The sequence below is a fragment of the Roseateles terrae genome (assembly GCF_014192155.1).
GTDB classification, from domain to species: domain Bacteria; phylum Pseudomonadota; class Gammaproteobacteria; order Burkholderiales; family Burkholderiaceae_C; genus Roseateles; species Roseateles terrae.
In genome coordinates, this window is record NZ_JACHXO010000011.1 from 113722 (window position 1) to 158954 (window position 45233).

33 protein-coding genes and 1 pseudogene (1 of these 34 running past the window's edge) are annotated in these 45233 nt (G+C 66.6%); 16 read left to right on the forward strand and 18 right to left on the reverse strand.

Annotated features, from left to right (window positions below):
* Positions 1-138: the 5' end (the start) of a hypothetical protein gene (locus tag FHS28_RS23370; protein ID WP_088454392.1), read on the reverse strand. 249 nt of this gene lie to the left of the window's left edge; 138 of the gene's 387 nt are visible here — the first part of the coding sequence; the start codon lies at positions 136-138; the stop codon falls past the left edge of the window.
* A gap of 383 nt (positions 139-521) precedes the next feature.
* On the opposite strand from FHS28_RS23370, the gene FHS28_RS23375 reads away from it, so the two are divergent.
* The gene (locus tag FHS28_RS23375) at positions 522-1103 is read left to right on the forward strand and encodes a DUF6624 domain-containing protein (protein WP_184295541.1); all 582 of its coding nucleotides are present in this window, start codon (positions 522-524) and stop codon (positions 1101-1103) included.
* Between the two features lie 548 nt (positions 1104-1651).
* Here FHS28_RS23375 and FHS28_RS23380 read toward each other — a convergent pair.
* The gene (locus FHS28_RS23380; protein ID WP_088454390.1) at positions 1652-1885 is read right to left on the reverse strand and encodes an Imm32 family immunity protein; all 234 of its coding nucleotides are present in this window, start codon (positions 1883-1885) and stop codon (positions 1652-1654) included.
* Positions 1886-2337: 452 nt separating this feature from the next.
* Here FHS28_RS23380 and FHS28_RS23385 point away from each other — a divergent pair, with 452 nt between their 5' ends.
* The gene (locus FHS28_RS23385; RefSeq protein ID WP_088454389.1) at positions 2338-4911 is read left to right on the forward strand and encodes a hypothetical protein; all 2574 of its coding nucleotides are present in this window, start codon (positions 2338-2340) and stop codon (positions 4909-4911) included.
* Between the two features lie 2 nt (positions 4912-4913).
* Positions 4914-6272 carry an esterase/lipase family protein gene (locus tag FHS28_RS23390; protein ID WP_184295544.1) on the forward strand — a complete coding sequence of 453 codons (1359 nt, stop codon included), beginning with the start codon at positions 4914-4916 and terminating at the stop codon, positions 6270-6272.
* 23 nt (positions 6273-6295) lie between these two features.
* Here FHS28_RS23390 and FHS28_RS23395 read toward each other — a convergent pair whose 3' ends face one another.
* Positions 6296-6748, reverse strand: coding sequence for a hypothetical protein (locus FHS28_RS23395; protein ID WP_088454387.1), 453 nt, complete (start codon positions 6746-6748; stop codon positions 6296-6298).
* Positions 6749-7305: 557 nt separating this feature from the next.
* Here FHS28_RS23395 and FHS28_RS23400 point away from each other — a divergent pair.
* A complete protein-coding gene (locus FHS28_RS23400) occupies positions 7306-10308 on the forward strand; it encodes a di-heme oxidoredictase family protein (RefSeq protein WP_088454386.1) in 3003 nt (1000 codons plus the stop codon).
* Between the two features lie 228 nt (positions 10309-10536).
* On the opposite strand, the gene FHS28_RS23405 is transcribed toward FHS28_RS23400, so the two are convergent.
* From FHS28_RS23405 to FHS28_RS23435, 7 genes are read right to left on the reverse strand one after another with little or no spacing between them, the layout of a single operon-like run.
* Positions 10537-11628, reverse strand: coding sequence for an AAA family ATPase (locus FHS28_RS23405; RefSeq protein WP_088454487.1), 1092 nt, complete (start codon positions 11626-11628; stop codon positions 10537-10539).
* On the reverse strand, positions 11586-12143 hold the full coding sequence (gene pnuC, locus FHS28_RS23410; protein ID WP_088454385.1) for a nicotinamide riboside transporter PnuC: 558 nt from the start codon (positions 12141-12143) through the stop codon (positions 11586-11588). Before pnuC ends, FHS28_RS23405 begins: the two co-directional genes overlap by 43 nt.
* Positions 12140-13489 carry an AMP-binding protein gene (locus tag FHS28_RS23415; protein WP_088454486.1) on the reverse strand — a complete coding sequence of 450 codons (1350 nt, stop codon included), beginning with the start codon at positions 13487-13489 and terminating at the stop codon, positions 12140-12142. The genes pnuC and FHS28_RS23415 overlap by 4 nt, the downstream gene beginning before the upstream one ends.
* Before the next feature lie 5 nt (positions 13490-13494).
* Positions 13495-14073, reverse strand: coding sequence for a hypothetical protein (locus tag FHS28_RS23420; protein ID WP_088454384.1), 579 nt, complete (start codon positions 14071-14073; stop codon positions 13495-13497).
* Positions 14074-14127: 54 nt separating this feature from the next.
* On the reverse strand, positions 14128-16023 hold the full coding sequence (locus tag FHS28_RS23425; protein ID WP_246410512.1) for a vWA domain-containing protein: 1896 nt from the start codon (positions 16021-16023) through the stop codon (positions 14128-14130).
* Positions 16023-17009 (reverse strand): hypothetical protein, encoded by a 987-nt coding sequence (locus FHS28_RS23430; protein WP_246410513.1) that lies wholly within the window; start codon positions 17007-17009, stop codon positions 16023-16025. The genes FHS28_RS23425 and FHS28_RS23430 overlap by 1 nt, the downstream gene beginning before the upstream one ends.
* Before the next feature lie 16 nt (positions 17010-17025).
* Positions 17026-18639 carry an AAA family ATPase gene (locus FHS28_RS23435; RefSeq protein WP_246410514.1) on the reverse strand — a complete coding sequence of 538 codons (1614 nt, stop codon included), beginning with the start codon at positions 18637-18639 and terminating at the stop codon, positions 17026-17028.
* An 80-nt stretch (positions 18640-18719) separates the two neighbouring features.
* On the opposite strand from FHS28_RS23435, the gene FHS28_RS23440 reads away from it, so the two are divergent.
* From FHS28_RS23440 to FHS28_RS23450, 3 genes are all read left to right on the forward strand, one after another.
* A complete protein-coding gene (locus FHS28_RS23440) occupies positions 18720-20210 on the forward strand; it encodes a C25 family cysteine peptidase (RefSeq protein WP_088454383.1) in 1491 nt (496 codons plus the stop codon).
* The gene (locus FHS28_RS23445; RefSeq protein WP_088454382.1) at positions 20200-20478 is read left to right on the forward strand and encodes a hypothetical protein; all 279 of its coding nucleotides are present in this window, start codon (positions 20200-20202) and stop codon (positions 20476-20478) included. Before FHS28_RS23440 ends, FHS28_RS23445 begins: the two co-directional genes overlap by 11 nt.
* 153 nt (positions 20479-20631) lie before the next feature.
* A complete protein-coding gene (locus FHS28_RS23450) occupies positions 20632-20934 on the forward strand; it encodes an ElaB/YgaM/YqjD family protein (RefSeq protein WP_088454381.1) in 303 nt (100 codons plus the stop codon).
* On the opposite strand, the gene FHS28_RS23455 is transcribed toward FHS28_RS23450, so the two are convergent.
* Positions 20923-23178: a putative bifunctional diguanylate cyclase/phosphodiesterase gene (locus tag FHS28_RS23455; RefSeq protein ID WP_088454380.1), complete on the reverse strand. Its 2256-nt coding sequence runs from the start codon at positions 23176-23178 to the stop codon at positions 20923-20925. The two genes, FHS28_RS23450 and FHS28_RS23455, sit on opposite strands and share 12 nt — an antisense overlap.
* A 149-nt stretch (positions 23179-23327) precedes the next feature.
* Here FHS28_RS23455 and FHS28_RS23460 point away from each other — a divergent pair, with 149 nt between their 5' ends.
* Both FHS28_RS23460 and FHS28_RS23465 read left to right on the forward strand, forming a co-directional pair.
* Positions 23328-23711 (forward strand): phage holin family protein, encoded by a 384-nt coding sequence (locus tag FHS28_RS23460; protein WP_088454379.1) that lies wholly within the window; start codon positions 23328-23330, stop codon positions 23709-23711.
* The gene (locus FHS28_RS23465; protein ID WP_088454378.1) at positions 23711-24079 is read left to right on the forward strand and encodes a hypothetical protein; all 369 of its coding nucleotides are present in this window, start codon (positions 23711-23713) and stop codon (positions 24077-24079) included. The genes FHS28_RS23460 and FHS28_RS23465 overlap by 1 nt, the downstream gene beginning before the upstream one ends.
* A 64-nt stretch (positions 24080-24143) precedes the next feature.
* On the opposite strand, the gene FHS28_RS23470 is transcribed toward FHS28_RS23465, so the two are convergent.
* Together FHS28_RS23470 and FHS28_RS23475 are read right to left on the reverse strand one after the other, a co-directional pair.
* Positions 24144-26687: a YgiQ family radical SAM protein gene (locus FHS28_RS23470; protein ID WP_088454377.1), complete on the reverse strand. Its 2544-nt coding sequence runs from the start codon at positions 26685-26687 to the stop codon at positions 24144-24146.
* Positions 26688-26891: 204 nt separating this feature from the next.
* Positions 26892-27626 carry a TetR family transcriptional regulator gene (locus FHS28_RS23475; protein ID WP_088454482.1) on the reverse strand — a complete coding sequence of 245 codons (735 nt, stop codon included), beginning with the start codon at positions 27624-27626 and terminating at the stop codon, positions 26892-26894.
* Between the two features lie 188 nt (positions 27627-27814).
* Here FHS28_RS23475 and FHS28_RS23480 point away from each other — a divergent pair, with 188 nt between their 5' ends.
* From FHS28_RS23480 to FHS28_RS23495, 4 genes are all read left to right on the forward strand, one after another.
* Positions 27815-29068 (forward strand): efflux RND transporter periplasmic adaptor subunit, encoded by a 1254-nt coding sequence (locus FHS28_RS23480; RefSeq protein WP_088454376.1) that lies wholly within the window; start codon positions 27815-27817, stop codon positions 29066-29068.
* Positions 29069-29096: 28 nt separating this feature from the next.
* The gene (locus FHS28_RS23485; protein WP_088454375.1) at positions 29097-32261 is read left to right on the forward strand and encodes an efflux RND transporter permease subunit; all 3165 of its coding nucleotides are present in this window, start codon (positions 29097-29099) and stop codon (positions 32259-32261) included.
* 48 nt (positions 32262-32309) lie between these two features.
* Positions 32310-33740, forward strand: a complete 1431-nt coding sequence (locus tag FHS28_RS23490) for an efflux transporter outer membrane subunit (RefSeq protein WP_088454374.1) — start codon at positions 32310-32312, stop codon at positions 33738-33740.
* A gap of 233 nt (positions 33741-33973) precedes the next feature.
* Complete coding sequence (locus FHS28_RS23495; protein WP_088454373.1) at positions 33974-34969, forward strand: sce7725 family protein; 996 nt, start codon at positions 33974-33976, stop codon at positions 34967-34969.
* On the opposite strand, the gene FHS28_RS23500 is transcribed toward FHS28_RS23495, so the two are convergent.
* Positions 34932-37226, reverse strand: coding sequence for a molybdopterin-dependent oxidoreductase (locus FHS28_RS23500; RefSeq protein WP_088454372.1), 2295 nt, complete (start codon positions 37224-37226; stop codon positions 34932-34934). The genes FHS28_RS23495 and FHS28_RS23500 overlap by 38 nt on opposite strands.
* Positions 37227-37327: 101 nt before the next feature.
* Between FHS28_RS23500 and FHS28_RS23505 the strand changes: the two genes are divergently transcribed.
* Positions 37328-38176, forward strand: a complete 849-nt coding sequence (locus FHS28_RS23505; protein ID WP_088454371.1) for an alpha/beta fold hydrolase — start codon at positions 37328-37330, stop codon at positions 38174-38176.
* 70 nt (positions 38177-38246) lie between these two features.
* On the opposite strand, the gene FHS28_RS23510 is transcribed toward FHS28_RS23505, so the two are convergent.
* A complete protein-coding gene (locus FHS28_RS23510) occupies positions 38247-38627 on the reverse strand; it encodes a PilZ domain-containing protein (protein ID WP_088454370.1) in 381 nt (126 codons plus the stop codon).
* A gap of 102 nt (positions 38628-38729) precedes the next feature.
* The gene (locus tag FHS28_RS23515; protein WP_184295547.1) at positions 38730-39155 is read right to left on the reverse strand and encodes a hypothetical protein; all 426 of its coding nucleotides are present in this window, start codon (positions 39153-39155) and stop codon (positions 38730-38732) included.
* A gap of 304 nt (positions 39156-39459) precedes the next feature.
* On the opposite strand from FHS28_RS23515, the gene FHS28_RS23520 reads away from it, so the two are divergent.
* Positions 39460-40125: a DUF1134 domain-containing protein gene (locus FHS28_RS23520; RefSeq protein WP_088454481.1), complete on the forward strand. Its 666-nt coding sequence runs from the start codon at positions 39460-39462 to the stop codon at positions 40123-40125.
* Between the two features lie 33 nt (positions 40126-40158).
* Here FHS28_RS23520 and FHS28_RS23525 read toward each other — a convergent pair whose 3' ends face one another.
* Positions 40159-40821, reverse strand: a complete 663-nt coding sequence (locus tag FHS28_RS23525) for a PleD family two-component system response regulator (protein ID WP_088454368.1) — start codon at positions 40819-40821, stop codon at positions 40159-40161.
* Between the two features lie 159 nt (positions 40822-40980).
* Here FHS28_RS23525 and FHS28_RS23530 point away from each other — a divergent pair, with 159 nt between their 5' ends.
* A complete protein-coding gene (locus FHS28_RS23530; RefSeq protein ID WP_088454367.1) occupies positions 40981-43914 on the forward strand; it encodes an adenosylcobalamin-dependent ribonucleoside-diphosphate reductase in 2934 nt (977 codons plus the stop codon).
* 225 nt (positions 43915-44139) lie between these two features.
* On the opposite strand, the pseudogene FHS28_RS23535 reads toward FHS28_RS23530, so the two are convergent.
* Positions 44140-45096: pseudogene (locus tag FHS28_RS23535) on the reverse strand (IS5 family transposase); the annotation flags it as partial.
* Positions 45097-45233: the final 137 nt, after the last annotated feature.

A 45233-nucleotide genomic window follows, 5' to 3' on the forward strand; every position in this document is an offset into this window, starting at 1 on the left:
GATGATGTGGGCGATTTCTTGCGCATCCTGTGAAGTCAGAACGCAGGAAGCAGAGCCTTCTGGATCAATGTCAACGGAGAGGAGATTTGATTCCTGGACGATAGTGACCGTGCCTCGAGCGACGAGCCACTTGTACATTCGATCATTCAAAAGAGGCTCCTGTGAAGGCTGGAACCCTACACTGGATCCCAGGAGGGAGAAGACATGCAAGCGCTAGAGGTGTGCCCACGTTGCGACCACGACTTCCTCGGTGGAAAAGCAGTCGTCTCGGGTGGGATGCGGTTGGGATACTACCGGTTGCACGACAAGGGCCCGGTCGTGCGCTGCCCGCATTGTCTGCATGTATTCAAGCCAGAGAACCTGCGGCTTTTCGGCTTCCTGCATCCGGATGCTGTTTGCTGGGTCGTTCCAGCAATATTGGCGGTTTGCGTTGGGATTGCGTTTGTTCAGAAGAACTGGGGTTGAGGCGCCCGTCGAGAAGCTTTGGTTCAGTCCGGAGGTCATTGATGAGAATCGGCTGGATGATGACGTCCCTGGCGGCTTGTCTTTTGGCTTCCGCCCCCGTGTTCGCGGATTGCAGCGACACGGACAGGCGCTCGGTACTCGCGATGCGTGCACAGGACCAGGCCATCCGGGAGGATGGTGTGTTGGGCGCAGTTGGAGAGCGGCGCTGGGCGAATGCCCTTCAGGCCATCTCCAACGAGCAGCAAGTGTTGCTGCGGCAGATTTTGTCCCGCTGTGGCTGGACATTCGGGCGAAGTGCGTGGGGCGAAGAGGCGGAGGCTGCCTGGTACATCGTGCAGCATGGGGACAACCTGGCCTATCAGCGTGCCCAGTTGGGACACCTGCAGCGGTTGATTGAAACGTTCCCAGGCATACCTCGGAAGAAACTTGCCTATCTGGAAGACCGCGTGCTGATAGGGGAAGGAAGGCTCCAGCGTTATGGATCGCAACTCGAATTGGTCGACGGCAAGCTGGTGCCGTTTCCCATTTCAGATCCTGCTGAGGTGGACCAGCGCAGGGCGTCGATGGGGCTGGGCACCATGGAAGCGTATTTGGTGGACGCGACGGCCAAATGGAAGGCGATGGCCGAGAGACGTTGAGTTGTGGTGAGAGGATAGCGGCTGCGTATCAGCGCAGCAGGTGTTGGCGCGGGTGGTCGATCTCATGCGGTCAGAGCAGGCCCTGCCTACCTTCGAACTACTGCTGGCATGTGGGACCCCGCGTTGGCTGGGATCCAGGAAGTCGACGGCGGTCATCCCTTGCGAGTTCTGGAGGGTAGTCCATGCCGGTCGCACGGCACCGCTTTGAAGTTGGCGCTTGTGCACCACGCGACGATGCGTTCGACGTGTGGCGTTGTAACTTCGACCGCCCCGACGCAAGAAACCAAAAACGAGAAGCGGGTCCCCGGCGGTGTTTTGACGCTCGACCCGCAGAACAATGTCAAAGCCACTTTCTCCAGCAATGCGCACCAATTCGCAGGTCGCCGGGGCTGGGTAAGGCTTCGCTAGCAGCGGATATTTGTCTGAGACGAGAGTCTCCCAGAAATACGGCTGATGATTGACCTTAAAGACGGGCATTGACGCTTCTCGAAAATCGTCGTTGGCGGAAGACCTGTAGTGGCCGACTCCGACTGTCAGTGCGCGACTTGTTAACCGCGAGCCACAACGAAATGGGGCGAGCTTTCGAATTCCTTGAACCGGTCGGCCAGGTGGACATGGTCGAATTTCGGACCCATATGGTCCATCTCATCTGCGCATCCTTGAAGGAAGCGCGCAATCGCACGTAGCTCCGCGGAAGTTGCGTTCAGTGTGATCTCAGCGAGCAGCGCGGGCACCACGGTGCCCAACGGCAGCCCAGTGTCTTCGTAGCCAAAGATGTGCATGTCGTATTGGTTCCAATCAGATCAGCGTTTAGCAACAGGCCACCCAAAACCGTCGGAGGCGAGCGGCCGCAATTGGTCGGCAGGTGGCTATGCACTCGTGCCGTTGCCCCGCGACGCTATCACGCTCGCCTCGGACCCACCGACGCCTCCCTTCCGCTGGGTCGAGCAGGCCGGCAGCCTCCGATGCTGGATCAACATCGGCCTATAGCGCAGGTCCGTCCAGGCGTACTGTCAGCCTTTCGCACCGCAGCACTGTCGCCCCGGTTTGCCGTCGAGGCGGCTTCGTCGCGACCAACGAGGTTGACGTTGGAAACGAAGACCTAAGTGCAGGCGTCCGATCCGTCATCCCCGGCCTTGTGGACGACGCCTCTGCCTGTTCCCTCTACGCTCGCGCGGCCGTACCCTGCTCCCAACGCGCACGGGTAGGGAGATCGGACAGCGCGTGGTAGCGCATGGGAGGCAAGACGATGCCGGGCAAACAGCCAACCGCCGGTTCGGTCAAGACCGCGGGTAAGCCACCGGGCGGCCAATGGGACCAGGTGTTGACGCCAGAGACGCCGGTTTGTCTGGCGACGCCAGACGCCGCTGCGGACTTTCCGCTGCGCATGCCGGATGCACCGACGCCCGAGCAGGCCCAGGCCATCATCGCGCAAGAGGCGATGCGCTGGACCTATGTCCTGCGATCCCGGCGCCGCTGGATCGGCGAGAAGAAGACCAGGGAGCGCAACGAACTGGCTGCACGAGACGCCTTGAATCAGATCGGCATTGATGATGCAGAGATCGCGCAACTCGCGGCGAGCGATTGCGTCGTCGTGCGTGTGCCCTGGACGGGTCAGGAGGCGATGCACTGGGAATCCCGGGTCTTGCCTTGGGAGTACTTGATTGCCGCCGCCACACGGCGGGGAAGACTGCAGGGCTCGGAGGACGGTCGTGCCCGCGCATTGACGGTGATGCGCGAGATGCGTTTGCTGACGCGGACGGGGCCCGTCCCGCCGGACGCAGCCACGCTCTTCGCCCAGGGTGCCCGCATGCTGGTGGTCGAGTGCATGCCACCGGAGCTGGACGAATACTGGGATCTCGAGGGCGAACACGAGCGCTTGCGGGCAGCCTTGCCGGGCGCTCAGTGGCATGTTCTCAATTTCCCGACGCCCGACGAATTGAAAAACACCATCGCAAAGGTCAAGCCCCAGTTCATTCACTTTGCTGGCCTCGATAGCCACCTCGGGCTGAAGGAACTCCGCCGCCACGTCGGCACTGAGGCGCTGGTCGACCTGGGCATGCCGGACGAGCCGCTAGGTGAGGCGGTGGGGCCGGCGGTCGGCTCGATCCGGCGCGTGGAAGACATCACCGCGGACAAGCAACTTTCACAGGATGGGGTGCTGCTGCGCGGCTCGCCCGTGAGGGACTGCAGCCGCACCGGAACCCAGGACGGCATGAGCTCCGCCGCCGATCCAGCATCGATGCCAACCACCACCAGGAGTTATCCACTGCTGGTGCCGGCACATGAGTTGGCCAAGACGCTTGCCGCCAGCGGACATTGCGCGCTGCTTGTCACCTTCAACTTCTGGAACAGCGCAGCCCGCATTGCCCCGCTGGTGGTGGCCGAGCGCGGTGCGCTCGCAGCAGTGGGTTTTCAAGATGCCTTTGACGACGCGCTGGCGGAGTATGTGTATGGCCTGCTGTACGAGGAACTCGTGCGCCAGGCGTGGAACATCCCACGGGCCTTCCAGAACATGTGGACCGCGGTCCGCGACCTGCCGGAGGCCGAGGACGCGACCGGCATCACGCTGTGGGCCGGTCAGCCGCTGCTTTTGAGACATGTTCCCGCGCCCGCGAGGCCGGCTGCCCCGTTTGAGAGGCGCAGGGAGGAGCTCGACCAGGCGCTGCCTCTGGAGCACTCCCCTTCAGAAGAACTACCCGTCGAAGTGCACGTCCGCCCGTTCAGGGAGCTGAACTACGCCGTGCTTCACAATGCGCAGCCGCTGTTTGACAGCTTCGTGATCGAGTGCGAAACACCGGGGCCCGATGTAAAGGTCGATGTCGATGTGTCTGTTCATATGGGCACGGAGACGGCCAGGTTCAGGCGACGGGTGAAGCTGAACAAGCGCCGCGTGACCCTGACACGCGATGTCCATGTCCCGTTGACCGCTGCGTTGATCCGCGGAGCGCATGAAGCCATCAGCAGCAGCCTGGTCGTGGAAGTGATCCAGGGGGCGAAAACCCTCTATCGCGACAGCCATCGCCTGCGACTGCTGCCAGTGGACCAATGGCGTGACAACCAGCGCGACGGGAGGTGGTTGCCCAGCTTTGTGCAGCCCCGCGATTCGGCTGTGGAGAGGGCACTCGAACAGGCGCAGCGCTACGTGAAGGTACTGCGCGATGACCCGAGCGCGGGTTTCGATGGCTACCAGCTGGCCGTGGCGGGCAACGAACCCAGTCTGTGTGGCGTTGACCAGCAGGTGGAGGCGATATGGGCCGCTCTTCTCCATGACTGGCGATTGGGCTACATCAATCCTCCACCCGCCTACAGCGCGGCACTGGACTCGCAGCGACTCCGCCTACCATCGGCAGTCTGGCAGCAGCGCGCGGGCACCTGCATTGACCTGGCGCTGCTTCTCGCTGCCTGCCTGGAGTACGTGGACATCTACCCGGTCGTCTTCCTGCTCGAGGGGCACGCCCTTCCCGGATGGTGGCGCCATGCGGACTACCGAGATGAGTATCTGGACATGCCTCAGGCCAGTTCGACCGAGGTAGCCCAGGTCAGTGCCACGGAGAACCCGATGGCCAACGCCCAAGTGGTGTCCTGGCACGCCGGCAAGGCCAGTTGGCCCGAGGTGCGGCGATGGATACGTCAGCGCAAGCTGGTGCCCATTGAGACCGTGCGCCTGACGGAACACTGTGGATTCGTCGAGGCCATCGAGGCGGGCGTAGCGGCGCTATCGGAGCGACGCGACTATGACTCGATGCTCGAAATCATTACCGCTCGACGTGAAGGCGTCACGCCGTTGCCTGTGCAGGAGGGATGACCATGCAAGTGGACCAGACGCTGTGGGCGGAGGTTGCCGCCCAAGTTGCCCCGCCTTTGGCGGCCGCCGAGGAGCCCGTGTCGTCGATCCAGCAGCGCCGTCGCCGCGGATACCAGGCCGCCGTGGACGATGACAGGGAGGTGCTCGAGCTCGTCAAGGACGATGGCGTTCTGCGCTGGGTCTGGAGCGGGCCGCAAGCGCGCGAGCAGGCCGGCATACGGCGAGCGTATCGCTCGGTCAGTTCGATGCCGCGCGACCTCGTCCAACGCATGGAATATCGCCCGCCCGGGGTGAACCGGATCACCGCCGGCCTTGAGGACCTGGATCGACAGTTGAACCCGAGCCGCGGCCTGCGCAGGTGGATGGGTCAGGATTGGCAGGCCGTCGATGCTTCGACCCTGCTGGCGCCTAAAGGCCGCGTTCTGTTACTGGTGCACGGGACTTTCAGTCGCAGTGAGATGTACAGCACCGAACTCACGGCACCAGGTTGGACCGAGCAGGGGACGCCATCCGTCGCCAACGCCGCCCTCTGGGCCGACTGGACGAAGTCAGACTCGGTCTACGATGCGGTGCTGGCGTTCGACCACGCGACGCTGTCGGTGGCGCCATGGCTCAACGCGATCGATCTGATCGAGGATCTGAAGCCGCTCGCCGACAAGGGTGTCACGCTCGACGTCGTTTGCCACAGCCGTGGTGGCCTGGTCGTCGCTTGGGCGCTCAGGCTGGCGGCTCTGCCCGTCAGTCGCGTGGTGTTTGTCGGATCGCCGCTGGTCGGCACGAGCCTGGCCGCCCCGGACCGGCTTTCGGCAGCACTCGACATGCTGGCCAATGTGGCCGATGCACTGGGCGGTTTGAGCAAAGGCGTGTCACTGGCGTTTCCACCGGCGATGCCACTGGCGCTCGGCGCAGCCGGCCTGGCGAAAATCGTCGGAAGGACTCTGAAGCTTGGCGCCGCGCTGCCGGTGGCCGATGTCGTGGTCGGAGCCGTACCTGGGTTGATGGCGCAAAGCCGGGTGGCCAACAGCCCGGAGCTCGTTCGACTGTTCCCACTGCCGACGGCCGCTGCACTGTTTGGAGTCGGGGGAGAGTTCAAGCCCGACGAGGTGCAGGAGCCGGTGTGGAAATTCTGGAAGCGGTTCAGCAATCTCGCGGACCAAGCGAAGTACTACGGCGCCGACATCGTCTTTGGACAACGCAACGACCTGGTGGTCGACGTCGATTCGATGAACCAGCTGGGCAGTCCTTCCTCCCGTCTGAGCGGAGTGAACTGGTGCGATCTGGGGCCCCATCCTCGGACGCATCACTGCAGCTATTTCCGCGACGAGCGAACGATCGACATGTTGCGCATGGCTCTTCGTTGATCGGATGGCCGAGCGCGGATCGGCTATCCATCTGACTTGCTGCCATCGCCTCCTGCTGGACCCATCTCCTGCCGCAAAGCCACCGCCAGCGGATGCTCAGGTCCCGCGCGCGTTTCCACAGCTGCCAAAAATCCGGGTAGATCCGCGAGCAGCAAGGGAACCGTGATCGGAAGCGGCGATGCCGGGACCGGCACCTTCAGATAACGCATCCGCATCAGCGCCCCCGCCGACACCTCCGGAATGTCGCCCCACTTGACCGTCTTGTACCCACCCCACAGGTTGAACCCCTGCAGCGCGTCTGGCAGCACCCGCACAGGAAACGCCAGCACCACCAGCGCCTGGATCACCACCAGCAGCGCCCCCAGCGCAAGCGGCAGCACGGTGGCCTGAGCCAAGCCCTGCAACTCCACGCTGCCGAGCGTCCGCCACTGCGCCACCGCCGCCACTCCAACATTTGCCACCAGCAGCACGCCCACAAACCACGCACAGGGGCGGAGCAATGGCGCCAATCGAAGACGAAAGGTCAAAGGGCCAGCGGGCAGGTGAGACATCGACATGTTGCGCGGATTGATTTCGGCGCGATGTTAGAGGGGGTCCAGGCAGTCAAGCGTATCCAGACCCATCAGCTTCGCAACAGCCGGTGCGATTTTTCACTTCCGCCTCCCGCAGCGCGGTTACGGCGTGAGCGCGCTGAATCAAAGTACCACCCTGCGCGCTAATCGCCACATTTGCGCGCCCACCATCCTCACCGCCCGCTCCTCGCCACAACACCTCGCGACGATGCCGACCATTCCAGCGTCCTGAACTGACACTATTTGTCGGCCCTGACAAAAACCGGCGCTCCCACCCGCCGCCCACCGGCACCGGTTTGGTTCCTCCCAGCCCCGCCACACCGCGCTCCGGCACTGGTAGACACCAGTTTGTGACCAACCGCAACCGGCACGCTCCCTGCAATTCATACATCGACCACGTCCCACGGCCAGCCACCCTGGCTCCCGGGATTCACCGTTTCTTCGGACTTGCAGGAGCGCCCATGCGCAACAACGTATCAGACACCGACCACAAGTTGGCGTGTCCGCCGCCCCCCTCCCTCGCGCGTGGCCTGGTGGCCGGCGCCGTCCTCGCCTTGAGCGCCGTCGGTGTGCTCTCCGGCTGCGGCGGAGGCTCGTCGCCGTCCTCAACGGATACCAATCCCTCCAGCGGCACCCCAGCGCCCGCGCCGATTCCGGCTCCCGCGCCTGCGCCCACCGCCTCCGGCCCGGAGACCGAGCCCGAACTCCCACCCACCACGGCCCCGTCGCCGTCCACCGGCACCCTGCCAAGCGGTGGCGGCACCCTTTCGCCTCCGCTGCCGCCGACCCTCCAGCTCCCTTCCGGCGTGGACCTGAGCAAACCCGGCGCCACCATTCAAGGCGTCAAAGCCACCTCCAGCGCCGTCGAGAACAACAACAACGGTCCGGACAAGGCCGTCGACGGGAGCCTGACCACCCGCTGGGCCAGCACCCAGGACGACGCCGCCTGGATCCAGTTCGACTTCGGCGCCAAGACTGCTCTGGGCTACATGCAGCTGGTCTGGGAGAACGCCTATGGCAAGGAATACGCCATCCTTGCCTCGGATGACGGTCAGACCTGGTACCAGCTGCGCTACGTCGCTGGCGGCAAGGGCGGCACCGAAGAGTTCTTCAATCTGAATGCCAACGTCCGTTACGTGAAGATCCAGGGCGTCGCCCGGGCCACGCAATACGGCTATTCGCTGTTTGAAGTCAGCTTCAAGTCCCCGGGCAGCGACAACACGCTGGCCGCTGTGACCACCTCGGCACTGCCGACGCCGCCCGTCGGCGCCACCATCATGACCCCCGCCATTCCGGCGCCGCTGGAACAGGTGCAGTTCACCCTGCCGGACGGCACGCTGGTGACGCGCTTCGGCTTCGTCGGCCGTTCCCGTCACGCCCGCGAGCGCGGCGAGGACTGGGCAGAAATCGGCTACGGCACCAACGACACCGTCGATGCCAACGGCAAGCCGCGCGACAAGGGCCCCGGCGCCTATCTGAACTTCATCGCCAACTACTTCAAGAACCGCACCTGGGGTGTGGAGTTCATCGACAACAGCCGCGTGGCGGGCGTCACCAAGCCGCGCATCATCATCAACCAGTATTACCAGCAGGCGCAGCGCGGCGGCGGCCATTCGTTCTTCCGCCGCTTCGACGATCCGGGCGTGACCGGTTATGGCTGGATGTCCCCCGGCCAGTTGCTGGACCCGACCACCTACACCGATGGCTTCAAGGACCTGACCTCCTGCCCCGTGGTGCCCAAGCCGCCCGAGGGCGCACTGCTCAAGCCCAACACCGGCTACAACGGCGTCATCGGCGCCAATGACGGCTGCTCGGTGGTGCTGGACAACGTGCCCGGCCATCGCGATGTCGGTCCGGACGCCAACGGCGTGCTGGTGCCCACCACCACCGTGGCCTCGCGCAGTCTGAAGGTCGGGGATGCCATCGAGTTCACCGGCTCCTTCTTCTCCAGCCGCGCCGCCATGGATGCCATTGGCGACAACGGCAACTTCCGCTACTACACCAATGAAGTGACCTATGTGGTGGGCAGCGGACTGCGGCCCTGGTATGGGGTGCAGCCGCGCCTGATGAATGCGCCGCTGCCGGAAGAGACGCTGCTGGGCGGGACCGGCTCGATCTCCTACGACTACGCCGACAACGCCACCTTCATGTTCCAGCAGCCGAGCACCCAGATCGGCATGCAGAACATGCAGCGCTTCACCGAAGGCCGTCGCTGGATTCATACCAACATGTGGACCGGCGATCACAACGAAGCCGGCAACGACCGCAACACCGCGGCCGTCGGCCTGCAGGGTCCGCGCTTCAACCAGTCCACCTGCTTCGCCTGCCACATCAACAACGGACGGGGCCTGGCACCGCAGGTGCTGAACCAGCGTCTGGACACGATGGCCGTGCGCACCGCCGCGCTGGATGCCAATGGCAAGCAGGTGCCGCACCCGACCTATGGGCTGGCGGTGCAGATGAACGCCCGGTCCCAGACCACCGGTGCGCTGCAGGACTGGGGCATGAGCGTGCGCGTCGCCGGCTTCGACACCAAGACGGTGACGCTGGCCGACGGCACGGCGGTGACGCTGAGCAAACCGCGGGTGGCCTTCGACGGCCCGACGCCCTCGGTGTATTCGCTGCGTGCCGCGCAGCCGATGATCGGCATGGGTCTGCTGGAAGCGATTCCGGATGCGGACATCCTGGCCCGGGTGCGCAGCACGCCAGATGAAGACGGTGTGAAGGGTCAGGCCAACCTGGTCTATGACCCGGAAACCGGCGCTGTCCGCGTGGGCCGTTATGGCTGGAAGGCGGCCAAGGTGAGCCTGCGTCATCAGAGCGCCAATGCAGCGCTGCTGGACATGTCGGTCACCTCGCCGCTGTACCCGAACCGTGACTGTCTGGCGGGTCCTGCCAAGTGCGACAAGAACAAGGTGGAGAAGGGCCTGTCCGAAGCGGACCTGCAGCTGATCACCCGGTATGTCGCGCTGCTGGGCGTGCCGGCGCAGCGCAGCGTCACCAGCGGCTTCCCGAAGGGCGTGACGCCGCTGCCCTACCTGGACGTGAATCCGACCGAAGTGGCCGCAGGCGCCAAGGTGTTCTCGTCGATCCGCTGCACGGCTTGCCACGTGGCGGAAATGAAGACGGGCCTGGGCACCGAGCTGACCGAGAACCGCAACCAGACCATCCGTCCCTATACCGACCTGCTGCTGCATGACATGGGCGCCGACCTCGCCGACAACCTGGTCGAGTCCCAGGCCGCGGGCAACCAGTGGCGCACGTCGCCGCTGTGGGGCATCGGTTACACCGAGTATGTGGCCGGCACCGGTGTGAAGGTGGGTTACCTGCACGACAGCCGCGCCAGCACCCTGACCGAAGCCATCCTCTGGCACGGCGGGGAAGCCACCGCGAGCCGCCAGCGCTTCATCAACCTGAGCACGGCGGATCGCAAGGCGCTGATGGCCTTCTTGAACTCGCTCTGATCGGGTCAGCGTGAGGCGAGGGGAGCCGCGGCGAGCGTCCCGGCTTCTCTCGACACGCTTCCAACGTAAAACGGCGACTCTGCCCACAGGCGAGTCGCCGTTGTCATCAGTGCCTGTCGTTTTTGTCGCCGAGCGTCCTTCAAACAGTCGGCGCCCGCACCAATAAGAACCCCTCACTGGCACACCGCGCTCTCGTCGGGGTCAGAGGCAGGGGCGCATGGCCTGTGCTCAAGGCTGGAGCGAAAGCCGGATGGCGCCCAGGGCCTGCGACACCCGTTGCTGCACCGACCCCGACACCACCAGGAAGGGCAGCCCTCGCGACGCCAGCTCCTGCGCATACCGGGCCTGCTGCATCTGCCGGAAGCTTTCCGTCTGGCGGGTGCCGTCCTGCTCGAACGGCACGTCGGTGTCGCAGAGCAGCGTGAGCGTGTAGCGCCGCTCGGCCAGCGCGGTCAGGGCCGGATCCACGCGATTGAACATCCATTCACTGTAGAGCCGTGTCGTCAGCGGGGTGGTGTCACAGACGAGGCAACCCTGCGCCTGCTGCGCCAGCGCGATCTCGTGCGACACCTGGGTGCGACCGATCAGCGCCATGTCCTCGAAGCGCAGTTGCCCGTCCTGCTGCTCCCATAAGGTCCGGCCAAATTCCGACACCCACACGGTGCCGAGCGCCTCGGCCAGTGCTGCCGCCAGCGTCGACTTGCCGGTGGACTCGCCACCCAGCAGCGCGATGCGGGGCATGAAGTCGGCGTAGACCTCCGGACTCAGCAGGTGGCGGTGCGCCAGCGGGTTCTGCCGCACCTGGGTGCCGGACACAGGAATCTGTGCGCGAGACTGGTCCACACAGACATGCTGCACCGGCGCGCCAAACACCTGCGACAGCACGGCCGCGAAGCCGTCGCCATAGGTCTCGCTGGTGAAGACCGCCTGCACCGGTCCGTCGAACAGATCCAGCATCAGTCGTGCGACGAAGTGGCGGTGCACATCCTCCGGCGCGTCGTCCAGGGGAATCGTCCGGGGGGCAACACTGCGCGCACGGCACAGGCGAGCGAGATGATCGTTGTCCAGCACCTCGCAGCGAAGCCCCGGAAACCGTGCCGCCAGCCACGCCGCGCGACGGTCCCGCCCCAGACCCGCAAAACCCGGTTCGGTGTAGCTCACCACCACCAGCTCGTCGCACTGCGTCTGCGCGCGCCGGATCAGCAGCTCATGGCCGAGGTGAAGAGGACAGAACTTGCCGACCACCAGGCCCCGCATGAAGCGGGGACCTGGCGCCGTCACGCCCGCATCAGTCGCCGCCACTTCCACCACCCGAACCATGCGTTGAGCCAGTACGCCGCATACAGCGCGGCGGTGACCCACAAGCCGCGGCTGGCATACAGCGGCACCGACAGCGTGTTCACTAGCACCCACACCGGCCAGTTCTCCAGCCGGCGCCGCAGCAGGAACACCTGCGCCACCACACTCAGTCCCAGCACGGCGGAATCAAGGAAGGGCGCGTAGGCATCGGTCATCCGCGCCAGCAGCCAGCCGTAGCCGCCGGTCACGATTCCCGCCAGCAGCACGGCCGCCGTCCATTCGCCCCGCGTGGTCCGGCTGATGGGCACCGCATGGCCGGCCCGGCCCTTGAGCCAATGCCACCAGCCCATCACGCTGGTGATCAGGAAGAAGCCCTGCAAGGTCACGTCGGCATACAGCGCCACCCGGAAGAAGGTGACTGCAAACAGCAGGCAGCCGAGGATGCCGGTCCACCAGGTGTGCACGCTGTTGCGCGCGGCCAGCACGATGGAGAGGGTGGTCAGCGCACTGGCCGCCAGTTCGATCGGATCAGTCATGGCCCGCAGGCCTCCAGGTCGGATGTGTATTGCAGCACCTTGTCATCGGCGTGCAGGGGTTCAACGGTCACAGGCAGCGGGCCGAGCAGATGGGCGAGGGCGGCGGTGAGGGCGGGTCCGTGGTGCAAGGCGGCGGGCGTCAGACGGAGTCGCAAGGCGCCATCGTTGCCCTGATGCAGGGCATATTGCGTCAGCGGCCAGGGCGCCAGCGCGTGGGTCACGTCGATGTTGTTGATCCAGTCCCCACCGGCCGACCGGAAGCGCACGGGCGCGCGTCCCATCAAACCTTTCAGCACCGGACCTTCGTCGGTGTGCTCCAGCGCGGCGTGGTCCCCGGTGCGGTAGCGCAGCAGCGGCAGGCAGAAGTTGAAGCCGCCGGTGAGGGTGATCTCGCCGCGTGCACCTTCCGGCACCGGCCGCCCCTGGGCATCGAGGATCTCCACATACAGCCGCGGCTGTAACAGCAGATGGCCCCGCAGCGCTTCGTCGTAGACAGCGATCGGGCCCGCCTCATTCATCGAATACAGATCCAGCACCGGACAGCCGAAGCGCTGCTGCAGGGTTTCACGAAGGCCGGGCGAGAGCGTCATGCCCACCGACAGCAAGGCCCTCGGCCGCGTACGCAGCGGCAGCGTCAACAGTTCGCCGAAGGACAACGGGTCCCCGGCGATCACCTCGGCATCCAACGCGTCCAGATAAGCCGTCCGGTCATCCGGATGGCGCCAGTCGTCGGGATGCAGGTTGATCTTGGCCAGCCCCGATTCATCCATCAGCGGGGTGACGCTGACATAGGTGAAGCATCGCTTCTGCACGCCCAGCAGCACCACGCCCACCTGACCGCGCCCATGCCTGGGCTCGATGCCCGCACGCCGCAGCGCCCGCAGGTGAAACGCCAGGTATCGCGACGCGACGACCGGATGGGAGGCAATCAGCAATGGCGTGCCCGTCGTGCCGGTGGTGCGGAAGTTGATCATCCGGTCCAACGGCACCGGGTCCGGCACATACCGGGCAATGTCGGTAGCCAGGTCCGCGCGACGGGTGGTGGGCAATGAGGTGAAACCGCCCGACAGCGTCGGTAGTTCCCGATACGCCGGCACCTCGCGGCAGGTCTGGGCGACGAAGTCCGGCAGCCAGTCCGGCACCCCGTCACCTGGCCAGCCGACGCGCGCCGTCTTCACCTCATCAACGAATCCACGCAGCGCCTGCACCTCGTCGGCCAGCAGGCGGTGGCCGCTCTGGTTGGTGTAGCGGGGCGCCGCGGGATGTTCCCGCAGGAAGTCCAGCATGCGCTGCCCCGCCTCGGTGAGCGTCGGGCAGAAGGCCAGGTCTTCCGCACGCAGAGGCATGCCGGTCACTCGCGCGTCCACTTGTCGGCAGAGGCCTCGGCGGCCTTTTTCACCAGCGCCTCGCGGATCTCCCGCGCGCGTGCTTCGGCGGCACGGCTGGCTTCCAGCAGGCGGCGGCGCTCGGTGGCGCTCAGGGCGGACAGGCGGTCGGCGGCCTGCGCGGCCGTTTCTCCGTCGGGGCGCAGATCCAGGCGCGCCAGCATCACCCGCACCAGTTCTTCACGGCGGTCCGGATCTTTCAGATAGGTGGTCACCGGCGCCAGGCCCGACAGCTCGCGGGCGGTGTCGTCCAGCAGGCGGAGCAGCGGCTCGGGTTGCAGTGGGCTGCCAATCAGGCGCTCGTCCGCCAGCAGCCAGGCCAACACCAGCGTCATGCGCAGCCGGGGCGCGTCCGCCGCGCTGCCTTCGAATCGGCGCAGGTCCTGCACCGAAGCGCGGCCCGGGCCCTGCGCCAGCAGGTCGTTCACCACCGCGGCCACATGCACCAGGCCGCCGCGGTCGGTCCGCGGGTCGTCGAGGAAGTCCGGCGGCAGGTCCGTCAGACGGCGCAGCAGGATGTCGAGGGGGGGACCGGGTAGCAGCATGGGAAGGGATGCATCGGCACGGCGAAAGCGCGCGCCTTGAGGGTGAATTGTCGGTCAGCCGTAATGCTTTTTGGCGAAGCGGCGCGCAAACGCCATCAGGTCTTCCAGGTCGCGGATGGCCTGCACCTCCCAGCCCTGCTCACGCTGCGCGCGGCGGATCCAGTCCAGGGCCTTGGCCTGCCATCCGCTGGTCTCCTGCTCCCAGCCTTGCGGCAGTTGAAGCGCCATGCTGCCGCCGCCGCCCGCCGCCATCAGCGCCTTGGCGGAAATGTCCCAGCCGGAGTTGCCACGCTCGTCCTGATCGAACATCGTGCTGATGCCGTCGTCAGAAATCATCAGCACATGTGCCAGCCGCTCGCGCGGGCGACCGGTCAGGTAGGTGTCGCGCAGCCGGTGGATGGGGAAGGCGGTGCCGCCGCCGTAGAAGCCGGTGAGGATGCGAAGAATGGCCGCTTCGTCGCGCACAAAGCCGTCGGTGTGCATCACCTGCTGCTTGCCGCTCCACAGCGTCACCTGCACCTTCGCCCCGGCCCGCAGGGCGGAGAGCGCAATCACGGCACCGGCCAGGCTCGGGTACGACACCTGCACCTGCGGATTGGGCATGGAGCCGGAGCTGTCCACATACAGGTCCAGATCGATCGGGGATTGCACCGGCACCGGGCTGGGATCTTCGCCGTAGTGGCGCTGCACCGTCGTCACACCCGGGATCACCCGGGGCGACACCAGCACGCTCTGCAGCGGGTCGATCAGGTCCACCGCGTCGCCAATCTCCCAGGGGTCCAGGCCTTCCAGCAGCGGCTCGGTGCGGCCCGGCCGACTGCGCTTCGGAAACGGGACGAGGTGAGGCAGGGCGCGCTCGCGGTAGTAGCGCACGGCCGCTTCGTGGTCATCGATCTTCAGGCCTGCGGCACGCAGCAGCTCGCCGTAGTCGAAGGGTTCGCGGCACTGGCCGGTTTGCGCATCGCTGTTGCCCGCGTCGGTGGGAAGGGTGTCGTCGCCATGGCCTTCCCGCGCGCTGTCGTCGCCGGTGACGGCCGGGTCCAGCGATGGATGGCGTGCGGCCGCTGCATCGCCGGTGATGTCCAGCCCGCCGTAGGGCTCGCAGCCTTCCCCAGCGCTCAGCGTGTCCATCAGCTGCTGCACCGCCTGGTCGGCCCGTTCGGCATCTTCCACCAGGTAGGGCAGCAGCAGCGCGGCAAAGCCGCCGGCGCCGGAGAGCCAGTCCGATGCATACACCCGGACCAGCCGGGCACCCAGCCAGGCGTCGGCGTCGATACCGGTCTCACGCGGACCGGCGCCCAGATCACCATGCGGCCGTTTCCAGAGCTGCTCGTAGATGCGCAGGTACAGGTCCCACACACGGCTGGCCACCTCGGTGGCGCCGGGTGTGCGTTCCCCGGCGAGGCGTCGGTAGACGTCCGCCAGCCGGAGGTCCTCCTGGCGCTGCAGCCGGTCGTTGATCAGCAGGTCCGCATACAGGTTGGCCACCATCGGTGCCTGGCGTTCCAGTGTCGGCAGCCCGGCGCGGATGCGCGCCAGCAGGCGCAGCTGATCCGTCATGTTGCCGGGGATCAGGACATGGTGTCCGATCTCATGCGCGAGGATTTCGACGCCGTAGTCCGCCAGACCGAGATTCACGATGGCGTCCAGGTCGATGACGATGCGCTGGTCCTTCAGGCGGATCATGGCGAAGCTGCCTTGCAGACCCTCTTCAGCGGCCTCGACCCGGCTTTCGCAGAGCTGCGGCATCTGCAGGCGGGTGTAGCGGCTCCACAGGGTCAACGCGCGGGGCCAGTCCTGCTGCCAGCGTTCGAGGACGCTGGCCGTTGCGGATGGCGGAGTGCCCGTCGCGCCAGTCCCGCCGGTCACGCCAGGGGCGCCTGCGGGGGCATTGGCGGCGACTGTCGCAGCCCCGTTGGCCGCAGTGGGGGCAGAGGGCTTGTTGTCCATCACAGTGGCAGCAGTCGCACGGTGTGCGTATAAGGGGACGCCACGGCCAGGGTGTGGGGGCTCGCAGCCAGCACCAGCCCCTCCTGCGGCAGATCGATGGGCACCTCGCGGCCAGACACCACCAGCGTCTGTCCGTGCCACTGCACCGATGCCGGACGCTTCGGCGGCGCGGCGAGGTCGAACTCCTGCGCGGTCGCGGGCATCAGCACGGCGCCACAGGCGTCGGCGATGGCGAGGAAGTACCGATCCCCGCTGCGCACCAGCATGCCGTTCGACGCCACGCGAAGCGCCGGGGGTGCGGCGAAACGCCCGTCGAAGCCGGTGAAGCCACCCAGCGTCCAGCCCTCAGGGCGCGCTTGCGGGCCCGCCCATGGAGACGATGCCAGCGTGCCTCGCCAGGCCTCCACATCGCTCTGTGACGGGGCTTGCAAAGCGGCACGTTGCAGCGCGTCCGGCAAGCTTGCTGCCGCCTGCAGGGCCCCGGGCCGGAACTGCGCGAGGCCCGCTCGCCATGCCAGCACCTTGCCCAGCGCCAGCAGTTGCGCCGGGGTTTCGCTGCCTGGGCCCAGCTGTCGCAGCAGCCCGAGCCATTCCGCCGGGCGGGCACCATCGACCGTACCCAGGTGGACGGCGGCATTGCTCAGCGCCCCCAGCAGATCATGCGGCAGTTCAGCGATCCGCGGCGCAAGCGCCGGCAGCACCTCCCGCCAGAGCTGGTTGACCAGCCGCGATCGCGCGGACGGACCCGCCAGTCCTTGAGCGCATAGCAGCAGGCCGATGTCATAGGCGGCCAGCGTGACCCCTGCGGTGCGCGCCGGCGCCACCGCCTCGACGGCCGACACCACCGGATCCAGCTGCTGCTGCACAAAAGCGGAAAATGCCGCCGGATCGAAACCGGGCGTGCGTCGTCGGGCCTCGTCCACACGCTGGTTGAACTGGCGCCGTCCGGCGGCCAGCACCTGCGCCAGGGGCGGAGAAATCAGCATGTCTTCGCCCCCGCGTTCACTGGGTGCGCAACCAGTGCAGATAGTTGGTGTAGCGCTGATGCAGGTACTTCAGTTTCTGCAGGTCGTCATGCAGCGGGCCGTAGAGCTTGCGGCCCTTGACCAACTCGCCCACCAGCCGCTCGATGGCCGCCAGGCGCTTGCGGGTCTCTGACTCCGACACGCCGTCCAGCCCCGCCGCAAAGGTCTGGGAGAGGCGGCCGACCGGATCGTCGCGATCCAGGTCCAGCCGGTCATATTCTTCGCAGGACAGATCGAACAGACGGCGCAGCCAGCTGAGCCGGTCCGTCCGGTAGGCGGCATGGCCGGGCACCGAGAAAAATGGCGCCTCCAGGTCGGGTTGCAGCTTGTCATGCAGCACGAACGGCAGCATCTGGCGCAGGTCTTCCAGCTCCACCTGGGGCTGGCCCCGGAAGTAGGCCAGGGCCTTGGCAAACAGCAGCAGCGACATGAGGTTGCGCACCGACACGCCATTCATTGTCTGGCAACCCAGGTCCTTGATGCGGTCGCGGCCATTGTCGGCCGCCAGCACCTCGGCCCATTCGACGCCGGAGAGCCGGGCGGTGTCCTTGCTCATGTATTCAAACTGCACACCGGCCGGCTCCAGCAGCTCGAACTGGCTGCAGAAAAACTCCAGCCGGCGACGCACCGGCGCGGGCATCTCCACGGCGCGGATGTGCTCGCCCATCTGGTCGATCTCCTGCTCGGTGAAGATGATCTGGGGCGGGACCATCTCTTCCGGCTTCAGGTTTTCTTCCACCCGCATCTGCAGCTCTTCCAGGAAACGCGGATTGAAGGCCAGCGCCTGGACTACGACGTCAATCCGGTCCCGCAGTGCTTCAATCACCTGATAGGTGCCACCGCCCTGGTCGTCATTGGCGGTGAGATACCAGGCCGACTCCGGACATTCGTAAAGGTGGTTGAGGATCTCCGCATAGTTGTCCCCCATCACCGTCAGCAGCGCGCTCTGGGTGCGGGTGGGAATGCGGTTGTATTCGTCCACGATCTTGACCCGCATGCCCAGCCAGCTGCGCCAGGCAATGCGGATGTCTTCCATGCGCTGCGCATTCACCAGATCGCCGGGCAGGGGATTGCCCAGCAGGTCGGCAATCGTCATCTGCGGATGACCGTGCTGCATGGCGCGACGCACGTCCCGCACCGGGTATCCCGCCAGTACCCCCATCAGCAGCGCACTGGCGGTCTTGCCGCGGCCCGGCCCGCCGACGAAGAGGCATTTGCGCCGGGTGGCAAAGGTCAGCAGCGGCAGCAGGATGAAGCTGGAGTAGCTCTGCGCCGAGGGCAGGGTGAGCGTGCGGCGGGTGTCGCCCACGGTGAAGGCGGTGGGTGGTCCGTCATTGAATTCAATGTCGTAGTGCGGACTGATGATGGCGTGATTGACGATCCAGAAATAGGCTTGACGGAGTTTCTCGTCCAGCGGCAACGCATCGGTCGCGCTGTCCGCGCCGGTGGTGACGGCACCGCGGTAGAGGTCTGCCACGTCAAATTGCCGGGCCGGCGGCGCAGCGCCCGGGTTGGTCGGAGCGCGGGAGATGCGTTTGAAGAGGTCAAAGGCCGGCATGGAACGGGTAGAGCTCAGGGCAATGCTCTGCATTGTGCGGTGTCTGGCGGCGATTGCGGCTGAATGCCGCCGTGTCCACAATCAGGGTTCCAACAAGTCAGGGAGAGGCAGGCATGGACAAGATCATCGTCATGCATCGCGGCGCGCTGCGCGGCAAGTACCGCAGTGAAGGGCTCGCCCGCATCGAAGCAGCATTGAAACAACTGGTGGCGGCGGATGCCCGGCGAGGGCTGGAGACGCAGCTGCTGCCCATCGACATGACCATGCCGATGAAGGCCCTCGGGCTCGGGCCGGTGCAAGGGCTGCCGGATGCGCGCGCCCTCAAGCAGGTGGTGGATGCGGTGGTGAAGGCGCGTGCGCCGCACTACGTGGTGCTGCTGGGCGGCCCGGATGTGCTGCCGATGGTGCCGCTGCGCAACCCGGCCCACGGCGGCGAGCTGGGCGACAGCGACCCGGTGGTGCCCAGCGATCTCCCCTACGCCTGCGACACGGCCTTCAGCACCGATCCCAACCGCTTTCTGGGACCGACCCGGGTGGTCGGCCGCCTGCCGGACCTGCCGGGCGCCAGCAAGCCCGATCTGCTGCTACAGCTGATCCGTGCCTCGGCCCGTCACAAGTCGCTGCCTCGGGAGGATTACCTGACCAGCTTCGGCCTCTCGGCCGACGTCTGGCAGGCCTCGACCCGGCTCAGCCTGACCAACACCTTCGGCCATGCCGATCAGCTGCACCTCTCGCCGCCGGAGGGTCCGCGCTGGACCAAGGCCGATCTGGCGCCGCGCATGCATTTCATCAACTGCCACGGGCAGAAGGACATGCCGGAGTTCTACGGGCAGCAGGGCGATGACTATCCGGTGTCGCACCGGTCCGCCCTGATTCGCGACCGCATCACCGCGGGCACCGTCATCGCCGCGGAATGCTGCTATGGGGCGCAGCTCTTCGATCCCGCGCTGGCGGAAGGTCAATGGCCCATCGCGCTGCGATATCTCGGCGACGGTGCCTGCGCCTACCTCGGCAGCACCACCATCGCCTACGGTCCCAGCGAGGGCAATGGCTCGGCGGACCTGCTGTGCCAGTATTTCCTGCAGCGCGTACTGGCCGGCTCGTCCACCGGCCGGGCGCTGCTGGAGGCGCGGCAGAAATTTGCGGGCGAGCGCACCCATCTGGACCCGATGGACCTGAAGACCCTGGGCCAGTTCTACCTCCTGGGAGATCCCTGCCTCCAGCCAGTGACCTTCGCCGCGCATGCGCTCACCCGCACCAAAGCCTTCCGCAAGGCCTTCGCCGGCGTGCAGGACCGCGGCGTCCGCGGCCTTCGTCGCGAAAAGCTGGAGCGGGACGGCCGCTACCTGGCACGCGCCTTGCCCCCACTGAAGTCCAGCGATCTGCCGCCGTCCTCGGCGGTGCAGGCGGCCATCGAGCCCATGCTGAAGGAGTCCGGTTTGTCGCCGGCCACCTGCAGCCGGGTGAGTTACAGGGTCGTCGGCGCGCCCGGACAGCGGCGGATCCATGTGTTCAAAGGATGGAACGCGGCGCGCCTGCTGGCGCTGGTCGTGACCGAGCAGGACGGCACGCTCCTGCATGTCAGGCGCATGCATGCACGCTGAGTTTCCTCCGAACGCGGACGGTCCCACCTGCTTGTCGGGGCGGCTCGTCCGTGAGGTGATTGACCATGGCAGCAAAAGCGAAAGGCTGGCGCTGCAACTGGTTCTCGAGGACGGGCGGCGGATGCTGCTGCGCCGACAAGGCGCGCATCCCATCCGCGACCCGGTCCTGGAGGCTTTGGAGGGACAGGTCTTGCAGGTGACGGGTGAGCAGCGGGAGGGCTACTTTCTGGTGCGGCACCTGACGCCGTTGCATGACCAAAATCAATAAGCGTGCGCGTGAAGCCCGTGCGGCAGGGTCGGTTAACCGAGACGACTTGCTGCGACAGGGGGGAACGACGTACAAGACTGAGCATCGACCCAGGTTCTTTGGATTCCCCGACGGAATCCCTGCAACAGCAACTCAACGAACAGGAGAATAAGCATGGCCAAGAATCCTTCCGACCGTCTGCTGGCGGATCTGAACCAGGTAGTGTCGGACGCGGAATCGCTGCTGCGTGCCACGTCGGACCAGACCAGCGCCACGGCATCGGAACTGCGTGCCCGGGTGCAGGCCACGCTGGACCGTGCCAAGGGCAGCCTGGGAGATTTCCAGTCGGCCGCCATCGACCGCGCCAAGGCCGCGGGCAAGGCCACCGATGAATATGTGCACACCAACCCGTGGGAATCGATCGGTGTTGCCGCCGGTGTCGGCCTCCTGCTGGGCCTTCTTATCTCACGCCGCTGAAGTATTGGGGCGGTTGCGGAGCCAGTCTTCGAGCTGGTCGGCGGGCATGGGGCGGGCGAAGAGCCAGCCTTGACCCTCGTGGCAGCCCAGCGCCAGCAGGTGCTGGCGCTGCTCTTCGGTTTCGATGCCTTCGGCGACGACACGCATGCCAAGGCTGCAGCCGAGGTTGACCACCAGTTGCGCAATCGTCGCGCCAGCCGCGCTGCTCTGCGCTTCATGCACAAAGGCGCGGTCGATCTTCAGGCGCTCGACATCCAATCGGCGCAGCTGGCTCAGGGATGAGAAGCCGGTGCCGAAATCATCGATCGCCACGGTTGCGCCGGTGCTGCGGATTTCCGCCAGCACGCGCAGCACCGTGGAAATCTCCTCCATCGCCATCGACTCCGTGATCTCCAGCTCCAGGGCGGCTCCGGGAATCTCGGCATCGGTCAATGCACGGCGAATCGAATCAATGAAACCCGGATGGCGGAACTGCGCCAGCGAAATGTTCACCGCAATCCGGAAGTCGTGGAAGCCATTGCGCCGCAGCTGCGCAATCTGGAAACACGCGGTCCGCAGCACAAATTCGCCGATCGGCACAATCAGGCCGGATTGCTCCGCCAGCGGAATGAACTGGTCCGGCGGCACAAATTGACCGTCCGACGTGCGCCAGCGCAGCAAGGCCTCGGCGCCAATCACCTGCTGGGTGGCCAGCGCCACCTGCGGTTGATAGACCACAAACAGCCGCCGCTCTTCAAAGCTGGCCCGCAGGCCCTTGAGCAGCTTGAAACGCTCGCGCGCATCAATGCCCATCTCGGCACGGAAGTATTGCGACGCACCGCGGTTGATGGCCTTGGCCCGCTTGAGCGCAATCTGCGCATCCAGCAGCAGCTCCGACCCCAGCGCCCGTGACTCGGCCAGTCGCACCAGGCCGGTGGTGGCACTCAGCTGCAGCCGCTCGCCAGACACAGTGAACGGGTCGTTGAAGAGCTCGGCAATGCGGTCGCCATTGACCACCTCTTCCGGGCCCAGCAGACCGAAGGCATTGGACGAAATCCGCGCCATGGCCGTGTTGTGGCCCAGCTGCTCCGCCATGCGCAGCGTGACCGCCTGCAGCACCAGGTCACCAAAGCGATGGCCGAAGGCGTCGTTGATGTCGGCAAAGTCGTCCAGGTCGATCAGCGCCAGCGTGATGCCGTCGGGCGACTTGAGGTTCTGTTCCAGCACCTCGATGAAACGGGTGCGGTTGGGCAGCTGCAGGAGCGGGTCGTTGTAGGCCTGATCCGAGAGCTGGTTGTAGAGCACCACATTCTCAAAACCCGCCGCAATGTTGGCGCTGAAGGCGCGCATCATCGCCAGATCCAGCTCGCCCAGCGGGCGCGGCACTTCCAGCAGCACCACCATGGCCCGCCCATTGGGCAGGCCAAAGTACATCAGGACGCAGCCGTCGTCATTGAAATGGTCGGCGAGTGTGAAGCAGCGGCTCAGCAGTTCCCGCACCCGCGGCACCGGTACATGACGCAGCGGGCGGGTCACCAGCGCGCTGTACTGCCCGGCAGCCGCGATCACCCGGGCTTCGCCGCTGGGGTCGTTCTCGCTCTGCAGGCAGACCAGCCCGTCCGGCAGCGTGCCCAGCAGCGCGCTCAGCAGGGTGATCACCCCTTCGGCAAAGCCCTGCATGCCGCGCAGCCGGCCCAGCTCGGCGCTGGCCTCGACAATCATCTCCATGCCTTCCCGGCTGGCTTCGAGCGCGCGGATCTGCCGATAGGAGCGGATGGCCGCCGTCAGCACGGTGTAGAGACGGGTCCGGGTCAGCTCCGACTTGGTCTTGTAATCGTTGATGTCATAAGCCTGGATCGTTTCGATCTCCGGCGCATACCCCGGCTGCCCGGTGCGCAGCACGATGCGCACGGCCTGGAGCTGGAGTTCATCCCGGATGTAGCGCACCAGCTGCAAACCGGCGTCGTCCGACTCCATCACCACGTCCAGCAGCACCACCGCGATGTCCTGCTCGCGGGAGAGCAGGCGTTCGGCTTCCTGGGCGGAGCGGGCATGGAGGAAGGTCAAGGGCTGGCCCTCGACCATCAGGCCCTGCATGGCGAGTTCCGTGGCCTTGTGGACGTCGGTGTCGTCGTCCACGATCAGCACCCGCCACGGGCGCGCCGTCGGCGGGATCTCGCGGGCGGTCTCGGGGTCGTCCAGAAACTGCATCACGTCGTCGTCCTCGACAACGGCAGAGTTCGACGAATGCTGGCGATCAGACATTGAGAGACCTTGTCGTGACGCCTGCGCGCGGCGGCGCATGACGTTGCCTTGACTTTAGCCCAAGCCTCCCCCGCCGATGTGGCTTGTACGCCATCGTTTCCCCCGATTCAGTGGTAGGGTGACACGGTCGAGGACGAGGAGAAAGTCACATGGAGTCGCAGGAGCTCAATCTGGCCGACCGATTACGCCAGATGGCCGCCCGGGCCGTGTCCCTGGCGCGGGTGCGTCTGGAACTGGTCGGAGTGGAGCTTCAGTCCCAGTTGCTGCGGCTGTTTGCCGCGCTGACCGGGCTGCTGCTGGCGCTGTTGCTGGGGGTGGCTTCGTTGCTGATGCTGATCTTCGCCGCGCTGCTCTGGGTGCCAGACACCTGGCGGGCTCCGCTGGGCCTGGGGCTCGGCGTGGCCCTGCTGCTGGCCGCGGTGATGAGCTGGCTGTGGGCCAAGAAACAGCTGGCGGACGGTGAACCTTTTGGCGCCAGTCTGGCCGAGCTGGCCCGGGACGCCCGGGCCCTGGGTGAGACGGAGGCCCGCTGATGTGGCGCGACCTTCAGCAGCGGATGAAGCTGCGGCAGCTGGAGTTGCAATTGCGTAGTGCGGAGCTGCGGGTGCAACTGGCGCAGGATGCGCGTGCGCTGGAACAGCCGCTGCAATGGGCCGACCATGCCCGTCGTGTGTGGCGGCTGATGGGCAGTCTGCCCAAAGCCTGGAAGGCGCTGGGGGCCCTGGGTGGCATGGGCGGATTGATCGGGCTGTTCCGGCTGGGCCGGATCTTCGGCAAACCCGGCCGACTGGCCCGCCTCTGGACCTGGCTGGCGGTGGCCCGCCGGGTGTGGCGATGGGTGCGGCCCAAGCCGGCATCGGCTCCGCCGGACCCGCGCGCCACTGGGTCGGCGACCGATTGAGGCGCCGAGCCTCCCACGAAACAAACCACTGAGCACCCCGCCCGACAAGGCGGGGGCGACCTCGTCAAGGACGGCCGCGCTTGATGCCGCCGCTGCGCGCAGGCGCCGACGTGCCGCCCGAGCGAGTGCCTGCGGAGCCGCCATTGCGCTGCGCGCCACCGGCGCTGCCAGCGCCACCGGAGCGCTGAGCCGTCGCGGACGAGCCGCCCACGCGTTTGGCACCCACCGTGGTGCTGCCACCGCGCGGCGCACCGCCCGCCGCCGGACGCTTCGCCGCACCGGTTTCCCGTGGCGGCAGCCCAGTGTGCTGCGTCAGGATCTGACCGGCGCGCGGCTTGTTCGGCGCCGTCTTCTGACCCGCAGCCGTCGAATTCTTGCGGCGAGCCGACTCGTAGCCGCCGTCGGTGGCCGGCTGGAAGGTGGGTATCAGGTGATGCTTGCCATTGCCGATCAGATCGGCCCGGCCCATCTCCTTGAGCGCCTCACGCAGCAGCGGCCAGTTGTTGGGGTCGTGATAGCGCAGGAAGGCCTTGTGCAGACGCCGACGACGCTCGCCCTTGACGATGTCCACCGCCTCGCTGTCCCGGGTCACCTTCTTCAGCGGATTCTTGCCGGAGTGGTACATGGCCGTGGCCGTGGCCATCGGGCTCGGATAGAAGGTCTGCACCTGGTCCGCACGGAAGCCATTGCGCTTGAGCCACAGCGCGAGGTTCATCATGTCCTCGTCCGCCGTGCCCGGGTGGGCCGCAATGAAATAGGGAATCAGATACTGCTTCTTGCCGGCGGCAGCGCTCGCCTGTTCAAACAGCTGCTTGAAGCGGTCGTAGGTGCCGATGCCCGGCTTCATCATCTTCGAGAGCGGCCCGCCTTCGGTGTGCTCCGGCGCGATCTTGAGATAACCGCCCACGTGGTGGGTGACCAACTCCTGGATGTATTCTGGCGACTCGATGGCCAGGTCGTAGCGCAGGCCCGATCCGATCAGGATCTTCTTGACCCCGCGCAGGCCACGCGCACGGCGGTAGAGCTTGATCAGCGGGCCGTGGTCGGTGTGCAGGTTGGGGCAGATGCCAGGATAGACGCAGCTCGGCTTGCGGCAGGCGGCCTCGATCTCGGGGCTCTTGCAGCCGATGTGCCACATGTTGGCCGTCGGGCCGCCCAGGTCGGAAATGATGCCGGTGAAGCCCTTGACCTTGTCGCGGATGTCCTCGATCTCTCGAATGATCGAGTCTTCGCTGCGGCTCTGGATGACGCGGCCTTCATGCTCGGTGATGGAGCAGAAGGTGCAGCCGCCAAAGCAGCCCCGCATGATGTTGACCGAGAAGCGGATCATCTCCCAGGCCGGGATCTTGGTGCTGCCGTCGTGGCCGCCTTGCTCGTCCGCATAGATCGGATGCGGGCTCCGGGCATAGGGCAGGTCGAAGACGTGGTCCATTTCCGCGGTGGTTAGCGGAATGGGCGGCGGGTTCAGCCACACGTCGCGGTCCACGCCGCTGGACGAATGCCGCTGCACCAGCGCGCGCGCATTGCCGGGGTTGGTCTCCAGGTGCAGCACCCGGTTGGCGTGGGCATACAGCACCGGGTCGCTCTTGACCTTCTCGTAGGCCGGCAGACGGATGACGGTGCGGTCCTTCGGCGTGGTCAGCGCGCGGCCGTCCTGGCCGGTGCGCGCCAGCGGCTGGCGGACGATGCGGATGGGCTTGACCTCCAGCATGCCGGCGGCCACCGCAGCCTGCGCATTCACCGATCCAGCGGATTCAGGGGATCCAGCGGACCCGGCCGCTGCCGCTCCGGCGGATGCCTGCGCCTGCTGCTTGGAGCAGTCGGTGCCCTGGTCGGCCGCCACCTCGTCGGTGGTCATGTAGGGGTTGATCAGCGCCTCGACCTTGCCGGGCGCATCCACCTCGGTGGAGTCGATCTCGAACCAGCCGTCCAGCGCCGGATCATCCGGACGCCGCATGAAGGCGGTGCCGCGCACATCGGTGATCGACTCGATGGGCTTCTTCTGCGCCAGGCGATGCGCGATCTCGATGATGGCCCGCTCGGCATTGCCATACACCAGCAGGTCCGCCTTCGAGTCCACCAAAATGCTGCGGCGGACCTTGTCCTGCCAGTAGTCGTAGTGGGCGATGCGCCGCAGCGACGCCTCGATGCCGCCGATGATCACCGGCACATCCTTGTAGGCTTCCTTGCAGCGCTGGGTGTAGACCAGCGTGGCCCGGTCCGGCCGCTTGCCGGCCTCACCGCCCGGGGTGTAGGCGTCGTCCGAGCGGATTTTGCGATCAGCCGTGTAGTGGTTGATCATCGAATCCATGTTGCCGGCCGCCACGCCAAAGAACAGATTCGGTTTGCCCAGCGCGCGGAACGGGTCTGGCGACTGCCAGTCCGGCTGCGCAATGATGCCCACCCGGAAGCCCTGCGCCTCCAGCGTCCGCCCGATCACCGCCATGCCGAAACTCGGATGGTCCACATAGGCGTCGCCGCTGACGATGATGATGTCGCAGCTGTCCCACCCCAGTTGGGTCATTTCCTCGCGCGACATCGGCAGGAACGGTGCGGGGCCAAAGCGCTTGGCCCAGAACGGCCGGTAGGCGGTCAGGGCTTTCTGCACCGCCTTCTGAACAGGCTTCTGTGCAGGGGGCTGGTCAGACTTCGGGGCGGAGGAGGGGGGCAGGATGGCGGACACGGCGGCGGCTCGGCGGGGGTAACCTTCTATTGTCGCCGCTCCCTGGGTTTTCCCCCAGCGGAGACCTCACAAATCCGGGGCTTTCCGCGGGGAATCCACGCGGATTCAAGGGGAGGAAGCCGCGAGGCGTCAGCCGGGTTTCGTTGAGGGTTCTTCGGGGGCGCCGGTGGGGCGGCTGGCCTCACAAACCGGCTGCCGGCCCAGCGTGTGGCGTTCGGCGTCGGTCAGCGGCGGGAAGCGGTTCGGCACCGGCACCGCCAGGCTGGAGAGGTAATGCTCCAGCTGCGCCTGGCCCACCTCGATCAGGTCGAAGGATTCCGGGTCCAGCATCCAGTGATGCAGCAGTCCGCCCACCATCGCCATCAGGCCGATGGCCGCGCGCTGGGTGTCCAGGCCGGCCGGCAGCTGGCCCAGGGCGATGGCGCGCTCGAAGGCGACCCGGTTGTGCAGGGTCCAGTCCCGGTGGGCCACCACCTTGCGGTCGAGGATGCTCGTCATCTCCCCGACGAATTCCACCCGTAGATTCGCGATCTCGAAAGCGCGCCGGGTCCGGGCATTGTTCACGGTGCAGTGAAAAACGTTCAGCAGACCCAGGCGGAGGTCTTCGAGCGGACGGTCCGGAGACGACGAGGTGGCGGCTTCGATGCCTTCCTCCAGCGGCATGGTGGCGCGCTGCATCATGGCGTCAAACAGCTGGACCTTGTCCTCGAAGTGCCAGTAGACAGCACCCCGCGTCACTCCGGCCGCTTGCGCAATGTCCTGCAGCGAGGTGCGAGAAACGCCCCGCTCATGGAACAGCTGTTCAGCTGCGTCCAGCAGGCGGGTGCGGGTCTCCTGAGCTTCTTGTTTGGTTCGGCGGGCCATGTCCGGCATTGTAGAGGGGTAAACATACATGCGCGAATGTATGTATATACTCCGGCCCGTTCTGTAGACGAGCTGGCCGCCGAACGCCTTGCGGAAGGATCGACCTTTGCCCATGATGCGCCGACGCTGAATCGCTACGTAAAAACACCAACAAGCCACCCCTGATTCACAAGAGGAAACCCATCGTGATGTCCTTCCCTCAGTCGCAAGCACAACCGGGGGCGGAGCGCCCTGGCCAGACGGCCCACGCCCGCGCGCTGTATCTTCTCCCCCTGGTCGTCTCGCTGGCCGCGGTCCTGACCGCCTGCGGCAAGGACGAAAAAGCCGCCGGTCCCGGTGCGGGCGGCGGCATGCCCCCGGCACAGGTCGGTGTGGTCACGGTGGGGACGCAGGCCGTCGCCCTGCAGACCGAATTGCCGGGTCGTGTGGAAGCCCTGCGCACCGCCGAAGTGCGGGCCCGCGCCACCGGCATCGTGCAAAAGCGCCTCTTCACCGAAGGCTCGGAAGTGAAGGCCGGCCAGCCGCTGTTCCAGATCGATCCGGCCCCCTACCAGGCAGCCCTGGACAGCGCCAATGCCAATGTGGCCAAGGCCGAAGCCAATTACGCGCAGGCGAATGCCCAGGCCGAGCGCAACAAGCCGCTGGCCGATGCCAAGGCGATCAGCCAGCAGGACTACATCACCTCGGTGGCCACCGCCAAGTCGGCCGCTGCCGACGTGGCCGCGGCCAAGGCCGCCGTGGTGCAGGCCCGGCTGAACCTGGACTACGCCCGTGTCACCGCGCCCATCTCCGGCCGCATCGGCCGCGCGCTGGTCACCGAAGGTGCGCTGGTCAGCTCGACCGAAGCCACCCAGCTGGCCCTGGTGCAGCAGGTCAGCAGCGTCTATGTGAACTTCACCCAATCGGCCAACGACGTGCAGAACCTGCGCCGCGCGATGGCCAACGGCCAGCTGCGCAGCGCGGGCGCTGGCGCCGCCCAGGTCCAGGTGGTGCTCGACGACGGCACCGTCTACAGCCGTCCCGGCAAGCTGCTGTTCACCGACCTGACGGTGGACAGCACCTCCGGCCAGGTCACCCTGCGTGCGGAAGTCCCCAATCCGGACAACTCCCTGCTGCCCGGCCAATACGTGCGTGTGCGCCTGGCCCAGGCGGAACTGCCCTCGGCCATCCTGCTGCCCCAGCAGGCGGTCACCCGTGGCAATGACGGCGACACCGTGCTGGTCGTGGGCGCGGACAACAAGCCGCAGCCGCGCAAGGTCCGCATCGGCAATGCCGTGGGCAACCAGTGGGTGGTGACCGACGGTCTGAAGGCCGGTGAAAAGGTCATCGCCGACGGCTTCCAGAAAATGATGGTGCCGGGCGCGCCGGTCAATCCGGTGCCATTCGCGCCGGCCAGTGCCGCCAGCGGTGCCCCGGCGGGCGCCTCGGCCGCCAGCCACTGAGCCCTGACGCTCAGGAAGGATTCAAGACATGGCACGTTTTTTTATTGATCGCCCCATCTTTGCGTGGGTGATCGCGCTCTTCATCCTGGTGTTCGGCGGAGTCGCCATCACCCAGCTGCCGGTGGCGCAGTACCCGACCGTGGCGCCGCCTTCGCTGGTGGTGAGCATGGTCTACCCGGGCGCTTCCGCCAAGACCCTGGACGAGTCGGTCATCTCCGTCATCGAACAGGAGCTGAACGGTGCACCGGGCCTGGCCTACATGGAATCGGTCAGCCAGGCCAACGGCACGGGTTCGATCACCGTGACCTTCGAGTCCGGCACCAACATCGACCTGGCGCAGGTGGAAATCCAGAACCGTCTGTCCCGCGCGGAACCCCGACTGCCGTCGGCGGTGACGCAGCAGGGCGTGAAGGTGGACAAGTCCCGCTCCAACTTCCTGCTGTTCGTCACGCTGGCCTCCAAGGACGGCTCGATGGACCCGATCGCGCTGGGTGACTATGCCGCCCGCAACATCGTTCCGGAAATCCAGCGGGTGCCCGGCGTCGGCCAGGCGCAGCTGTTCGGTTCCGAGCGCGCGATGCGCATCTGGCTGGATCCGGCCAAGATGCTGTCGTTCAATCTGACGCCGACCGAAGTCAACACCGCCATCTCCGCGCAGAACGCGCTGGTGCCGGCCGGTGTGCTGGGCGATCGTCCGAACACGACCAGCCAGACGATGTCCGCGACCATCGTCGTCAAGGGCCAGCTGGAAAACAAGGAGCAGTTCGAGAACATCGTCCTGCGCGCCAACACCGACGGCTCCACCGTCAAGCTGAAGGACGTCGCCCGCATCGAGCTGGGCGGCCAGAGCTATTCCACCTACGCCCGTCTGAACGGCAAGCCGTCCACCGGCATCGGTGTGCAGCTCTCGCCCACCGGCAATGCGCTGGGCACCGCCACCGCGGTCAAGCAGCGCATGGAAGACCTGAAGAAGTTCTTCCCGGCCGGCGTGGAATACGCGGTGCCGTACGACTCGTCCAAGTTCGTGAAGATCTCGATCTCGCAAGTGGTCGAGACTCTGATCGAGGCCATCGTCCTGGTGTTCCTGGTGATGTTCCTGTTCCTGCAGGACTGGCGCTACACCCTGATCCCGACGCTGGTGGTGCCGGTGGCCCTGCTGGGCACCTTCGGCATCATGCTGGCGATGGGCTTCTCGATCAACGTGCTGACACTGTTCGGCATGGTGCTGGCCATCGGTATCCTGGTGGACGATGCCATCGTGGTGGTGGAGAACGTCGAGCGGATCATGAGCGAGGAGGGCCTGTCCCCCCGCGAAGCGACCAAGAAGGCGATGGGCCAGATCTCGGGCGCCATCATCGGCATCACCACGGTGCTGATCGCGGTGTTCGTGCCGATGGCCTTCTTCGCCGGCTCGGTGGGCAACATCTATCGCCAGTTCTCGCTGGCGATGGTGGCCTCGATGGCCCTGTCCGCGCTGATGGCCCTGTCGCTGACGCCGGCCCTGTGCGCCACCCTGCTCAAGCCGGTGGACGCGGGTCACCATCATGAGAAGCGCGGCTTCTTCGGCTGGTTCAACCGCGGCTTCTCCCGCACCGCCAAGGGCTATGAGGGCTGGGTGTCCCGCCTGCTCAAGCGCAGCGCCGGCATGATGATCGCCTTCGTGGCCATCGTCGCGGTGGTGGGCTGGCTGTATGTGCGCATGCCCACCTCCTTCCTGCCGAATGAAGACCAGGGCTACCTGATCGTCAACGTGCAGCTGCCCCCGGGCGCGACGTCCAACCGGACGGAAGCTGCGGTGGCCGCTGTCGAGCAGTTCCTGCACAAGCAGCCGGAAGTCGCTGACACCATCGGCGTGATCGGTTTCTCGTTCTCCGGGCAGGGCCAGAACGCCGCCCTGGTGTTCGTGCCGCTGAAGCCGTGGGAAGAGCGCAAGGGCGCCGAGCACAGCGCCGGCGCCGTGGCCGGTCGGGTCTTCGGCGCGATGATGGGCGGCGTGCGCGACGCCTTCATCTTCCCGCTGTCGCCGCCCCCGATCCCGGAACTGGGCAATGCCACCGGCTTCGCGCTGCGTCTGCAGGACCGCGGCGGCCTCGGCCACGAGGCGCTGCTGGCTGCCCGCAACCAGCTGATGGGCATGGCCGCGCAGAGCAAGATCATCACCGGCATGCGTCCGGACGGTCTGGAAGATGCGCCGCAGCTGCAGATCGACATCGACCGTGCGAAGGCACAGGCGCTGGGCATCAACTACAGCACCATTGCCGCCACGCTGGGCACCCAGCTGGGGTCTGCCTACGTGAACGACTTCCCGAGCGCGGGCCGCATGCAGCGGGTGGTGGTCCAGGCCGATGCGCCCAAGCGCATGACGCCCGAAGACGTGCTGGCGCTGAACGTGACCAACGGCAGCGGCAAGGCGGTGCCTTTGTCGGCCTTCGCCACCAGCCACTGGATCACCGGCCAGATGCAGGCCACCCGCTACAACGGCTATCCGGCGATGCGCCTGGCCGGTGATGCGGCCGCGGGTGCATCCACCGGTCAGGCCATCAAGGAACTGGAAGGCATGATCGCCAAGCTGCCGCCGGGCATCGGCTACGAGTGGACCGGTCTGTCCCGCGAGGAACAGCTGTCCGGCTCGCAGGCCACGATCCTGCTGGCGTTCTCGCTGCTGGCGGTGTTCCTGTGCCTGGCTGCGCTGTATGAGAGCTGGTCCATCCCGCTGTCGGTGCTGCTGGTGGTGCCGCTGGGTCTGCTGGGCGCGCTGGCCGGTGCCACGCTGCGTGGCATGCCCAACGACGTCTACTTCAAGGTGGGCCTGATCACCATCATCGGCCTGTCCGCGAAGAACGCCATTCTGATCATCGAGTTTGCGAAGGATCTGCAGGCGCAAGGGAAGGGGCTGGTCGAGTCCATTCTTGAAGCGGCCCACCTGCGCTTCCGTCCGATCATCATGACCTCGATGGCCTTCATCCTGGGCGTGACGCCGCTGTTCTTCGCTTCCGGCGCAGGGTCTGCCAGCCAGCGTGCGATCGGTACCGGCGTGCTGTCCGGCATGATCACCGCGACGCTGCTGGCCGTGATCTTCGTGCCGGTCTTCTTCCTGGTGGTGCGCCGCTTCTTCAAGGGCAGCGACCGTCAGCGCAAGATGTACTCGCGTGAGCTCGACGGTCCCGATGTGAAGAACGCCGACGGCGTGTGATGAACGTTGTGAGCCCCGGCGCGAGCCGGGGCCCCACGGAGAATTCGAATGATCAAAAACAGTTTGACCGTCCTGGCCTCGGCCGTTGCGGCCCTGGCACTGACCGGCTGCATCAACCTGGCCCCGGACCATCAGCGCCCTGAAGCGCCGGTGGCGGGCCAGTGGCCGCAGGGTCCGGGTGCGGAAGCCCCGGGCGCGCAGGCCGCTGCCCAGCTGCAGTGGGAGCAGTTCTTCCATGACGCACGCCTGCGCGAGCTGATCAGCCTGGCGCTGAAGAACAACCGCGACCTGCGGGTGGCCCTGCTGAATGTGGAAGTGGCGCGCGCGCAGGCGGGCGTCTCGGCCGCCAACCGCTGGCCCACCATCAATGCCGGCTTCACCGGCACGCGCGGTCCGCAGACCAGCACCTCGGGCGACACCCGCGTCGTCAGCACCTATCAGGCCGGCCTGCAGATCAATGCCTTCGAGCTGGATCTGTTCAGCCGCTTGAAGAACACGAGCGAGGCCTCCTTCGCCAACTATCTGGCCACGGCCGAAGCCGCCCGCACGGCGCGCATCTCGCTGATTGCCAGCGTGGCCACCGCCTATCTGGCGGTGCAGGCGGACGACGAGCTGCTGAAGCTGACCGAGCAGACCCTGGCCACCCGCCAGGACAGCCTGAAGCTGACCCAGCTCAAGTTCGACAACGGTGCCTCGTCCAAGCTGGACCTGAACACCGCGCAGTCCTCGTATGAATCGGCGCGCGCCACGCTGGCCCAGTTGCAGCGCACCCGCATGCAGGACATGAACAGCCTGACCCTGCTGGTCGGCCAGACGCTGCCGGACAACCTGACGTCGGCCCAGCCGCTGAGCAGCCAGACGATGGGCGCGCTGCTGGCCGGTTTGCCGTCCGAAGTGCTGATCCAGCGTCCGGATGTGCGTCAGGCCGAGCAGCAACTGGTGGCGGCGGAAGCCAACATCGGTGTGGCGCGCGCCGCGTTCTTCCCGAGCATCTCGCTGACCACCAGTGCCGGCACCGCCAGCAATGCCCTGTCCGACCTGTTCAAGCGCAGTGCCTGGAGCATCAGCGGCACCGCCCTGATGCCGCTGTTCGACTTCGGCAAGAACCGCAACAACCTCGATGCCGCCAAGGCCAGCCGTGAAGTGGCCGTGGCCAACTACGAGAAGGCGGTGCAGAGCGCATTCAGGGAAGTCTCTGATGCGCTGGCCGGCCGTGCCACGCTGGACGAGCAACTGCGCGCCCAGGATGCCCAGGCGGAAGCCGAGGCCTCGCGTCTGCAGCTGGTGGAGCTGAGCTATCGCAATGGCGCGGCCTCCAACCTGGACCTGCTGGATGCGCAGCGGTCCAGCTTTGCGGCGCAGCAGTCGGCCCTGCAGGTGCGTCTGGCGCAGCTGCAAAACCAGGTGCAGCTCTACAAGGTGCTGGGGGGCGGGACGGAGCCCGCACCGGCGCAGCAGAACGCCCAGGCGCCGCAGTGACCGGCTGAGCCCGATCCTGCTTCGTGCCCTCGACGGCACCGGTTCGCAGCAGCGGCCGGTGCCGTTTTTTCATGGCCGCGATGACGGGGTCCACTACCGATCGTTGTGGATCTCTGACCGTTTTTGGGATCGCATTTGCTAGCTTGATTCAACGCAATCTAGCAAGCGCAGATGCTGACGGGATCTTCGCTGCTCTGCATCATCAGCGCCCCAGGTTACTTGTGGCGATCCCCATGTACTTCCCCTATCTCTACGGCATGCAGAAGGAGATGCTGGCCTTGCGCCAGTCCATTCCGCTGCTCGCCGCCGACGCTTGCGTCCAGCCGGTGATCGAGCCCGTGCGACACCGGCTGGCTTCGCTGACGCACACGCTGCAGGCTTGTGAGAACGAGGGCCTCCCCGTCTGGATGGTGGTCAACCCGATGCTGCAGGAGTTTGGCGGCGTCGGCGCTGCGCCTGCGCCCAGCTGGGGACGGCACCTGATGGCGTCCATCCAGCCGCGCAAGCATCTGTGCCCGACCCTGCTGCTGCACGGCGGCGTGACCGTGGATGTGGTGCGGCTGTTTGCGCAGAGCTTTGCGGGGCAAGTGGTGGGGGTGGTGATGGCGGAAGAGCCGCAATCCCTGATGCATCTGTACAACGCGCTCGAGTCGGTACAGGTGGGTCGGGTCTTCCTCAAGCATGGGCCCTGCACCACCCCCCTGCGCGAGCGGCTGGCGCCGACGCCGCTGGTGTGGGTGGAACCGCTGGATGCCAGCATGCCCGAAGCGCTCAAGCGGGTGGGCATGGGGGGCTTCCTGCAGGAGCGGCGTTTCTTCACCGATGCGGTGTCCCGCTTTCTGGAGGTCGGCGGCAACGGGTTTTCGGACTACACCTGCCTGCCGTCCCTGCCGCATGCGGGCGGCGGCCCCACCGGCTGCTTCCACCTGAGCTTTCATCAGATCGGCGGGCCGCTGGATCGGGCGCTGTGCCTGGAGTTCTTTGTGGCCGAGCGGCAGTTTCCGCCGCAGCGGCTGGCCGAGGCGCGGTTCGTCAAGGCGTTGCAGAACTTCCATCTGGCGCTGGACCGGCGCGATGCCTGCTTCGGCCCCACCGAGGCGGTGCGGCGCTTCGTCGGTTGCCACATCCGCGGTGTGCCGCCCACCCAGGCGCTGGCGCGCCAGTGGCAGCTGATGCACCACCTCGAGCTGGTCAGTGGTTTGCTGTCGGGGCGGTTTCCGCCGCGCTGAGCCGCACCGGGACGCCGGACAGTACCGAGGTGCCGGAGACCGGATCCCGGTCGTCCTCGTCCAGCAGCAGGTTCATGTTGACCCCCGGGTGCTGCGCCGCCACCTGCAGCCGTGCGCCGGCGAGGTCGTGGCCCCAGCCGTGCGGCAGGCTCACCACGCCGGGCCGCATGGCCTCACTGATCTCCACCTGCGCCAGCACGCTGCCCCGCGCATTGCCCAGGCGGGCCATCTGGCCGGCGGCGAGGCCCGCGCGGGCGGCGTCGTCCGGATGGATGAGCAGCGTGCAGCGTTCCTTGCCCTTGGCCAGCACCGGCAGGTTGTGCATCCAGCTGTTGTTGCTGCGGGTCTCGCGTCGGCCGATCAGCAGCAGCTCCGGATTCAGCGGACGCTGCAAGGCCGCCTTCACCGTGGGAAGTTCCGCCAGCAGCGCCGGCGGGGCGAGTTCGATGCGGCCGGAGGGCGTGCGCAGCACCTCTGGAATCCGCGATTTCAGCTCGCCGAGATCGATGCCGCGAGGCGCGGCGCGAACCTTGGCCAGCGTGAGCCCGTCGGGCTTCTGGCCGAAGCGGTCGCCATACGGGCCGGAGCGCAGCGCCAGGTCCAGCCAGCGCGCCGGTCCGACGCCACCGTCCAGCATGGCCATGCAGGCCTCGGCGTGGTCACCGGCACTGCGGCGCAGCTCGGTCATCAGCGCCTGATCGTCCAGGGCCTGCAGGTCGGCGTCCGGGCCGAGGCCGTTGACGATGGCGGTCAGGCGCAGCAGCGTCTTCCATTCCGGCTGGCGTTCGGTCGCTGCCGCCTCATCGGCGGGCGGAAGGACCGGCCCCGACCAGCGCGCATGATTGCGCCACGACAGCTGGGCAAACACCTGGTCGTAGTGCCAGTCCTCCAGCGGGGACGGCGGTGGCAGGATCAGATGGGCATGCCGGGTGGTCTCGTTGATGTAGGGATCGAGGCTGAGCATGAAGTCCAGCCCCTCCAGCGCCCGGGCCAGTCGCGCGCCGTTGGGCGACGACAGCACCGGGTTGCAGGCCACGGTGATCAGCGCATGGATCTGCCCGTCGCCGGGGGTCTCGATCTCCTCCGCCAGGCAGCTGATGGGCAGCTCGCCCATCACTTCCGGCGCACGGCTGACACGGCTGTGGCGACGACCGATGGTCACGCCCTTGCCTTGTCCGGAGCGCCCCAGCGTGTTGGCCGCAAAGGCGGCGGCCTTGGGGAACATCAGGCCGCCGGGGCTGTCCAGGTGGCCGGTGAGGATGTTGAGCACATCGATCAGCCAGCTGTTGATCGTGCCAAAGCGCTGGGTGCAGGTGCCGATGCGGCCATACAGTGCAGCGCGTGGGGCAGCGGCCAGATCCCGCGCGAGCTGACGAATCACCGCCTCCGACAGCCCAGCCTGCGGCGCACAGAGCGACGGCGGAAACGCCTCCGCCACCGGGCGCAGGTCGTCGAGGCCCTGCAGGTGTTCGGTCAGCCGACCGGGTCGCACCAGGTCTTCATCGAACAGTGTGTGCAGCATGCCCAGCAGCAGGAAGACATCGCCGCCAGGTCGGATGGCATGGTGCTCATCTGCGGCCTGCGCGGTTTCCGTGCGGCGTGGATCGATGACGATGATGCGACCGCCGCGCGCCCGCATGGCTTTGGCCTTGCCGCGATAGTCCGGCACCGTCCACAGGCTGCCATTGCTCACCGCAGGATTGGCGCCGAGGATGATCAGGAGATCGCTGCGGGGCAGGTCCGGCACCGGCACGCTCAGCCAGTGGCCGTACATCCAGCCGCAGGACAGCTGCTTGGGCATCTGGTCGAGGGTGGAGGCGGAGAAGATGTTGCGGGTGCCGAGTGCACGCGCCAGGCCCGGAAAATAGCTGAACAGGCCGATCTTGTGCGAGGCCGGATTGCCGATGCTCAGGCCCACCGCATCAGGCCCGTGGGCCTGACGCAAGGCGGGCAGGCGGCGGTCGATCTCCTCGAAGGCCTGCGCCCAGCTGATGGGCACAAAGCGGCCGTCGGCCTCGCGGCGCATCGGCTGTCGCAGGCGGTCAGGATCTTCATGCAGATCCTTGAGCGCGACGCCTTTGGGGCACAGATAGCCCTGGCTGAAGGGGTCCTGCTCGTCGCCGCGGATGCTCACGACCTGGCGCACGCCGTCGTGCGCGCGTGCCTCCGTGCGGATCTCCAGTCCGCAGGCCGCTTCGCACAAGGGGCAGATGCGGTAGTGCGCCTCGTGGGGCGCGTCGGTGTGCACGAGGGCCATGGCTGTCTCCGTTCCTTCGTCTTGTGCGGACCATTGTGAGTCGCCCCTCTGGCCCCGGTCGTCATGTAGGCGACAGGCCGCATCGCGGCATACTGGCGGCCATGAAAATCGATATCGGTGGCGGCGTTCGCCTGTATGTGGATGTGGACGGGGCGGGACTGGTGCCGGACGGCCCGCAGATGCGGGAGAAGCCGACGCTGATCTGCATGCATGGCGGTCCGGGCTTCGACCACAGCGCGTTCAAGCCGGCCTTCGGTCAGCTGACGGATCTGGCGCAGGTCATCTATTACGACCATCGGGGCCATGGCCGCAGTGATCCGCGTCCGTCCAGCGAATGGAACCTGGATGTGTGGGCCGACGACGTGGTGCGCCTGTGCGACGCCCTGGGCATCGTCAAGCCGATCGTACTGGGGCAGTCGTTCGGTGGATTCGTGGGCCAGCGCTATCTCGCGCGGCATCCGGGACATGCTTCCAAGGTGATCCTGTCCAGCACCTCGCACCACATGGGCCTGGACCGCAAGCTGGCCGCATTCGAACGCCGCGGCGGGCCCGAGGCGCGCGCACTGGCCGAAGCCTTCTGGGCGCGGCCGAGCCACGCCACCTTCGAGGCATATTGGGCGGGCGTGCGTCACCTCTACAACACCCGGCCCGCGGCAGATCCGGAAGCGGGCAGCCGCACGCTGGCGAACATCGAAATCCTGCTGCACTTTGTGGCCGGGGAGAAGCAGGACCTCGGCCTGCTGCAGGGGCTGGCGCGGGCGGAATGTCCGGTGCTGGTGATGGTGGGCGAGGACGATCCGGTCTGCCCGCTGGAGGACGCGCTGGAGATCTACGAAGCGCTGCCGGCGCAGCATCGCCAGTTGGCCCGCTTTCCCGGCGTGGGGCATGGCGCGTGGCGGGATGACCCGGTGGCGGCGTTCAAGGTGCTGCGCGAGTTCATCGCCGAGTAAGCGTCCGCGGCGCCCCGGGGCCGGTGGCCGGATGGCGCTGCCTGAGCATGGGCAGGCGCGCGGTGGACGCTCAGGCCGAGGCCGCCGCCAGCGCCCGCAGGTCCCGCTCCGCCAGGGCAGGATCGCCCAGGTTGAGTTCGATCAGCCGCCGCAGATGGGTGATGCTTTCCAGGTCAATGCCCAGGCTCAGCAGGCCGGCGCGACCCGCGTCGATGTGGGCCACCTGCACGGCCATGGAGATGCGACCGTCGTGGGGCAGCAGCGGCAGGTCCAGCAGGGCCATGCTGCCGGGCTCCACCGGCGCTCCGTCGGGCAGCCGCACCAGCGCGCCCTTGAGGGAGAGATCCAGCACCTGCACGGCCACCCGCTGGTCCACCGTCACGAGGTGGGCGCTGCTGGCAAAGGCAATGCGCGAGAAATGGCGGCGCTCGTGGCCTGAATCGTTGGACATCCCGTATTCCCCACTCTCCGGCGCCGAACCTCCGGCGGCCGTCTGGCGCTGACTATCCTCTTCCCGGTCGCCGGCGTCAAAGCCGGACCCCGGGGCAGGGGGTCACAGCTCGGCGTAGATGGTCGACTTCTCAATCGCCTGATGCAGCCGGGACGGCGCCAGCGATTCCAGCCCCATCGTCTCCAGCAAATACCACGAGGCCCGCAGCAGGGCCGAGGTGGCCTGGCGCAGCGCCATCAGCTCCGGCGATTCCTCGCGGGACATCATCTGCTGCAGCTGGCGGTTGGGTGCATGGCCGGGAACTTCCGGCAGCGAATACCCCGGGTGGGTCTGGGCGACCCGCGACAGCAGCTGCTGTACTTCCGGGCCGTGTTCGGGCGACTGGATCAGTCGTGCCAGGTCCCCCAGCAGTCGCTCGCCGGCAGCGGCCAGCAACTGCGCGGAATGATCGGCGCCACCCGCCATGTAGAGGGCCGAAGCCATGTCGAGATATTCCAGGGCTCGGGCCAGACGGGGCAAATCACTCACGGGGGTCCTCCTTGCTGCTTGTCGTCGCGTTTGTTGTCGCGTTCGTTGTCGCGTTTATCTTCGCTTCTGTCATCGCCACTGTCCGCGGATGCGTGGGTCTCGTCATGATGGATCGGTCTGGGTTTGCCAATCTTCTTGTCGCTGCGAGACCGGCCGCGTTGGCGTTCGCCCAGTGTATAGAACGGCGCACCGGCTTGTCGCGCCGTTTGTCACAAGCAGGCGTAGCATCACCTTGCAAAACGTGTCCGCCCGGAGAACCGCACTCGTCTGGTGCGCCGGCCTCATGGAAAACCCGGAGATGAGCATGAATCGTGTGTCTGACGAACAGCCCTTGAACGTCGAGCCCGCGGCCGGTGAGGCCCAGGCGGCTTCCCGCCGAAGGGCCCTCGCGCGTCTGGGCCGGTGGGCGGCCGGCGGCCTGATCCTCCCGGTGGCGGCCGGTGTGTCACTGCCGGCGCTCGCGGCCGAGGACAAGGGCGAAGAGGACGACACCTTCGACCAGGATTCCGTGCTCAAGGACGCCGCCGACTTCTTCGGCGAGACCACCGAAGGATTGGCCAAGGTCATCGAGAAGGCGTTCAAGGAGCAGGGGCGGCCCAATGCCTACATCAAAGGCCAGGAGGCGGGGGCTGCCATCACCGTCGGTCTGCGCTATGGCGATGGCAGTCTGGTGATGAAGCGCGGCGGCGGCACCCATGTGTACTGGGCGGGGCCGTCGGTGGGTTTTGACCTGGGAGCGAATGCGTCCAAGGTGTTCACCCTGGTCTACAAGCTGCCCAAGGCCAGTGCCATCTTTCGTCGCTTCCCCGGCGTTGATGGCAGCCTGTATTACGTCGGCGGCGCCGGCATCAACTATCAGCGTGCGGACGGCATCACCCTGGCACCGATCCGCCTGGGCGTGGGACTGCGGGCGGGGGCCAGCGTGGGCTACATCCACTACCGGCGAGAAAAGACCTACAACCCGTTCTGACACGGGGCGCCGAGGCGTGGCGCCGAGGCGGGCTCAGCCGGTGCGCAGCGGGCCGCCTTCGCGCTGGCTGCGTTCCAGCGCGCCTTCAGCCCGCGCCAGGAAGGCGCCACCGGTGTCGCCGGGGCCACGCCAGGCGGTCAGGCCCATGGCCAGGGCACCGGCGCCAGCATGCTGCTGGAACCACACCGTCCGCAGCCGCTCACAGACCTTGCGGCCGGTGGGCAGATCCACGTCATGCAGCAGCATCAACATGGCTTCGCCCTTGCCCAGCGCCAGCACGTCCTGTGCGCGGCACTGCTGGCGCAGCATCTGCGGCAGCACGCCCGCCGGTGCGCGCGTAGCGCCCAATGCGACGAGACACCACGACAGGTCCGGCGTGCTGCGCTGATGTTCCGCCAGCCGCGACAGCAGCTGATCCCGAGAGGCCAGCGGCGAGCTGCCGGCCTGCAGCGCCAGCGTGTGGAAGCGCTTGTAGAAGCGCAGCGCGGCGGCCCAGTCCTGCTCCGCCTCGGCCAGTGCGCTCAGCGCTTCCTGCAGCGGGGCGTGTTCATCGCCGTGGGCGCGCTGCAGGCCCATCAGCTGATCACGGGCAGCGTTGAAGTCCCCGTCCTGGATCAGGCGGCGGGCTTCAGCGCATTCAAGTTCCAGATCACCCAGGGTGCCGGGGCTGGATCGCAAGACCTTGTCGGGGTTCATGGGATTCAAGAATAGTGCGCTTGTGTGCATTGGCCCATTGGGGCTTCCCAGCGGAGTGGCTGCTCACGGGCTGTCAGTTGCAGCTTTGTGTCTTGATGTAGCTCAGTCCGGTAGTCAGCCAGAGGACTAATATCGTTCGATTGCCTTGTGGAGTTTCGAATGAGTCAGCCTTCCGTGCCCTCTGCCGTCCCGGCCCCATCCCTTGCCTCTGCGGACACGCTGCCCGCTCAGGACATCAGCGAGGAAGTGCTGCTGGAGAAATACGCCAAGGGCGGTGAGCGTGACCTGGAAGAGGTGCAGCGCCGGGTGGCGCGGGCGCTGGCCCAGGCGGAATCGCCGGAGCACCGGCAGGATTGGGAAGCGAGATTCCTCGATGCGCAGCAGCGCGGTTTCGTGCCCGCCGGGCGCATTGCGTCGGCGGCCGGCACGGAGCTGTCGGCCACCTTGATCAATTGCTTTGTGCAACCCGTCGGCGACTCGATTGCCGAGGAGGAAGACGGCGTTCCCGGCATCTACACCGCCCTCACCGAAGCCGCAGAAACCATGCGCCGCGGGGGCGGGGTGGGCTACGACTTCTCGCGCATCCGGCCCAAGGGGGCGTGGGTCAAATCCACGCAGTCCAGCGCGTCGGGTCCGGTGAGCTACATGCGGGTGTTTGACCGCAGCTGCGAGACGGTGGAGTCGGCCGGCTCACGCCGGGGGGCGCAGATGGGTGTGCTGCGCTGTGATCATCCGGACATTGAAGACTTCATCCACGCCAAGGATCAGGGCGACCTGCGCAACTTCAATATTTCGATCGGCGTGACCGACGCCTTCATGGAAGCGGTGGAAGCCGATGCCGATGTGGAGCTGGTCCACAAGGCCGTGCCCAGCGCGAAGGTGCGGGCTGCGGGGGCCGTTCAGCGGGCCGATGGCCAGTGGGTGTATCGACGCGTAAGAGCTCGCAAATTGTGGGACCAGGTGATGCGCTCCACCTACGACCATGCCGAGCCTGGCGTGTTGTTCCTCGATCGCATCAATGCAGACAACAACCTGCACTACTGCGAGACCATCAGCGCGACCAATCCGTGCGCCGAGCAGCCGCTGCCGCCGTATGGCTGCTGCTGCCTGGGCTCGATCAACCTGACGCGCTTTGTGGTGGAGCCCTTCGGCGCCCACGCCCGGTTTGATGAAGACGGCTTTGCGGACGTGTGCAGAGTGGCCACTCGCATGCTGGATAACGTGCTGGATGTCACACCCTGGCCGCTGCCCAAGCAGGCCCAGGAGGCGGCCAACAAGCGCCGGGTGGGGCTGGGCTTCACCGGGCTGGGGGATGCGCTGATCATGCTGGGGCTGCGCTACGACACCGAAGCGGCGCGCAGCATGGCCCGGCGGATCAGCGAGGTGATGCGGGATGCGGCCTATGAAGCCAGCGCGGATCTGGCCCTGGAGCGTGGCGCGTTTCCCCTGTTCAATGCTGATCTCTATTTGTCCGGCGGGAACTTCGCATCGCGTCTGCCGCCGTGGCTGAAGGACAAGATTCGGGCCCAGGGGCTGCGCAATTCGCATCTGCTGTCGATTGCGCCGACCGGCACCATCAGCCTGGCCTTTGCCGACAATGCCAGCAACGGCATCGAGCCACCGTTCTCCTGGAGCTATACCCGCAAGAAGCGGATGCCGGACAACAGCTTCAAGGAATATGCCGTTGAAGACCACGCGTGGCGGCTCTATCGCCACCTGCACGGCGCCGATGCGCCGCTGACCGAAGCGTTCGTGACCGCGCTGGAATTGAAGGCGGCGGACCACGAAGCGATGGTGGCCGCCGTGGCGCCGTATGTGGACACGTCGATTTCCAAGACGGTGAATGTGCCGGCGGACTATCCGTATCAGGACTTCCAGGACCTGTATCGACTGGCCTGGAAGAGCGGACTGAAGGGCCTGGCGACTTACCGTCCCAACCAGGTGCTGGGATCGGTGTTGAGCGTGGAGCCGGTGGCGCAGCCGGAGCCGCTGAAGCCCGAGGTGGGGCCGAACCAGCGGCTGCGGGTGGACCGTCTGCCCAAGCCGGTGCTGGCCTCGCTGCGCTGGCCCAGCCGGCCGGAACTGCCGGGTGGCAATCCGGCCTGGTCCACCATGATCCGGCATCCGCATGGCGACTTTGCGCTGTTCGTCGGCGAGCTGCCGGCAGAAGGGCCGGAGGCAGGTCTGTTTGGGCGCACGCTGCCGTTTGAGGTGTGGGTGAATGGGGCGGAGCAGCCCCGCGGTCTGTCGGCGCTGGCGAAGACCTTGTCAATGGATCTGCGCACCAACGACACCGCCTGGCTCCGTCTGAAGCTGGATGCGCTGGCGACGGTGGCGGAGGAGCGATCCTTTGAAATGCCGATGCCGCCCATGGGTGAGCCGCGGCTGTTCCCGGGCGTGGTGGCGGCGACCGCCGCGGTGATCCGCTGGCGCTGTGAGCAGCTGGGGGCGCTGCAGGATGGTGGCCCGACCCCGGTGATGGATGCGATGTTCTCGCGCGAGGAACCGCGCACTGGCACGATGGGCACGCTGGCCTGGGCCGTGGACGTGGACAACCCGGCGACCGGCGAAGTCTTCACCCTGACGCTGAAGGAAGTGAGCCTGCCGACGCCGGAGGGGGGGGCGGTGACCCGTCCGTGTGCGATGGGGTTCTCAGGGAACTATCCGAAGGCGCTGGATGGGTTGGCGCGCTTGCTGTCACTGGATATGCGGGTGCTGGATCCTGGCTGGATCGGCATGAAGCTGCGCAAGCTGCTGAACGTGGGCGAGCCCCTGGGGCATTTCATGGCGCCGGTGCCGACGCTTTCCGGCGAGCGGCGTCAGCAGGTGTGGCCGTCGACGGTGGCGTATGTGGCGCGCTTGATCATTCACCGCTATGCGATGCTGGGCGTGCTGGATGAACAAGGCTTTCCGCTGGTGGACATGGGGCTGCTGCAGCAGGCACCAGCGTCTGCCGGCCGGACGGTGGCGACCACGGCCGGTGTGCCAACCATGGCAGGGAAGAAGTGTCCGGAATGCGGGAACCTGACGGTGATCCACCGGGACGGGTGTGAGTTCTGTACGGCTTGCGGGTTTGTGGGGCAGTGTGGGTGAGGGCGGGATCGGCTCCACACCGGCGCCCTGTCCGGGACCCCATAGGGCACTTCTCATAACCCCGTTCTCGCCGCACCTGAAGGCGCGAGCATGTCCGCAGCCTCGGATTGAGGCCGCACAGGCCCATTTCAACCGTCGAAGCCGGCCGCCAGGCCCCTCATCTCCCGCTTTGCGGGCTCAGCGGGCTCAGCGGGCTCAGCGGGCGCACCTCGCCCTTGGCGGCGCTCAATGCGCCGGCTCATTGGCGGCCAGCCACACCAGCCGCTTGACGTTGTAGGCCACGCACTGGAGCGTCACCGCCAGTTCATTGCGAGCCAGCGTCGTGGCCCGCACGACCTTGCCGCCCAACTGCTGCAGGCCCGCGAACACGTGCTCGCCTCTGGCCCGGATGCGGTTGATGGCCGTGTTGCGCGCATCCCGTCGCTGACGCTTCTCCTGCCCAGGCTTGGCTCTTCTACCGATGCCGTCTCGCAGTTGCCGGTCTCGCAGCAGATCCCGGTTGGCTTGGCTGTCGTAGCCCCGGCCGGCCAGCACGCGTTTGCCGGTATTGCTCGCGTCCAGCACGTCCTTCAAGGTCTGGCCGTCGTCCACGTTGGCCGGCGTGACCTTGATCTTGCGGATGAGCTTGTAGCGCGCGTCGCTGTTGGCATGCACCTTGTAGCCGTAGTAGCTCTTGCCGTGCTTCTTGGTCCAGCGGGCATCCCGGTCGGTATGGCGCAGCTTCTTGGAGGACCAGCCCTCAGGGGCCTGCCCTTCATTGAGCGCTTCGCGCTCCTCGCTCTTGGTGAGGGTGACCGGCGCCTGCACGATGCTGGCGTCCACGATCTGCCCGCCTCGCGGGCTGTAGCCGTGGGCCTGCAGTTGCTGGCTGACGGCCTCGAAGATGGCCCGCCCGCCCAGGCCACCCTGGGCCAGTTGCTGCTTGAAGCGCCACAGCGTGCGTGCGTCCGGGATGTGCAGCTCGCCTGCAAGCCGGCAAAAGTGCTGGAAGCTCATGCGGTCCAGCACCTGGTACTCGCACTCCTCGTCGCTCAAGTTGTACAGCGACTGGATGAACACCAGCCGCACCATGATCTCGGTGGAGTACGGCGGGCGGCCACCCTTGCTGCGGTCGGGCCGTGGGCAGGCTGCCTCCACCTGAGCTGCAACTGCTGCGAAGTCCACCAGTTCGTCCATCGCCGCGAGGTTTGAATCAACCCGGTTTCCGCGGAGGCTGTTTGGTTCAAGTCAGGCCATTACGGCGGAGTTCTGACTGGCGAGTTGCCGATAGTAGTTTGCCTCGGCCTCAGCGGGCGGGATGTGGCCGATGGGCGCAAGCA

Coding starts and splice junctions, on each gene's coding strand:
- FHS28_RS23510 (WP_088454370.1), bottom strand. CDS start 38,627: ATGTCCAACGATTCAGGCCACGAGCGCCGCCATTTCTCGCGCATTGCC.
- FHS28_RS23525 (WP_088454368.1), bottom strand. CDS start 40,821: ATGAACCCCGACAAGGTCTTGCGATCCAGCCCCGGCACCCTGGGTGAT.
- FHS28_RS23520 (WP_088454481.1), top strand. CDS start 39,460: ATGAATCGTGTGTCTGACGAACAGCCCTTGAACGTCGAGCCCGCGGCC.
- FHS28_RS23460 (WP_088454379.1), top strand. CDS start 23,328: ATGGAGTCGCAGGAGCTCAATCTGGCCGACCGATTACGCCAGATGGCC.
- FHS28_RS23465 (WP_088454378.1), top strand. CDS start 23,711: ATGTGGCGCGACCTTCAGCAGCGGATGAAGCTGCGGCAGCTGGAGTTG.
- FHS28_RS23390 (WP_184295544.1), top strand. CDS start 4,914: ATGCAAGTGGACCAGACGCTGTGGGCGGAGGTTGCCGCCCAAGTTGCC.
- FHS28_RS23480 (WP_088454376.1), top strand. CDS start 27,815: ATGTCCTTCCCTCAGTCGCAAGCACAACCGGGGGCGGAGCGCCCTGGC.
- FHS28_RS23495 (WP_088454373.1), top strand. CDS start 33,974: ATGTACTTCCCCTATCTCTACGGCATGCAGAAGGAGATGCTGGCCTTG.
- FHS28_RS23475 (WP_088454482.1), bottom strand. CDS start 27,626: ATGGCCCGCCGAACCAAACAAGAAGCTCAGGAGACCCGCACCCGCCTG.
- FHS28_RS23455 (WP_088454380.1), bottom strand. CDS start 23,178: ATGTCTGATCGCCAGCATTCGTCGAACTCTGCCGTTGTCGAGGACGAC.
- FHS28_RS23430 (WP_246410513.1), bottom strand. CDS start 17,009: ATGCTGATTTCTCCGCCCCTGGCGCAGGTGCTGGCCGCCGGACGGCGC.
- FHS28_RS23530 (WP_088454367.1), top strand. CDS start 40,981: ATGAGTCAGCCTTCCGTGCCCTCTGCCGTCCCGGCCCCATCCCTTGCC.
- FHS28_RS23420 (WP_088454384.1), bottom strand. CDS start 14,073: ATGCTGCTACCCGGTCCCCCCCTCGACATCCTGCTGCGCCGTCTGACG.
- FHS28_RS23400 (WP_088454386.1), top strand. CDS start 7,306: ATGCGCAACAACGTATCAGACACCGACCACAAGTTGGCGTGTCCGCCG.
- FHS28_RS23440 (WP_088454383.1), top strand. CDS start 18,720: ATGGACAAGATCATCGTCATGCATCGCGGCGCGCTGCGCGGCAAGTAC.
- FHS28_RS23450 (WP_088454381.1), top strand. CDS start 20,632: ATGGCCAAGAATCCTTCCGACCGTCTGCTGGCGGATCTGAACCAGGTA.
- pnuC (WP_088454385.1), bottom strand. CDS start 12,143: ATGACTGATCCGATCGAACTGGCGGCCAGTGCGCTGACCACCCTCTCC.
- FHS28_RS23415 (WP_088454486.1), bottom strand. CDS start 13,489: ATGCCTCTGCGTGCGGAAGACCTGGCCTTCTGCCCGACGCTCACCGAG.
- FHS28_RS23405 (WP_088454487.1), bottom strand. CDS start 11,628: ATGGTTCGGGTGGTGGAAGTGGCGGCGACTGATGCGGGCGTGACGGCG.
- FHS28_RS23490 (WP_088454374.1), top strand. CDS start 32,310: ATGATCAAAAACAGTTTGACCGTCCTGGCCTCGGCCGTTGCGGCCCTG.
- FHS28_RS23445 (WP_088454382.1), top strand. CDS start 20,200: ATGCACGCTGAGTTTCCTCCGAACGCGGACGGTCCCACCTGCTTGTCG.
- FHS28_RS23380 (WP_088454390.1), bottom strand. CDS start 1,885: ATGCACATCTTTGGCTACGAAGACACTGGGCTGCCGTTGGGCACCGTG.
- FHS28_RS23500 (WP_088454372.1), bottom strand. CDS start 37,226: ATGGCCCTCGTGCACACCGACGCGCCCCACGAGGCGCACTACCGCATC.
- FHS28_RS23505 (WP_088454371.1), top strand. CDS start 37,328: ATGAAAATCGATATCGGTGGCGGCGTTCGCCTGTATGTGGATGTGGAC.
- FHS28_RS23425 (WP_246410512.1), bottom strand. CDS start 16,023: ATGGACAACAAGCCCTCTGCCCCCACTGCGGCCAACGGGGCTGCGACA.
- FHS28_RS23375 (WP_184295541.1), top strand. CDS start 522: ATGATGACGTCCCTGGCGGCTTGTCTTTTGGCTTCCGCCCCCGTGTTC.
- FHS28_RS23435 (WP_246410514.1), bottom strand. CDS start 18,639: ATGCAGAGCATTGCCCTGAGCTCTACCCGTTCCATGCCGGCCTTTGAC.
- FHS28_RS23485 (WP_088454375.1), top strand. CDS start 29,097: ATGGCACGTTTTTTTATTGATCGCCCCATCTTTGCGTGGGTGATCGCG.
- FHS28_RS23385 (WP_088454389.1), top strand. CDS start 2,338: ATGGGAGGCAAGACGATGCCGGGCAAACAGCCAACCGCCGGTTCGGTC.